Source organism: Streptomyces sp. NPDC001056 (assembly GCF_053598955.1).
The window spans coordinates 116,932-171,333 of record NZ_JBSFLI010000003.1 but is presented as its reverse complement, the minus strand read 5'-3'; the positions used below and the strand labels follow the sequence as shown (position 1 = coordinate 171,333).

53 protein-coding genes, 1 pseudogene and 1 riboswitch (1 of these 55 only partly in view) are annotated in these 54,402 nt (G+C 72.8%); of the genes and pseudogenes, 26 read left to right on the top strand and 28 right to left on the bottom strand.

The features are described 5' to 3' along the window. A protein-coding gene (locus ACWDD7_RS05535) for a hypothetical protein (RefSeq protein WP_450456453.1) crosses the window boundary here: on the bottom strand, positions 1 to 703 show its 5' portion. Its footprint begins 395 nt before the window's first position; the window shows 703 of its 1,098 coding nt (coding positions 1-703); the start codon lies at positions 701 to 703; its stop codon lies off the left edge, out of view. A 110-nt stretch (positions 704 to 813) separates the two neighbouring features. On the opposite strand from ACWDD7_RS05535, the gene ACWDD7_RS05530 reads away from it, so the two are divergent. Both ACWDD7_RS05530 and ACWDD7_RS05525 read left to right on the top strand, forming a co-directional pair. Further along, the gene (locus ACWDD7_RS05530) at positions 814 to 3,507 is read left to right on the top strand and encodes a helicase-associated domain-containing protein (protein WP_450456452.1); all 2,694 of its coding nucleotides are present in this window, start codon (positions 814 to 816) and stop codon (positions 3,505 to 3,507) included. Positions 3,508 to 3,612: 105 nt separating this feature from the next. Continuing rightward, on the top strand, positions 3,613 to 5,262 hold the full coding sequence (locus ACWDD7_RS05525) for a DNA repair helicase XPB (protein ID WP_351866608.1): 1,650 nt from the start codon (positions 3,613 to 3,615) through the stop codon (positions 5,260 to 5,262). A 19-nt stretch (positions 5,263 to 5,281) separates the two neighbouring features. On the opposite strand, the gene ACWDD7_RS05520 is transcribed toward ACWDD7_RS05525, so the two are convergent. Next, positions 5,282 to 5,464 (bottom strand): hypothetical protein, encoded by a 183-nt coding sequence (locus ACWDD7_RS05520; protein WP_351866610.1) that lies wholly within the window; start codon positions 5,462 to 5,464, stop codon positions 5,282 to 5,284. Positions 5,465 to 5,907: 443 nt separating this feature from the next. Here ACWDD7_RS05520 and ACWDD7_RS05515 point away from each other — a divergent pair, with 443 nt between their 5' ends. From ACWDD7_RS05515 to ACWDD7_RS05505, 3 genes are all read left to right on the top strand, one after another. Then, a complete protein-coding gene (locus tag ACWDD7_RS05515; RefSeq protein WP_450456553.1) occupies positions 5,908 to 7,926 on the top strand; it encodes a HelD family protein in 2,019 nt (672 codons plus the stop codon). 77 nt (positions 7,927 to 8,003) lie between these two features. Continuing rightward, positions 8,004 to 8,255, top strand: coding sequence for a hypothetical protein (locus ACWDD7_RS05510; protein ID WP_351866612.1), 252 nt, complete (start codon positions 8,004 to 8,006; stop codon positions 8,253 to 8,255). Positions 8,256 to 8,268: 13 nt separating this feature from the next. Beyond that, positions 8,269 to 9,453, top strand: coding sequence for an SPFH domain-containing protein (locus ACWDD7_RS05505; protein WP_351866615.1), 1,185 nt, complete (start codon positions 8,269 to 8,271; stop codon positions 9,451 to 9,453). Positions 9,454 to 9,468: 15 nt separating this feature from the next. Here the strand turns inward: ACWDD7_RS05505 and ACWDD7_RS05500 are convergent, their stop codons facing one another. Further along, positions 9,469 to 10,206, bottom strand: a complete 738-nt coding sequence (locus ACWDD7_RS05500) for a copper homeostasis protein CutC (RefSeq protein ID WP_450456451.1) — start codon at positions 10,204 to 10,206, stop codon at positions 9,469 to 9,471. Positions 10,207 to 10,340: 134 nt separating this feature from the next. On the opposite strand from ACWDD7_RS05500, the gene ACWDD7_RS05495 reads away from it, so the two are divergent. Together ACWDD7_RS05495 and ACWDD7_RS05490 are read left to right on the top strand one after the other, a co-directional pair. Further along, positions 10,341 to 10,985 carry an HD domain-containing protein gene (locus ACWDD7_RS05495; protein WP_450456450.1) on the top strand — a complete coding sequence of 215 codons (645 nt, stop codon included), beginning with the start codon at positions 10,341 to 10,343 and terminating at the stop codon, positions 10,983 to 10,985. Between the two features lie 26 nt (positions 10,986 to 11,011). Continuing rightward, the gene (locus ACWDD7_RS05490) at positions 11,012 to 12,082 is read left to right on the top strand and encodes a GNAT family N-acetyltransferase (RefSeq protein ID WP_450456449.1); all 1,071 of its coding nucleotides are present in this window, start codon (positions 11,012 to 11,014) and stop codon (positions 12,080 to 12,082) included. A 7-nt stretch (positions 12,083 to 12,089) separates the two neighbouring features. Here the strand turns inward: ACWDD7_RS05490 and ACWDD7_RS05485 are convergent, their stop codons facing one another. Beyond that, positions 12,090 to 12,368 (bottom strand): DUF4031 domain-containing protein, encoded by a 279-nt coding sequence (locus ACWDD7_RS05485; RefSeq protein ID WP_450456448.1) that lies wholly within the window; start codon positions 12,366 to 12,368, stop codon positions 12,090 to 12,092. Positions 12,369 to 12,375: 7 nt separating this feature from the next. Further along, a complete protein-coding gene (locus tag ACWDD7_RS05480) occupies positions 12,376 to 12,759 on the bottom strand; it encodes a hypothetical protein (protein WP_351866625.1) in 384 nt (127 codons plus the stop codon). A gap of 56 nt (positions 12,760 to 12,815) precedes the next feature. On the opposite strand from ACWDD7_RS05480, the gene ACWDD7_RS05475 reads away from it, so the two are divergent. From ACWDD7_RS05475 to ACWDD7_RS05465, 3 genes are all read left to right on the top strand, one after another. Continuing rightward, positions 12,816 to 13,721: a MurR/RpiR family transcriptional regulator gene (locus tag ACWDD7_RS05475; RefSeq protein ID WP_351866628.1), complete on the top strand. Its 906-nt coding sequence runs from the start codon at positions 12,816 to 12,818 to the stop codon at positions 13,719 to 13,721. Positions 13,722 to 13,798: 77 nt separating this feature from the next. Further along, complete coding sequence (gene murQ / locus ACWDD7_RS05470) at positions 13,799 to 14,722, top strand: N-acetylmuramic acid 6-phosphate etherase (RefSeq protein WP_450456447.1); 924 nt, start codon at positions 13,799 to 13,801, stop codon at positions 14,720 to 14,722. A 16-nt stretch (positions 14,723 to 14,738) separates the two neighbouring features. Further along, positions 14,739 to 16,175, top strand: a complete 1,437-nt coding sequence (locus ACWDD7_RS05465; protein WP_450456446.1) for a PTS transporter subunit EIIC — start codon at positions 14,739 to 14,741, stop codon at positions 16,173 to 16,175. Here the strand turns inward: ACWDD7_RS05465 and ACWDD7_RS05460 are convergent. Next, positions 16,080 to 16,727 (bottom strand): class I SAM-dependent methyltransferase, encoded by a 648-nt coding sequence (locus ACWDD7_RS05460; RefSeq protein ID WP_450456445.1) that lies wholly within the window; start codon positions 16,725 to 16,727, stop codon positions 16,080 to 16,082. The two genes, ACWDD7_RS05465 and ACWDD7_RS05460, sit on opposite strands and share 96 nt — an antisense overlap. A gap of 116 nt (positions 16,728 to 16,843) precedes the next feature. Between ACWDD7_RS05460 and ACWDD7_RS05455 the strand changes: the two genes are divergently transcribed. Then, complete coding sequence (locus tag ACWDD7_RS05455; protein ID WP_351866639.1) at positions 16,844 to 17,425, top strand: hypothetical protein; 582 nt, start codon at positions 16,844 to 16,846, stop codon at positions 17,423 to 17,425. 4 nt (positions 17,426 to 17,429) lie between these two features. On the opposite strand, the gene ACWDD7_RS05450 is transcribed toward ACWDD7_RS05455, so the two are convergent. From ACWDD7_RS05450 to thrC, 5 genes are all read right to left on the bottom strand, one after another. Beyond that, entirely contained in the window at positions 17,430 to 18,557 is a 1,128-nt protein-coding gene (locus ACWDD7_RS05450) for an NADH:flavin oxidoreductase (protein WP_392216011.1), read from the bottom strand. A 221-nt stretch (positions 18,558 to 18,778) separates the two neighbouring features. Further along, positions 18,779 to 20,401, bottom strand: coding sequence for a chaperonin GroEL (groL, locus tag ACWDD7_RS05445; protein ID WP_037653355.1), 1,623 nt, complete (start codon positions 20,399 to 20,401; stop codon positions 18,779 to 18,781). Positions 20,402 to 20,701: 300 nt separating this feature from the next. Beyond that, on the bottom strand, positions 20,702 to 20,905 hold the full coding sequence (locus tag ACWDD7_RS05440; protein ID WP_037653356.1) for a cold-shock protein: 204 nt from the start codon (positions 20,903 to 20,905) through the stop codon (positions 20,702 to 20,704). A 445-nt stretch (positions 20,906 to 21,350) separates the two neighbouring features. After that, entirely contained in the window at positions 21,351 to 21,629 is a 279-nt protein-coding gene (locus ACWDD7_RS05435) for a MoaD/ThiS family protein (RefSeq protein ID WP_351866645.1), read from the bottom strand. Beyond that, positions 21,626 to 22,909, bottom strand: a complete 1,284-nt coding sequence (thrC, locus tag ACWDD7_RS05430; protein WP_351866647.1) for a threonine synthase — start codon at positions 22,907 to 22,909, stop codon at positions 21,626 to 21,628. The genes ACWDD7_RS05435 and thrC overlap by 4 nt, the downstream gene beginning before the upstream one ends. 18 nt (positions 22,910 to 22,927) lie before the next feature. Then, positions 22,928 to 23,099, bottom strand: a riboswitch (SAM riboswitch). A gap of 142 nt (positions 23,100 to 23,241) precedes the next feature. Between thrC and ACWDD7_RS05425 the strand changes: the two genes are divergently transcribed. Further along, positions 23,242 to 24,186, top strand: a complete 945-nt coding sequence (locus tag ACWDD7_RS05425) for a glucosyl-3-phosphoglycerate synthase (RefSeq protein ID WP_450456444.1) — start codon at positions 23,242 to 23,244, stop codon at positions 24,184 to 24,186. Between the two features lie 82 nt (positions 24,187 to 24,268). After that, the gene (locus ACWDD7_RS05420) at positions 24,269 to 25,696 is read left to right on the top strand and encodes an alpha,alpha-trehalose-phosphate synthase (UDP-forming) (RefSeq protein WP_450456443.1); all 1,428 of its coding nucleotides are present in this window, start codon (positions 24,269 to 24,271) and stop codon (positions 25,694 to 25,696) included. Here the strand turns inward: ACWDD7_RS05420 and otsB are convergent. The 3 genes from otsB to ACWDD7_RS05405 all read right to left on the bottom strand — a co-directional run bounded on the left by otsB (position 25,684) and on the right by ACWDD7_RS05405 (position 28,127). Then, positions 25,684 to 26,517 (bottom strand): trehalose-phosphatase, encoded by an 834-nt coding sequence (otsB, locus tag ACWDD7_RS05415; RefSeq protein WP_450456442.1) that lies wholly within the window; start codon positions 26,515 to 26,517, stop codon positions 25,684 to 25,686. The two genes, ACWDD7_RS05420 and otsB, sit on opposite strands and share 13 nt — an antisense overlap. Before the next feature lie 102 nt (positions 26,518 to 26,619). Next, positions 26,620 to 26,844 carry a DUF3263 domain-containing protein gene (locus ACWDD7_RS05410; protein WP_351866657.1) on the bottom strand — a complete coding sequence of 75 codons (225 nt, stop codon included), beginning with the start codon at positions 26,842 to 26,844 and terminating at the stop codon, positions 26,620 to 26,622. 17 nt (positions 26,845 to 26,861) lie between these two features. Further along, the gene (locus ACWDD7_RS05405) at positions 26,862 to 28,127 is read right to left on the bottom strand and encodes an ABC transporter substrate-binding protein (RefSeq protein ID WP_450456441.1); all 1,266 of its coding nucleotides are present in this window, start codon (positions 28,125 to 28,127) and stop codon (positions 26,862 to 26,864) included. A 140-nt stretch (positions 28,128 to 28,267) separates the two neighbouring features. Here ACWDD7_RS05405 and ACWDD7_RS05400 point away from each other — a divergent pair, with 140 nt between their 5' ends. The 4 genes and pseudogenes from ACWDD7_RS05400 to ACWDD7_RS05385 form a co-directional block, all read left to right on the top strand. Next, the gene (locus ACWDD7_RS05400; RefSeq protein WP_351866661.1) at positions 28,268 to 29,206 is read left to right on the top strand and encodes an ROK family protein; all 939 of its coding nucleotides are present in this window, start codon (positions 28,268 to 28,270) and stop codon (positions 29,204 to 29,206) included. Next, a complete protein-coding gene (gene nagA / locus ACWDD7_RS05395; RefSeq protein WP_351866663.1) occupies positions 29,206 to 30,366 on the top strand; it encodes an N-acetylglucosamine-6-phosphate deacetylase in 1,161 nt (386 codons plus the stop codon). The genes ACWDD7_RS05400 and nagA overlap by 1 nt, the downstream gene beginning before the upstream one ends. A gap of 128 nt (positions 30,367 to 30,494) precedes the next feature. Next, positions 30,495 to 31,424 carry a 1-phosphofructokinase family hexose kinase gene (locus tag ACWDD7_RS05390; RefSeq protein WP_450456440.1) on the top strand — a complete coding sequence of 310 codons (930 nt, stop codon included), beginning with the start codon at positions 30,495 to 30,497 and terminating at the stop codon, positions 31,422 to 31,424. A gap of 13 nt (positions 31,425 to 31,437) precedes the next feature. Continuing rightward, positions 31,438 to 31,773 (top strand): annotated as a pseudogene (locus ACWDD7_RS05385) (PfkB family carbohydrate kinase); the annotation flags it as partial. Positions 31,774 to 31,785: 12 nt separating this feature from the next. Here ACWDD7_RS05385 and ACWDD7_RS05380 read toward each other — a convergent pair. Together ACWDD7_RS05380 and cdgB are read right to left on the bottom strand one after the other, a co-directional pair. Then, positions 31,786 to 32,703, bottom strand: a complete 918-nt coding sequence (locus tag ACWDD7_RS05380; RefSeq protein ID WP_351866667.1) for a carbohydrate-binding protein — start codon at positions 32,701 to 32,703, stop codon at positions 31,786 to 31,788. Positions 32,704 to 32,821: 118 nt separating this feature from the next. After that, entirely contained in the window at positions 32,822 to 34,474 is a 1,653-nt protein-coding gene (gene cdgB, locus ACWDD7_RS05375) for a diguanylate cyclase CdgB (protein ID WP_450456439.1), read from the bottom strand. 311 nt (positions 34,475 to 34,785) lie between these two features. On the opposite strand from cdgB, the gene ACWDD7_RS05370 reads away from it, so the two are divergent. Next, positions 34,786 to 35,358, top strand: a complete 573-nt coding sequence (locus ACWDD7_RS05370) for a flavin reductase family protein (protein WP_450456438.1) — start codon at positions 34,786 to 34,788, stop codon at positions 35,356 to 35,358. Between the two features lie 54 nt (positions 35,359 to 35,412). Then, positions 35,413 to 35,874: a GNAT family N-acetyltransferase gene (locus ACWDD7_RS05365; protein ID WP_351866676.1), complete on the top strand. Its 462-nt coding sequence runs from the start codon at positions 35,413 to 35,415 to the stop codon at positions 35,872 to 35,874. 30 nt (positions 35,875 to 35,904) lie between these two features. On the opposite strand, the gene arfB is transcribed toward ACWDD7_RS05365, so the two are convergent. After that, complete coding sequence (gene arfB / locus ACWDD7_RS05360; protein ID WP_351866717.1) at positions 35,905 to 36,342, bottom strand: alternative ribosome rescue aminoacyl-tRNA hydrolase ArfB; 438 nt, start codon at positions 36,340 to 36,342, stop codon at positions 35,905 to 35,907. Between the two features lie 203 nt (positions 36,343 to 36,545). On the opposite strand from arfB, the gene ACWDD7_RS05355 reads away from it, so the two are divergent. Further along, complete coding sequence (locus tag ACWDD7_RS05355) at positions 36,546 to 37,121, top strand: TerD family protein (RefSeq protein ID WP_351866679.1); 576 nt, start codon at positions 36,546 to 36,548, stop codon at positions 37,119 to 37,121. 72 nt (positions 37,122 to 37,193) lie between these two features. Here ACWDD7_RS05355 and ACWDD7_RS05350 read toward each other — a convergent pair whose 3' ends face one another. Then, a complete protein-coding gene (locus tag ACWDD7_RS05350; protein ID WP_450456437.1) occupies positions 37,194 to 38,585 on the bottom strand; it encodes a M1 family metallopeptidase in 1,392 nt (463 codons plus the stop codon). Between the two features lie 72 nt (positions 38,586 to 38,657). Between ACWDD7_RS05350 and ACWDD7_RS05345 the strand changes: the two genes are divergently transcribed. Beyond that, positions 38,658 to 39,158: a hypothetical protein gene (locus ACWDD7_RS05345; protein ID WP_450456436.1), complete on the top strand. Its 501-nt coding sequence runs from the start codon at positions 38,658 to 38,660 to the stop codon at positions 39,156 to 39,158. Between the two features lie 3 nt (positions 39,159 to 39,161). Here ACWDD7_RS05345 and ACWDD7_RS05340 read toward each other — a convergent pair whose 3' ends face one another. Continuing rightward, the gene (locus tag ACWDD7_RS05340) at positions 39,162 to 39,839 is read right to left on the bottom strand and encodes a pentapeptide repeat-containing protein (RefSeq protein ID WP_392216033.1); all 678 of its coding nucleotides are present in this window, start codon (positions 39,837 to 39,839) and stop codon (positions 39,162 to 39,164) included. A 133-nt stretch (positions 39,840 to 39,972) separates the two neighbouring features. Between ACWDD7_RS05340 and ACWDD7_RS05335 the strand changes: the two genes are divergently transcribed. Both ACWDD7_RS05335 and ACWDD7_RS05330 read left to right on the top strand, forming a co-directional pair. Further along, positions 39,973 to 40,944, top strand: coding sequence for a zinc-binding dehydrogenase (locus ACWDD7_RS05335; RefSeq protein ID WP_450456435.1), 972 nt, complete (start codon positions 39,973 to 39,975; stop codon positions 40,942 to 40,944). A gap of 68 nt (positions 40,945 to 41,012) precedes the next feature. Next, positions 41,013 to 42,506 carry an MFS transporter gene (locus ACWDD7_RS05330; RefSeq protein ID WP_450456434.1) on the top strand — a complete coding sequence of 498 codons (1,494 nt, stop codon included), beginning with the start codon at positions 41,013 to 41,015 and terminating at the stop codon, positions 42,504 to 42,506. Positions 42,507 to 42,535: 29 nt separating this feature from the next. Here the strand turns inward: ACWDD7_RS05330 and ACWDD7_RS05325 are convergent, their stop codons facing one another. Both ACWDD7_RS05325 and ACWDD7_RS05320 read right to left on the bottom strand, forming a co-directional pair. Further along, positions 42,536 to 43,942, bottom strand: coding sequence for an NAD(P)/FAD-dependent oxidoreductase (locus ACWDD7_RS05325; protein WP_450456433.1), 1,407 nt, complete (start codon positions 43,940 to 43,942; stop codon positions 42,536 to 42,538). A gap of 10 nt (positions 43,943 to 43,952) precedes the next feature. Next, a complete protein-coding gene (locus ACWDD7_RS05320; RefSeq protein ID WP_450456432.1) occupies positions 43,953 to 44,618 on the bottom strand; it encodes a rhomboid-like protein in 666 nt (221 codons plus the stop codon). Positions 44,619 to 44,705: 87 nt separating this feature from the next. On the opposite strand from ACWDD7_RS05320, the gene ACWDD7_RS05315 reads away from it, so the two are divergent. Next, complete coding sequence (locus tag ACWDD7_RS05315) at positions 44,706 to 45,833, top strand: right-handed parallel beta-helix repeat-containing protein (protein ID WP_450456431.1); 1,128 nt, start codon at positions 44,706 to 44,708, stop codon at positions 45,831 to 45,833. Positions 45,834 to 45,960: 127 nt separating this feature from the next. Further along, a complete protein-coding gene (locus tag ACWDD7_RS05310; protein WP_450456552.1) occupies positions 45,961 to 46,956 on the top strand; it encodes a methyltransferase in 996 nt (331 codons plus the stop codon). An 82-nt stretch (positions 46,957 to 47,038) separates the two neighbouring features. Here the strand turns inward: ACWDD7_RS05310 and ACWDD7_RS05305 are convergent, their stop codons facing one another. The 7 genes from ACWDD7_RS05305 to ACWDD7_RS05275 all read right to left on the bottom strand — a co-directional run bounded on the left by ACWDD7_RS05305 (position 47,039) and on the right by ACWDD7_RS05275 (position 52,294). Beyond that, positions 47,039 to 47,362 (bottom strand): TcmI family type II polyketide cyclase, encoded by a 324-nt coding sequence (locus ACWDD7_RS05305; protein WP_450456430.1) that lies wholly within the window; start codon positions 47,360 to 47,362, stop codon positions 47,039 to 47,041. 43 nt (positions 47,363 to 47,405) lie between these two features. After that, positions 47,406 to 47,885, bottom strand: coding sequence for an SRPBCC family protein (locus tag ACWDD7_RS05300; protein WP_351880300.1), 480 nt, complete (start codon positions 47,883 to 47,885; stop codon positions 47,406 to 47,408). Between the two features lies 1 nt (position 47,886). After that, positions 47,887 to 48,141, bottom strand: a complete 255-nt coding sequence (locus tag ACWDD7_RS05295) for an acyl carrier protein (protein WP_111583914.1) — start codon at positions 48,139 to 48,141, stop codon at positions 47,887 to 47,889. A 21-nt stretch (positions 48,142 to 48,162) separates the two neighbouring features. Beyond that, positions 48,163 to 49,407, bottom strand: a complete 1,245-nt coding sequence (locus tag ACWDD7_RS05290; protein ID WP_392216047.1) for a ketosynthase chain-length factor — start codon at positions 49,405 to 49,407, stop codon at positions 48,163 to 48,165. A 7-nt stretch (positions 49,408 to 49,414) separates the two neighbouring features. Continuing rightward, the gene (locus ACWDD7_RS05285; protein WP_351880307.1) at positions 49,415 to 50,674 is read right to left on the bottom strand and encodes a beta-ketoacyl-[acyl-carrier-protein] synthase family protein; all 1,260 of its coding nucleotides are present in this window, start codon (positions 50,672 to 50,674) and stop codon (positions 49,415 to 49,417) included. After that, positions 50,671 to 51,129 carry a cupin domain-containing protein gene (locus tag ACWDD7_RS05280; protein WP_285559080.1) on the bottom strand — a complete coding sequence of 153 codons (459 nt, stop codon included), beginning with the start codon at positions 51,127 to 51,129 and terminating at the stop codon, positions 50,671 to 50,673. The genes ACWDD7_RS05285 and ACWDD7_RS05280 overlap by 4 nt, the downstream gene beginning before the upstream one ends. 76 nt (positions 51,130 to 51,205) lie before the next feature. Beyond that, a complete protein-coding gene (locus ACWDD7_RS05275; protein WP_450456429.1) occupies positions 51,206 to 52,294 on the bottom strand; it encodes a SchA/CurD-like domain-containing protein in 1,089 nt (362 codons plus the stop codon). Between the two features lie 210 nt (positions 52,295 to 52,504). On the opposite strand from ACWDD7_RS05275, the gene ACWDD7_RS05270 reads away from it, so the two are divergent. After that, positions 52,505 to 54,145, top strand: coding sequence for an FAD-dependent oxidoreductase (locus ACWDD7_RS05270; protein ID WP_450456428.1), 1,641 nt, complete (start codon positions 52,505 to 52,507; stop codon positions 54,143 to 54,145). The last annotated feature ends 257 nt before the right edge of the window (positions 54,146 to 54,402 follow it).

The window sequence follows — 54,402 nt, the reverse complement described above, 5'->3', positions numbered from 1 at the left end:
CGGGGGCGGTCGCGGGGGCACGGCGCGGGAACAGGCCGAAGCGCCGGGCGGGCGCGGGGGCGGGGGCGGCCTTCTCCGCCGCGGGCTCTCCGGCGGCCTCCTGCCGCGCCTTCTCCGTCTCGTGCGGCGGCCGTCGCAGCAGATCCGGGATCTCCACGCCGCCGACGAAGCCCGGCACCGGATCGGTGTCCAGGAAGGGGCTGTTCCTGGCCCCGCCGAAGGCACCGTCGGCCAGCCGCCACCAGTCGGGCGCCGCGTCCGGGTCGCCCAGCTCGTGCGCGGCGGCGATGTGCGGCGGGGTCGGCACGTCCCGCGGCACGGACGGCTCGGACCGGGGCTCGGTGGGCCGCGGGCGGGGTACGACACGCCGAAGACCCCTCGGACGCTCCTCGGGCGGTGCCGCGGCCTCCCGCTCCCGTGGCGCGGGCTGCGCCGGTACGGCGGCGGACGGGCGGCCGGCGCCGTCCACCGGCCCGGTGCCGCCCGCGGCCTCGACCACCTCGTCCGGCGTACCGAGCCGCTCCAGGATGCGGCGGACCGCGGCGGGACTGTCCACCGTCGCCCTGGCCCGGTCGCGGTCGATCTCGTTGCGCAGCTCCGAGACCAGCCGCATGCGCGTGGACGACGGCAGCTGCCGTTGCGCAGCGACGTCCCCGACGCGGCTCAGATACTCGTAGACGACCTTGTCGCTTTCGATGCCCACGGAATCCCTCCGGGGTGACGCCGACTGAAACCCCGTGAGGACGGTAGCGCAGAGCGAGCCCGTGCCCGCCACGGCTGAACCACCGCAGGCAACCCGCTACCGTTGGCCGGATGAGCCAAGAGGCCAGCCCAGCCCCTCGGTCCCTCGCGGAGGCGCTCCGCGCCAGGGACGACGCCTCCCTGGCCGCGCTGCTGCGCAGCCGCCCGGACCTCATCACGCCCGTCCCCACCGATCTGACCCAGCTGGCCACCCGGGCCGGCACCCGGGCCTCGGTGCTGCGGGCCCTGGAACGGCTGGACCGCTTCGCCCTGCAGACCGCCGAGGCTCTGGCCGTGGCCCCCGACCCGGCCTCGGACGCCACCCTGCTCGGGCTGATGGCCGGGGACGCCGGGGACGAGACGGTGGCCGCCGCGCTCCCCCGCGCTCTCGGCACCCTGCGCGAGCAGGCACTGGTGTGGGGCGACGACGACCGGCTGCGCCTGGTGCGCACCGCCCGCGAGCTGCTCGCGCCGTCCCCGCAGCACCCCTCGCCGACCGGGCTCGGACCGACCGTGCACGAGGCCACCTCCGGCATGTCGCCGGGGCGGATCCAGGAGATCGTGACCACGGCGGGGCTGGCCTCGACCCATGACTCGGTGTCGGCGGTGACCGCGCTGACCGCGCTGTTCACCGATCGCGAGAAGATGGCCGGGCTGCTCGCCGGGGCACCGGAGGGCTCCCTGGAGGTGCTGTCCCGGCTGGTGTGGGGGCCGCCGTACGGGCAGGTCACCCCGGAACCGGCCGCCCATCTGCGCTGGCTCCTCGACCGGGGCCTGCTGCTGCCGACGGCTCCCGGCACCGTCGTACTGCCCCGCGAGGTGGCCCTGCACCTGCGCGCGGGCCGCGCCCACCGGCGGCCCGAGCCGCTGCCGCCCGCGGTGGAGCCGACCGCGACCCACCGTCCACAGGGTGTGGACGCGACGGCGGCCGGGCAGGCGCACACCGCGCTCGCCACCGTCGAGGAGCTGCTGAAGGACTGGGACGAGGGCGGCCCCGCGGTACTGCGGGCCGGGGGCCTCAGCGTGCGCGATCTCAAGCGGACCGCCGTCGCCCTGGACGCGCCCGAACCGGTCGCCGCGTTCTGGATCGAACTGGCCTATGCGGCGGGCCTGCTGGCCTCCGACGGCGAGGCCGACGAGCGGTACGCCGCCACCCCCTTCTACGACGAGTGGCTGGAGCGGCCCCCGGCCGAACGCTGGGCGCTGCTCGCCCGGTCCTGGCTGACGGCCACCCGGTCGCCGGGCCTGGTCGGCGGCCGGGACGCGAAGGACCGCACCCTCTCCGCGCTCGGCCCCGGCCTCGACCGCTCGGCCGCGCCCGAGGTACGGCACCGGGTCCTGACCCTGCTGGCCGGCCTCCCCGCGGGCACCGCCCCCGACCCCGAGTCCGTGCTGGCCCGCCTCCACTGGGAACGCCCCCTGCGGGGCGCCGCGAGCGCCTCCCGCCCCGGCCGGGGCACCCCCGCCGAAGACCTCCGCACCCGCCTCGCCCGCTGGACCCTCACGGAGGCGGAACTGCTGGGCGTCACGGGCCGGGGCGCGCTGTCCGGCCACGGCAGGGCGCTGCTGGGCGCACCGGCGGCGGGCACGGCCGACTCGACGGACACCGGCGGCACGGCAGTCCCCGGCGGCACCCCTCACGGCGCGGGCAGCCCCACCGGCACGGCAGGCCCGGCCGGCGCCGACACGGCCGAACCCCCCGGCCCCGGCGCCAAGCTCCCCGTCCGCCACCGCGCGACCGCCCCCGCCACCCCCGCGTCCCCCGCCACCCCCGCGGCCCCCGCCCCCCTTCACGCCCCCGCTCCCCTCTCCCCCACCGAACAAGCCGCCGCCACCGCCGCCGCGGCCCGTCTCCTCGCCCCGCTCCTCCCCGAACCCCTCGACCACGTCCTCCTCCAGGCCGACCTGACGGCCGTCGCGCCGGGGCCGCTGGAGCGGCCGCTCGCGGAGATGCTGGGCGTGCTCGCGGACGTCGAGTCGAAGGGCGGCGCGACGGTGTACCGGTTCACACCGGCGTCGGTGCGCCGCGCCCTGGACGCCGGGCGGGCCGCCGCCGATCTGCACGACTTCCTGGCCCGGCACTCGCGCACCCCGGTCCCGCAGCCGCTCGCCTACCTGATCGACGACGTGGCCCGCAAGCACGGCCATCTGCGGGTCGGCGCCGCCTCGGCCTACGTCCGCTGCGACGACGACGCCCTGCTGAACGAGATCCTCGCCGACAAGCGCGCCACCGCCCTGCGCCTGCGCCGCCTCGCCCCGACCGTGCTGGCCGCCCAGTCCGACCCGGCCGCCCTGCTGGAAGGCCTGCGCGCGATGGGCTTCGCGCCCGCCGCCGAGTCCGCCGAGGGCGATGTCCTGATCACCCGCGCCCACGCCCATCGCACCCCGCCGCGGACCGCGCCCGAACCGGTGCCCGACGGTCCGCCGCCGCCCGACCCCACGCTCCTCACGGCCGCGATCCGCGCGATCCGGGCCGGCGATCTGGCCGCCACGACCCCCCGCAAGCAGACCGGCACGGACCCGGCCGCCGGTGAGCTGCCCCGCACCTCCTCCGCCGACACCCTGGCCACCGTGCAGGCCGCCGTGCTCACCGGAGATTCCCTGTGGATCGGCTACGTCAACGCCGAGGGGGCCGCCAGCCAGCGCGTCATCGCCCCGATCCGCGTGGAGGGCGGCTTCGTGACCGCCTACGACCACACGGCGGACGAGGTCCGCACCTACCCGCTGCACCGCATCACCGGGGTCGCGGAACTCGCCGAGGACTGACCGGGGCGGACCGAGTCGGCCCACGGCCCGCCGTGATCGCGGCCGGATGGGGCACACTGGACGTTTGGCCGTCGTGGAGGCCGTAGTGGAAAGGGTGTGCCACGCGTGAATGGTCCACTGATCGTACAGTCCGACAAGACCCTGCTCCTGGAAGTCGACCACGAGCGGGCCGACGACTGCCGGCGGGCCATCGCGCCGTTCGCCGAGCTGGAGCGGGCGCCCGAGCACATCCACACCTATCGGGTGACCCCGCTCGGGCTGTGGAACGCGCGGGCCGCGGGGCACGACGCGGAGCAGGTCGTGGACGCGCTGGTGCAGTACAGCCGCTACCCCGTGCCGCACGCGCTGCTCGTGGACGTCGCCGAGACGATGGACCGCTACGGCCGCCTCACCCTCTCCAAGCACCCCGCGCACGGGCTCGTGCTGACCACCACGGACCGGCCGGTGCTTGAGGAGGTCCTGAAGTCCAAGCGGATCGCCCCGCTGGTCGGCGCGCGGATCGACCCGGACACGGTCGTGGTGCACCCCTCCGAGCGCGGGCAGATCAAGCAGACGCTGCTGAAGCTCGGCTGGCCGGCCGAGGACCTCGCCGGCTACGTGGACGGCGAGGCGCACCCCATCGACCTGCGCGAGGACGGCTGGACCCTGCGGCCCTACCAGAAGCAGGCCGTGGAGAACTTCTGGCACGGTGGCAGCGGTGTCGTGGTGCTGCCCTGCGGCGCGGGCAAGACGCTGGTGGGCGCGGCCTCCATGGCCGAGGCGAAGTCGACCACCCTGATCCTCGTGACCAACACCGTCTCCGCCCGGCAGTGGAAGCACGAGCTGGTGAAGCGGACCTCGCTGACCGAGGACGAGATCGGCGAGTACAGCGGGACCCGCAAGGAGATCCGCCCGGTCACCATCGCCACGTACCAGGTGCTGACGACCAAGCGGAAGGGCGTCTATCCGCACCTGGAGCTGTTCGACTCCCGGGACTGGGGACTGATCGTCTACGACGAGGTGCATCTGCTGCCGGCTCCCGTCTTCAAGTTCACCGCCGATCTCCAGGCACGGCGGCGGCTGGGGCTGACCGCCACGCTGGTGCGCGAGGACGGCCGCGAGTCGGACGTGTTCTCCCTGATCGGGCCCAAGCGGTTCGACGCGCCCTGGAAGGAGATCGAGGCGCAGGGCTACATCGCGCCCGCCGACTGCGTCGAGGTCCGGGTGAACCTGACGGAGTCCGAGCGGCTGGCGTACGCCACGGCCGAGACGGAGGAGAAGTACCGCTTCTGTGCCACCACGGACACCAAGCGGAAGGTCACGGAGGCGATCGTCCGCCGGTTCACCGGCCAGCAGATCCTCGTGATCGGTCAGTACATCGACCAACTCGACGAGCTGGGCGAGCACCTGGACGCCCCGGTCATCAAGGGCGAGACCTCCAACGCCCAGCGCGAGAAGCTCTTCGACGCCTTCCGCGAGGGCGAGATCAACGTGCTGGTGGTGTCCAAGGTCGCCAACTTCTCCATCGACCTGCCCGAGGCCACGGTCGCCATCCAGGTGTCCGGCACCTTCGGCTCCCGCCAGGAGGAGGCCCAGCGGCTCGGCCGGGTGCTGCGGCCCAAGGCCGACGGGCACCAGGCGCACTTCTACTCGGTCGTGGCCCGCGACACCATCGACCAGGACTTCGCCGCCCACCGCCAGCGCTTCCTGGCCGAACAGGGCTACGCCTACCGGATCATGGACGCGGACGAGATCCTCTCGGAGACCGAGGGCTGACGAGCCGGGGGGGGCGCCGTCACACGCGGCGTATGCCCGCCTCCTCGCCGTACTCGCCGAGGATGACGACGCCGAACGCCGCCTCCGCGAACACCTTCAGCGCGCGCAGGGCACTGCCGAGGAAGTGGCGCGGAGCGCCGTCCACGGCCGTGGCTCCGGTCGGGGGCCGGGGAGGGGAGGGGGAAACGGTTGCTGCGCTCATGACTCCATGGTGGAACTCCGATGCCTTTCGCGGTATCGGTCCAGGGGTCCAGTTCCGGAGGCCTTGAACCGCGCCCACAGGTGGACGCGACCCCTACGCCGGCCCACCCGCATCCCCTAGGGGACAAGGGAGAACCCCGCGGCACGTGGTCCCCGGGAAATGGCCGGAAAGCGGCTCGCGCCAAATCCGTTGGCGTTCCCCCCGCCGCCTCACTAAAATCCCGTCCCTTGCCCGCCTCCCCTCCGCGGAGAGCCGCCGTCCGGCCGGAACCGGACGGCAATGTCGTCACGGCGACACCCGTCACCGTCGTACCGCCACGCAGCAGGCCCACCGGAGGCACCCCCTTGTCCACGTCCGCCCACGACCAGGCAGCCGACCCCGCCACCGACCCCCTCTCCCGCGAGCGCTCCCACCTCGCGTCCTCCCGCGCCGCCCTGCGTGCCATGCGCGAGGACGTGGAGGCGCTGGACATCCGGGACGTCACCGCGAACTGGGTCAACGCCGCGGTGCTCAGCCGCCAGATCGACGACCGCATCAAGGCGCTGGCCGACCTCAGCGACACCCCGCTGTTCTTCGGCCGGCTCGACTACCTGCACGCCCCGGGCGCGGAGCAGGCCGAGGGCGCCGAGGGCGAGCAGTTCTACATCGGACGCCGGCACGTGCACGACGCCGACGGCGACCCCATGGTCATCGACTGGCGCGCCCCGGTCTCCCAGCCGTTCTACCGGGCGTCCAAGAAGGACCCGATGGACATCGGGCTGCGCCGCCGCTTCGGCTACACCGGCGGCGAGCTGACCGCGTACGAGGACGAGCGGCTGTCCGACCCGGCCGAGGCGGCCACCACCAGCAAGCTGCTCCAGCAGGAGATCGAGCGTCCGCGCGTCGGCCCGATGCGGGACATCGTCGCCACCATCCAGCCCGAGCAGGACGAGATCGTCCGCAGCGGCCTCGGCGGCACCGTCTGCGTCCAGGGCGGCCCCGGCACCGGGAAGACCGCCGTCGGCCTGCACCGGGTGGCGTACCTGCTGTACGCGCACCGCGAGCGCCTCGCCCGCACCGGCACCCTGGTCATCGGCCCGAACAAGTCCTTCCTGCACTACATCGAGCAGGTGCTGCCGGCACTGGGCGAGCTGGCCGTGCAGCAGGCCACCGTGGACGACCTGGTGGCCCATGTGGAGGTACGCGGCACGGACGACGCGGCCGCCGCGGTGGTCAAGGGCGACGCCCGGATGGCCGAGGTGCTGCGCCGGGCCCTGTACTCGTACGTGACCCCGCCGACGGAACCGGTGCTGGTCGTGCGCGGTTCGCGGCGCTGGCGGGTCCCGGCGTACGAACTGGAGGAGCTGGTACGGCAGTTGCTGGACCGGGAGATCCGGTACGGCGCCGCTCGCGAGGCCCTGCCGCAGCGGATCGCGCACGCGGTGCTGGTGCAGATGGAGCGGGCCGGGGAGGCGCCGGACGACCGGGTGCAGGACGCGGTGGCGCGCAACAGCGCGGTGAAGGCGGCCGTGAAGGCGATCTGGCCGGCCGTCGACCCGGCGAAGCTGGTGCTGCGGCTGCTCGGCGAGCCGGAGTTCCTCGCCGAGCACGCGGCCGGGCTGCTGGACGAGGACGAGCAGAAGGCGATCCTGTGGACCAAGCCGGCCCGCAGCGTGAAGTCGGCCAAGTGGTCCGCCGCGGACGCGGTGTTGATCGACGAGGCGGCCGACCTCGTCCAGCGCACGCACTCGCTCGGCCATGTCGTCCTGGACGAGGCGCAGGACCTCTCCCCCATGCAGTACCGGGCGGTGGGCCGCCGCTGCACCACGGGCAGCGCGACCGTCCTCGGCGACCTCGCGCAGGGCACGACGCCCTGGGCGACGCGCAGTTGGCAGGAGGCGCTGGGCCACCTGGGCAAACAGGAAGGCGTGATCGAGGAGTTGACGGCCGGTTTCCGTGTGCCGACCGACGTCATCACGTATGCCTCCCGGCTGCTCCCGCACATCGCCCCGGGCCTCACCCCGGTCGCCTCGGTGCGCGAGAACCCGGGCTTCTTCGAGGTCCGTACGGTCGGCCCGGCGGACCGGACCGACGCCGCGGACCAGGCCGTCGTCGCCGACCAGGTCATCGCCGCGTGCCGGGAGTTGCTGGCCAACGAGGGCTCGACCGGGCTGATCGCCGCCGACGCCCGGATCCCCGCGCTGGCCGAGGCGCTCACCGCCGCGGGGATCGGATATCTCGCGCCGGGCGAGGAGACGACCCGCGAGACGCGGCTGACCCTCGTACCGGCCTCGCTCGCCAAGGGTCTGGAGTACGACTACGTGGTCCTGGACGAACCCCGGGCGGTCGTCGACGGCGAACCGGACGAGCGCACGGGCCTGCGCCGCCTGTACGTGGCCCTCACCCGAGCGGTCTCCGGCCTCGTCGTGACCCACGCGGCGCCCCTGCCGGAGCAGCTTGCGGAGCCCGTGCACGGGATGTGACCTCCCGCCCGTTGGTCCCCGGCCCGACGGGGGCTATCGTCGGAATCCTGAGGCCAGGGCGAGGAGGACGGCCGGTGATGCCGCAGGACGAGGCCGTGATCGGCCGTACGGGGAAGGTCCTTATCGGAACACGTGGATCCGCCGGGCCCGGCGAGGTGCTGGTCCGGGTCAGGGGCGGTTCCGAGACGTTTCTCGCCTGGTCGGAGGATCCCCTGCCGCCGGGTGCGACGGTCCTCGTGATCGAATCGCGAGGATGCCGCGAGATCGGCGTCATCGAATGGGCAGATCCATTGGACGCGCTCGGCGGCGACGCCGCCGACGCCTGCTGAGGAGTACGAGAAGATGTTCGGATACCGCGTACCCGCGCCGGACGAGGCGATGTTGATCTCGGGCGGACGACGGGGACTGGGGGGCGCGCCGTTCCGAGTGGTGACGGGCCACGGCAAGTTCGTGGTCCCGTTCTTCCGCAAGACCCGCTTCCTCTCGCTGGCGATGTGCGAGTCGGAGGTGACCGAGACCTGCGTGACCAAGCAGGGCATCGCCCTGCACGTGCGTGCCGTCATCGCCTTCAAGGTCGGCAACGACCACGAGAGCATCATCAACGCCGGTCAGCGCTTCCTCTCCGACCAGGACCAGATGTCGGTGCTCACCGGCCGGATCTTCGCCGGCCACCTGCGCGCCATCATCGGCTCGATGACCGTCGAGGAGATCGTCACCGAGCGGCAGAAGCTGGCCGCCGAGGTGCTGGACACCTCCAAGATGGAGATGGCCAAGATCGGCCTGATCGTGGACTCGCTGCAGATCCAGTCGATCGACGACGGCGACACCGGTTACATCGAGGCGATGTCCGCCCCGCACAAGGCGGCCATCCGGCGCCAGGCGCAGATCGCGCAGGCGCAGGCCACGCAGGCCGCGGTGGAGGCCGAGCAGGAGGCGGCGCGCCGGCAGGCGGAGTACGCCCGGCAGACCGCCGTCGTCAAGGCCGAGTACTCGGCCGAGGTGGACCGGGCGCAGGCGCAGGCCGCGCAGGCCGGTCCGCTGGCGCAGGCGCACGCGCAGCAGGAAGTGCTGGACGCGCAGACCGAGTTGGCCCAGCGCCAGGCGCTGCTGCGGCAGCAGCAGCTGGTGGCCGAGGTCGTGAGGCCGGCCGAGGCGGAGGCCGAGCGGGTCAAAATCCTCGCGGCGGCCGAGGCCCAGCGGATGAAGATCCAGGCCGAGGCAGCGGCGTCGTACGACCGTGTCGCGCTGGACCGGATGCTGATCGACCAGCTGCCGCAGATCGTGAAGGAGGCGGCCGGCGGTCTGGCCGGCGCCAACGTCAACGTCCTGAACGGCGCGGACGGCCTCGGCGAGATCGCGGCCGGCCTGGTCTCCCAGGGCCTGACGATCCTCGACTCGGTCCGCCAGAACCTCAGCGGCCAGGAGTCGGACGGCAACCGCTCCGAGGGGGCCCGGGGCAACGGCCTGCTCCAGCTCGACGCCCGCCGCGAGAAGAAGTCGGACGACGGCCCGGTGGACGTCGACTAGCGGCCACCCCGCGCGTCACCGCGACGGCTCGCACGTGCCGCAGGGACCCCGGGACCAGCCGGCCGCGCCGTCCAGCACCCTCCGCCACTCCTTGACCGCGCCCTCCGACACCGGCCCGTGCCAGCCCTGCGGGCGGGCCGCGCCGCCGATGTGGAAGGCGTCGAGGCCGGCGGCGAGCAGGGGCGGGACGTGGTCGAGGCGGAGACCGCCGCCGACGAGGATGGTCGGGCCGTAGCCCGGTTCACCGCGGCGGGCGGACTCGGCCAGCAGGGTCGGCGCCCCCTCGTCCACGCCGGTGGCGGCGCCCGCGGTGAGGTACGTGTCGAGGCCGGGCAGGCCCGCGAGCTGCTTGCGCAGGACGTCCCGGTCGGCGGCCCGGTCGATGGCGCGGTGGAAGGTCCACCGGCAGCCCTCCAGCGCGTCGGCCACCCGCTCCACGGCGGCCAGGTCCACCCCGCCGTCCGCGTCGAGGAACCCCAGCACGAACTGGTCGGCGCCCGCCTCCCGCATCTCCTGCGCCACCCGGAGCAGCCGCGCCACGTCACCGGCCGCGAACCCGTCCGCGAGGCGCAGCATCACGCGCAGGTCGATGTCGACGGCGGCACGGATGCCGGCGACGGTGGCGGCGGACGGGGTGAGCCCGTCGGCGGCCATCTCGGTGACCAGCTCCAGGCGGTCCGCGCCTCCCGCCTGGGCGGCGACCGCGTCCTCGACGTCGAGGGCGATCACCTCCAGGACTGCACGCTTGCTCATGGCACCCCATTCGTCGCGGCCAGAGATCCAATAGAGGTCTAGTCCAATTTAAGGGTACGCCGCCGGGCGGGCGCCAGTACGCCGCCGGCCCGCGCCGGTGCCCCGCCGGACGGGCGCCACGCGAGAATGGGCCCATGGCCGACCTCGACGCCCTCCGCCTCCGCTTCGCCCGCGCCCTGGACGCCGCCCGCTCCCCCGAGGGCGGCCCGGACCCCGCCCCCTACGCGGACGACCTCCTCGCCCGCTGGCGGGAACCCCAGCGCCGCTACCACACCCTGGCCCACCTCACCGCCGTGCTCGACCACGTCGACGCGCTCCAGGAGTACGCGGCCGACCCGGACGTCGTACGCCTGGCCGCCTGGTTCCACGACGCCGTCTACCTCCCGGAGCGTTCCGAGAACGAGGAGCGCTCGGCACGGCTGGCCGAGCGCGCGCTGCCCGAGGCCGGGGTGCCGGAGGCGAAGACCCGGGAGGTGGCCCGGCTCGTCCGGCTGACCGTCACGCACGATCCGGCCGACGACGACCGCGACGGCCGGGTGCTGTGCGACGCGGACCTCGCGATCCTGGCGGCGCCCCCGTCGGCGTACGCCGCCTACACCGCCGAGGTGCGCGAGGAGTACCACTTCGTCCCGAACGACGCCTTCCGGCAGGGCCGCTGCGCCGTCCTGCGCCAACTCGCCGCCCTGCCGAGGCTGTTCCACACCCCCTACGGCCGGGAGCACTGGGAGGCCACGGCCCGCTACAACCTCGCCGCCGAGCTGGAAATGCTGTCGCCGTGAGGGCGTCCCCGGCCTAGGGTGCGCCCATGCGACCGATGAGCGGGGATCATGTGACCGAGGCCGTGGCGGGGTGCCTGGCCGTACTGCGCAAGGCGATTGACCGGGACTGGCGGAGCGTACGCGCCGGGCGGGTGGAGTGGGACTGCCACACCACCGCCGTGCACGTCGCCGACGACCTCGTCGCGTATGCCGCCAATCTGGCCGGGCGCGCCCAGGACGCCTATGTGCCCTTCGCCCTGAAGCCGGACGAGGGCACCGACAACGCGGGGCTGCTCCAGGTCGTCGAGGCCACCGGCGCGCTGCTCGCCGCCGCCGTGGCCACCGCCCCGCCCGGTGTCCGGGCCTTCCACCCCTACCCGTTCCGCAGCGCCGACCGCGTGGGCTTCGCCGCGATGGGCGTGGCCGAAGTCCTGCTGCACACCCACGACATGGCCGAGGGCCTCGGTCTCCCCTACGAGCCGTCCGCCGAACTCGCCGATTCCGTCCTGGCCACGATCTTCCCGCACGTGCGGCCCGGCCCCGAGCCCTGGTCGACCCTGCTGTGGGCGACCGGCCGGGGCGAGCTGCACGGCCGGGCCCCGGTCACCGAGTGGCGCTGGCACAACAACCTCGTCCTGCCCACCGAACGCCTCGTCCTCACCGGCGTCCGCCCGGCCGCCGCCCGCGATCTCGTCCTCGACGGCGACGGCGGCTTCGACTGGATCGAGGGCGGCCCCGAGCAGGGCACACGGGACGCCGCCAGGATGCTGCTGACGGCCTACGAAGCGGGCGTCCACCGGCCCGAGTTCACCACCTTCGCCCTCGTCCGCGCGGAGGACGACCGCGCGGTCGGCGCCCTGGGCTTCCACGGCACCCCGGACGAGGACGGGCGCGTGGAGATCGGCTACAACGTCTGCGCGGCCGCCCGCGGCCGGGGCTACGCCACGGAGGCACTGCGCGCGCTGGCCCGGTGGGCGCTGGCCCGCGACGACGTACGGACCGTGCACGCGAGGGCGCAGGCGGCCAACACCGCCTCCCAGGCGGTCCTCACCCGCGCCGGGTTCGACCCGGTCGGCGCGATCGACGACCGGCTCGTGGCGTACGAGCTGCGCTCCTGACACGCGCCTAGGAAATCCCCCGCCGCACCAGCCCCTTGGGCCGCCGCAGTCCCGACTCCCGCAGCAGCCGCACCACTTCGCGGCTGCTGACCTCCACCGCACCGGCCGCCACCGCGTCGCCGTACCGGTGCGACGGAAGGTCGTAGTGATCGCGCTCGAAGGCCCGCCGGGGCACCCCCAACCCGTCCGCGAACAGCCGCAGTTCGTCGTACGACACATCGCTCACCAGGTGCGACCACAGGCGGCCGTGACCCGACCAGGTGGGCGGGTCGATGTACACCGTCACGGGCGCCTCACGAGGACGGCGCCCCGCCGACGGCGGAGCCCAGCGAGCCGACCGCCGCGACCTTCACGCCCGCCTGGTGGCAGACCCAGTGCGGGTCGGGGCCCAGTTCCGGCTCCACGTCCAGCGCGTGCGGGTCGCCGGAGCCGCAGACCGGGCACAGCGGCCAGCGACCGTACCGTTCGAGCAGCGCGTCCTGGACGTCCTGTGCGACCAGTCCGGCCACGTAGCGCATGCCGTCCGGCCACTGCTCCACCCACCAGCGCCGCTGCGCCACGGAGTCCTCGACCAGCGAGACCACGTCCGCCTCCGCCACACGGCCCGCGACCAGATCGGCGAGGACCAGGGCGCGGGCCGCGTGCAGGGCCTGTTCAAGGGGGGTGATGGGCTCCATACAACCCATTGTGCGCACTCTTGACCCGGACACCGAACCGAAAATATCTTTCAGAGGTGACCCAGGACGTGAAGGAAAGTTTCGGCAGTCCGGTGGGCTCGCTCGCCGCCAAGGTGCGCACCCTCGCTCCGTCGATGACCCGGTCCATGCAGCGCGTCGCCGAGGCCGTGGCGAACGACCCGGCCGGCTGCGCCGCCCTCACGGTCACCGGCCTCGCCGAACTGACCGGCACCAGCGAGGCCACGGTCGTGCGCACCGCGCGGCTGCTCGGCTACCCCGGCTACCGGGACCTGCGGCTCGCCCTCGCGGGCCTGGCCGCCCAGCAGCAGTCCGGGCGGGCGCCCGCCATCACCACCGACATCGCCGTGGACGACCCGATCGCCGATGTCGTCGCCAAACTGGCCTACGAGGAGCAGCAGACCCTCGCCGACACCGCCGCCGGACTCGACACCGGCCAGCTCGGCGCGGCCGTCACCGCGCTCGCCGGCGCCCGCCGCACCGATGTGTACGGCATAGGGGCGTCCGGGCTCGTCGCCCAGGACCTCACCCAGAAGCTGCTGCGCATAGGGCTCATAGCGCACGCGCACAGCGATCCGCACCTCGCCGTGACCAACGCCGTCCAGCTCCGCTCGGGCGACGTGGCGATCGCGATCACCCACTCCGGCTCGACGGGGGACGTCATCGAGCCGTTGCGGGTCGCCTTCGAGCACGGGGCGACCACGGTGGCCATCACCGGCCGCCCCGACTCACCGGTCACCCAGTACGCCGACCACGTACTGACCACGTCCACCTCACGGGAGACCGAGCTGCGGCCGGCCGCGATGTCCTCGCGGACCAGCCAACTGCTCGTGGTGGACTGCCTGTTCGTGGGAGTGGCCCAGCGCACGTACGAGACGGCGGCGCCCTCGCTGGCCGCGTCGTACGAGGCGCTGGCGCACCGGCACCGCAGCAAATCCAGGTGAGCACCGGCGTCGACGTCGGGTGAGCACCGGCACCGGGGGAACACCAACCGGCATTCGAGACCGAGAGAGCCGCTCCCATGACCTCCCATGACCTGCGCAGCCAGCTGGCCTCGCTGACCACCGAGGCCTTCCGACCCGAACTCGCCGACATCGACCGCCTGCCCACCCTCGACATCGCCAGACTGATGAACGGCGAGGACGCGGGCGTGCCCGGCGCCGTCGCCGGACAGCTCCCCCACATCTGCGCCGCCATCGACGCGGTGGCCGCGCGGATGACCCGCGGCGGACGCCTGATCTACGCCGGCGCGGGCACCGCCGGGCGCCTCGGCGTCCTGGACGCCTCCGAGTGCCCGCCCACCTTCAACACCGATCCCGCCCAGGTCGTCGGCCTGATCGCGGGCGGCCCCGAGGCGATGGTCTCCTCCGTGGAGGGCGCGGAGGACTCCGGCGAGCTGGCCCGCGCCGACCTCGACGCGCTCAAGCTCACCCCCGAGGACACGGTGGTCGGCGTCTCCGCGTCGGGCCGCACCCCGTACGCCGTCGGCGCGGTCGAGCACGCCCGCGCGCAGGGCGCCCTGACCATCGGGCTCGCCTGCAACGAGCACAGCGCGCTGGCGGCCGCCGCCGAGCACGGCATCGAGATCGTCGTCGGCCCCGAACTGATCACCGGCTCGACCCGGCTCAAGGCGGGCACCGCGCAGAAGCTCGTCCTCAACATGCTGTCGACCATCACGATGATCCGGCTCGGCAAGACCTACGGGAACCTGATGGTCGACGTGCGCGCCTCCAACGCCAAGCTGCGGGCGCGCTCCCGGCGGATCGTGGCGCTGGCCACCGGCGCGGGCGACGCGGAGATCGAGCGGGCGCTGACCGAGTCGGGGGGCGAGGTGAAGAGGGCGATCCTCGTCCTGCTGGCCGAGGTCGACGGCCCGACGGCCGCCCGCCTTCTGGAGGACTCCGGCGGCCGTCTGCGCGCCGCGCTCGCCCGCGCGACCGGCTGACGCGCACGCTCGGGGGGTGCACACGGACCCCGCCTCCACCGCGACCGCCGTCCTCGCCCACGTCGGCGGCCCGGCCAACGTCACCTCCGCGACCCACTGCATGACCCGGCTGCGGCTGTCCCTCGCGGACCCCGGCGCGGCGGACGGGGCGGGGCTGCGGGCGGTGCCGGGGGTGCTGGGAGTGGTGGAGGACGGGGACGCGTGGCAGATCGTGCTGGGGCCGGGGGTGGTGGAGGCGGTGACGGCGGAGGTGCGGGCGCGGGCGGTACGGCAGGCCCCGTCCGAAACGGCCCTGGAGGAGGGGCTGCGCCGCCGCGACGCCACCCCCTTCAGAACCGCCCTGCGCCGGGTCGCGAACGTCTTCGTCCCGCTCATCCCCGCCCTGATCGGCTGCGGCATCCTCGCGGGCGTCAACGGCGTGCTCCAGAACGCCGGTTGGCTCCCCGGCCTGACCCCCGCGCTCACCACGGTGGCGTCGGCCTTCATGGCGCTGCTCGCGGTGTTCGTCGGCTACCACACGGCGCAGGAGTTCGGCGGTACGCCGGTGCTGGGCGCGGCGGTGGCCGCGGTGGTCGTGTACCCGGGCGTGGCGAAGGTGACGGCCTTCGGGGTGCACCTCGCCCCCGGCCAGGGCGGGGTGCTCGGCGCCCTGGCGGCGGCGTTCCTGGCCACCCGGGTGGAGAGGTTCTGCCGGGGCCGCGTCCCCGACGCCCTCGACGTCCTGCTCACCCCGGCGGTGACCGTCCTCGTGCCCGGCCTGGTCACGCTCTACGGCCTGATGTACACGGCGGGCGCGGTGGCCACGGCGATCGGCACGGCCGCGAACCGGCTCCTGGCCACGACGGGCGCGCCGGCCGGCCTCCTCCTGGGCGGCCTCTTCCTCCCCCTGGTCGTGCTGGGCCTCCACCAAGCCCTGATCCCCGTCCACGCCACGCTGATCCAGCAGCAGGGCTACACCGTCCTGCTCCCGCTGCTGTCCATGGCGGGGGCGGGCCAGGTGGGCGCGGCCCTGGCGGTGTACCTCCGCCTCCGCCACCACACCTCTTTGCGTACGACGATCCGCTCGGCCCTGCCCGCCGGCCTCCTCGGCATCGGCGAACCCCTGGTCTACGGCGTCTCCCTTCCGCTCGGCCGCCCCTTCCTGACGGCCTGCGCGGGCGGCGCGGCCGGCGGCGCCTTCATCGGCTCCTTCGCGATGCTCGGCACCAAGGTCGGCGCGACGGCGATCGGCCCCTCGGGCTGGGCGCTCTTCCCCCTGCTGTCCGGCAACCGCGGCCCGGCGGTCACCGTCGCGATCTACGCGGGCGGCCTCCTCGCGGGCTACCTGGTCGGCTTCCTGACGACGTACCTCGCCCTCTCACGACGCGCGCCAGACCAGGGTGTACCGCCAGAAGAACCCGCGCCGCAGCCGGACCCCGGGCAACAGCCGACGCGCCTCCCCGGCGATCTCTGAGAAGTCCATCTCCGGTCGCCGGGTGGGCGCGGTCATGCTCACGGGCCGCCGTGCGGCGGTCCGCCCCCGGTTCTTCACCCAGCCGGCCAGCGCGTTGAGCGGCACGGAGAGCACCCCGCGCACGTCCTCGTCCCGGGCGCACCCCACGACGACCAGCGTCCCCCCGGGCGCCAGCTCCGCCCGGAACCGGGTGAGGGTCTCGGCGAAGGGGAGGTGGTGCAGTACGGCGACACAGGTGATGACGTCGTAGGGGCCGGGCGGCAGTTCGCCGGGGGCGGCGCCGAGGGTGTACGTGACGCGCGCCGTGGAGCCGGTGGCCTCCCGTGCCCGCTCCAGGATCTCCGGGTCGGCGTCGATGCCGTCCACCCGCTCGGCCCGGCGCGCGAGCAGGCGTACGAGATCCCCCGAGCCGCATCCGACGTCCAGGGCCCGCCCGAACCGGCGGGGCAACTGCCGGAGCAGCCACGGGTGGTAGTGGGCGTTGTGGTCCCAGGGATGGGACGCGTTGAAGCGCTGGAGGGCGTCCAGCAGACGTGCCGATGGCGTCATCATGGACGCAGTCCACCACAGCCTCCCCTTGGGGAGCACCCGTGAAGCCGCCTCGGCTCCGCGGCGGCATCGTGGACACTGGGGAACAAGGAATTCGCCGACGACCGGAACCCACCACCATGAATCACGCCCAGCTGACCGCCCTGGGGCGAGCGCTTCGGTTGCTCGGGGAGCACGGGGAGGCGTTGGCCGCCGACACGCCGGAGGGGCGGCTGCGGGAGATCAGGGCGGATCTGCGCAGAGCGCTGGATCTGCTGGAGGAGAGCGTCGGGACGAACGCCCCCGCGACCCGCTGCGCGGAGCATCCGCACGGCCCGGTGGACGAGAGCGCGCCCGATCTGTGCCTGCTGTGCGAGACCCGGCGCCGGACCGCCCGCCGCTCGGAGTACCAGGGCCGGCCGAGCCCGGCGGAGCCGGTCGCCGCCGCGCCCTCGCGGTACGGCGTCCGGGGCGACCGCCCGCAACCCCAGCAGCGCTGGCTGCCGGAGCTGTGGAACGGGCAGGAGTGGCAGCTGTGCGGGACCCCGCGCCGGGACCGCCGGGAGGCCGAGGCCTACCTCGCCGCCCAGCGGCGCGGCGCACGGCCGGCGATGGCGTACCGGCTCGTGCACGAGTTCACCGACTACGAGGTGCTCCGCGTCTGGGGCACCCCGGTGCGCGTCGACATCGAGCCGCTGAACGGCACCATCGGCGGTATCTGAGGCCTCAGCTCAGCGTCTTCATCGACGCCGCGTCGTACGGCGCCAGCTCGTCGACGCGGCCGCCGAGCACCTTCGCCGCCCACTCGGGGTCCTGGAGCAGCGCGCGCCCGACCGCGACCATGTCGAACTCGTCGGCCTCCAGGCGGTCGAGCAGGTTGTCGATGCCCTGGACCGGGGAGCCCTCGCCGACGAAAGCGCCGGTGAAGTCGCCGTCGAGGCCGACCGAGCCGACCGTGATGGTCTGCTTGCCCGTGAGCTTCTTCGTCCAGCCCGCGAGGTTGAGGTCGGAGCCCTCGAACTCGGGCAGCCAGTAGCGGCGGGTGGAGGCGTGGAAGACGTCGACGCCGGCCGCGGCGAGCGGGGCGAGGATCGCCTCCAGCTCCTGGGGGGTCTCGGCGAGCCGGGCGGTGTAGTCCTGCTGCTTCCACTGCGAGTAGCGGAAGAGGACGGGGAAGGTGGCCGAGACGCGCTCGCGGACCGCCGCGACGATCTCCGCGGCGAACCTGGCGCGGGCCACCGGGTCGCCGCCGTAGGCGTCGCTGCGGCGGTTGGTGCCCTCCCACAGGAACTGGTCGACGAGGTAGCCGTGGGCGCCGTGGATCTCCACGCCGTCGAAGCCGATGCGCTCGGCGTCCGCGGCCGCCTGGGCGAACGCGGCGATGACGTCGTCGAGGTCCTTCTGCGTCATGGCCTTGCCGGTGGGCTCGGCGCCCGCGGTGACCAGGCCGGAGGGGCCCATCGCGGGGGCGTCCGGGAAGGGGGCGTCGCCGTCCTTGCGGACCATGCCGATGTGCCACAGCTGCGGGACGATCGTGCCGCCGGCCTTGTGCACGTCCTCTGCGACCTTCGCCCAGCCCGCCAGCTGCTCCTCGCCGTGGAACCGCGGCACCCGGTCGCTCTGGCCGGCCGACTCGTGGCCGACGTACGTGCCCTCGGTGACGATCAGGCCGACGCCCGCGGCGGCGCGGCGGGCGTAGTACGAGCGCACGTCCTCGCCGGGGATGCCGCCCGGGGAGAACATGCGGGTCATCGGCGCCATCACGATCCGGTTGGGGACGGTGAGGCCGTTGAGCGCGATGGGGCGGGAGAGTACCCGGGCCGCGCGGGAGGTGGCGGGCGTGTCGACGGTCACGTGGGGGCTCCTCAGAAGACTGCTAACCCAGCGGTATGTGAGTGCGCATTGTTGTAGACGCTTAAGTAAGCCGCCGTACCGAGGTCAGCATTCCCCGCCCGGAAGCCGTCGTCTGTGACCCCGGACACGTCCGGGGCGCACGCCAAAGCCCGAGGGCGGCACCTCCTGCCTTGAACAGGAGGTGCCGCCCTCGGTACGGACGTCGATCGACCGGAGGTCGATCAGAAGTCCATGTCACCGCCCGGCATGCCGCCCGGAGCGGCCGCGGCGGCCTTCTCCGGCTTGTCGGCGATGACGGCCTCGGTGGTGAGGAACAGCGCGGCGATGGAGGCGGCGTTCTGCAGCGCGGAACGGGTCACCTTCGCCGGGTCGATGATGCCCTCGGCGACCAGGTCGACGTACTCGCCGGTCGCGGCGTTCAGGCCGTGGCCCGGGGTCAGGTTGCGCACCTTCTCCACCACGACACCGCCCTCAAGGCCGGCGTTGACGGCGATCTGCTTGAGCGGGGCCTCCAGGGCGATGCGCACGGCGTTGGCGCCGGTCGCCTCGTCACCCTCGAGCTCCAGCTTCTCGAAGACCTGGGAGGCCTGCAGCAGGGCCACGCCACCACCGGCGACGATGCCCTCCTCGACGGCCGCCTTGGCGTTGCGCACGGCGTCCTCGATGCGGTGCTTGCGCTCCTTGAGCTCCACCTCGGTGGCGGCACCGGCCTTGATGACCGCGACGCCGCCGGCGAGCTTGGCCAGGCGCTCCTGGAGCTTCTCGCGGTCGTAGTCGGAGTCGCTGTTCTCGATCTCGGCGCGGATCTGGTTCACCCGGCCGTTGACCTGCTCGGAGGAGCCGGCACCGTCGACGATGGTGGTCTCGTCCTTGGTGATGACGACCTTGCGGGCGCGGCCCAGGAGGTCCAGGGTCGCGTTCTCCAGCTTGAGGCCGACCTCCTCGGAGATGACCTCGCCGCCCGTGAGGATGGCGATGTCGCCGAGCATGGCCTTGCGGCGGTCGCCGAAGCCCGGGGCCTTGACGGCGACGGACTTGAAGGTGCCGCGGATCTTGTTGACGACCAGGGTCGACAGGGCCTCGCCCTCGACGTCCTCGGCGATGATCAGCAGCGGCTTGCCCGACTGCATGACCTTCTCCAGGAGCGGGAGCAGGTCCTTGACGGAGCCGATCTTGGAGTTCGCGATGAGGATGTACGGGTCCTCGAGCGACGCCTCCATGCGCTCCATGTCGGTCGCGAAGTAGGCGGAGATGTAGCCCTTGTCGAAGCGCATGCCCTCGGTGAGCTCCAGCTCCAGACCGAAGGTGTTGCTCTCCTCGACGGTGATGACGCCTTCCTTGCCGACCTTGTCCATGGCCTCGGCGATCAGCTCGCCGATCTGGGTGTCGGCGGCGGAGATGGACGCGGTGGAGGCGATCTGCTCCTTGGTCTCGACGTCCTTCGCCTGCTCCAGCAGGGCGGCGGAGACGGCCTCGACGGCCTTCTCGATACCGCGCTTCAGGGCCATCGGGTTGGCACCGGCGGCGACGTTGCGCAGGCCCTCCTTGACCAGGGCCTGGGCGAGCACGGTCGCGGTGGTCGTACCGTCACCGGCGACGTCGTCCGTCTTCTTGGCGACTTCCTTGACCAGCTCGGCGCCGATCTTCTCGTACGGGTCCTCGAGCTCGATCTCCTTGGCGATGGAGACACCATCGTTGGTGATCGTGGGGGCGCCCCACTTCTTCTCGAGGACGACGTTGCGACCCTTGGGGCCGAGCGTCACCTTGACGGCGTCCGCGAGCTGGTTCATGCCGCGCTCGAGGCCGCGCCGCGCCTCCTCGTCGAACGCGATGATCTTGGCCATGTGAAGTGGTCCCTCCAGGACTGGGGGTGATTCCTTCGGACCGCGCCCGCGCCCGCGACGGACGGCTCGCCGGCCTGTGGTTCCTTGCCCCACGTGGCCTGCGGGCCTCACCGACCCGGTCCTTCTTTGTCACTCTCACCTTCAGAGTGCTAACGCCAATGATTAGCACTCGGCATGGTCGAGTGCAAGCGCCTCGGGGCCCCGGCGGGCGGGTCAGCCGGAGGCGAACACGGTCCGGACCCGGGCATGCCGAAGGGCCCGCACCCTGTGCGAGGTGCGGGCCCTTCGGTCGAGAGAGGTTCAGACGGCGACGCGAACCATGTCGGCCTGCGGACCCTTCTGGCCCTGCGAGATCTCGAACTCGACCCGCTGGCCCTCCTCCAGGGTGCGGTAGCCGTCCATCTGAATGGCGCTGTAGTGGACGAAGACGTCCGCACCACCGTCGACCGCGATGAAGCCGTACCCCTTCTCCGCGTTGAACCACTTGACGGTGCCCTGAGCCATGCCTAACTCCCCTATTACTGGCCCTTGCACAGATCCACACTTCGCGGACCCGGGTCAGACCTCACCCCCCAAATCGGTCGGGGGCGTGCGCCGGAACGCGTCGACCGCGGCTGAATGTATCTGTCCAACTGCCGTCTGCAACAGGTCAATTGGACGAGAATTCTGGACGCGAACGATCCGGAATGTGGGGAGAATTCACCCGACTTCAGGGCAAGTCGGGCCCCATAAAAGACACAAAAGCCGCGGAAAGCCCGGGTATTTTGGCTACTTCTAATCGGGCCCGCGGAGCAGAATCGAGGGCTTACCCTCGGTGGTCCGGGGGCGCGTTCCCCAACTCTACCGCGCTCAATCACACAGAATTGCCCCCTCCGCTTCTCTCACGGAGAGGGCAATCCGATGCACCTTCGGTGACCGTCATTACCGAAGGTAATGATCGATCGCGCGGTCAGCAGCCGCCGGCCACCGCCGGAATGATGGAGACGCCCGCGCCGTCCGGGGTGACGGTCGCGAGGCCCTCCTCGAAACGCACGTCGTCGTCGTTGACGTAGACGTTCACGAACCGGCGCAGCTTGCCCTGGTCGTCCAGGACGCGGGCGGCGATGCCGGTGTGGTTCTTCTCCAGGTCCTCGATGACCTCGGCGAGGGTCGTGCCCTCGGCCGCGACCTCGGCCTGTCCGCCGGTGTAGGTACGCAGAATGGTGGGGATGCGAACGGTCACGCTCATGCGAGGCCAGCCTCTCGGAAGGAGTCCAGGGTCGGACGGATGGTGGCGGTCAGGCCGGTGCCGGCCACCGCGTCGAGGGTCTTCAGGCCGTCGCCGGTGTTGAGGACGACCGTGGTCTTCGCCGGGTCGAGGGCGCCGCTTTCGATGAGCTTCTTCGTGACGCCGACCGTCACGCCGCCCGCCGTCTCGGCGAAGATGCCCTCGGTGCGGGCCAGCAGCTTGATCGCGGCCACGACCTGCTCGTCCGTCACGTCCTCCACGGCGCCGCCGGTGCGCCGGGCGATGTCGAGGACGTAGGGCCCGTCGGCCGGGTTGCCGATGGCGAGGGACTTGGCGATGGTGTTCGGCTTCTGGGGCCGTACGACGTCGTGGCCCGCCTTGAAGGCCGTGGAGACCGGCGAGCAGCCCTCGGCCTGGGCACCGAAGATCTTGTACGGCTTGTCCTCGACGAGCCCGAGCCTGATCAGCTCCTGGAGGCCCTTGTCGATCTTGGTGAGCTGGGAGCCGGAGGCGATCGGGATCACGAGCTGGTCGGGCAGCCGCCAGCCGAGCTGCTCGCAGATCTCGTACGCCAGGGTCTTGGAGCCCTCGGCGTAGTACGGCCGCAGGTTCACGTTGACGAAGCCCCAGCCCTCGCCGGCCGGGTCGCCGATCAGCTCGGAGCAGAAGCGGTTCACGTCGTCGTAGTTGCCCTCGATGCCGACGAGTTCGCCGCCGTAGACCGCGGCCATGACGACCTTGCCCTGCTCCAGGTCGTGCGGGATGAAGACGCAGGAGCGCAGGCCCGCGCGGGCGGCGGCGGCGCCGACGGCACCCGCCAGGTTGCCGGTGGAGGAGCAGGACAGCGTGGTGAAGCCGAAGGCGCGGGCCGCCTCCAGGGCCTGGGCGACCACCCGGTCCTTGAAGGAGTGCGTCGGGTTGCCGGAGTCGTCCTTGACGTACAGACCGCCCGTGACGCCCAGTTCGCGGGCCAGGTTGTCGGCCTTGACGAGCTTGGTCCAGCCGGGGTTGATGTTGGGCTTGTCGGCCACGTCGGCCGGGACCGGGAGCAGCGGGGCATAGCGCCAGATGTTGGCGGGGCCGTCCTCGATGCGCTTGCGCAGCTCTTCGGTGTCGTAGGCGGAGAAGTCGTAGGCGATCTCCAGCGGGCCGAAGCACTCCTCGCAGGCGAAGACCGGGCCGAGCGGGACGCGGTGACCGCACTCGCGACAGCTCAGGGCGGCGGCGGGGCCGAGATCGACGGTGGAACTACCGGAGGTTGCAACTGTCTGCACAGCCATGAGAGGCGAGGCCCTTTCTCCTCATCTTCCTCACGACGCACCTCGCCGTGAGACGGATTTGGCACCTTCCCTAGCCGGGAGCCCCGCTGCTCGACGCGTTCGGAGATTTCGAAGCGGTCGAGGACGAGAACCGGCTGGAGGGTTGCCGGGGCTTCATCGGGCCGTGTCCCTCTGCCCCTCTGGATGAGCGGTATTCGATTGTGTATGCGGTTGTCGGCGCGCGAGACCCCCGACATGCGATGGTCATCGGCGTTGTTCAAGACTGTAACCGAAGGCCAGGAGAGTTGAGATAGTCGTCCGTACCGCGAGACGAGCGTGAGGAGCCGGGGACCGTGCTGGAAGAAGTCGAGCGCTGGATGGCCAACCGCTCCTGGTCGGTGCGCGAGCGGCCGGCGCACCAGGTCCTGGCGGCCAAGCAGCGCACCGGCCAGACCATCAGCGTGGTGCTGCCCGCCCTCGACGAGGAGGAGACCGTCGGCGAGATCGTGGCGGCGATCCGGCGCGATCTGGTGGAGCGGGTCCCGCTCGTCGACGAGGTCCTGGTGATCGACTCCGGCTCCACCGACCGCACCTCCGAGGTCGCCGCCGCGGCGGGCGCGCGGGTGGTGCACCGGGACGCGATCCTGCCCCGGATACCCGCGGTGCGGGGCAAGGGCGAGGTGCTGTGGCGCTCGCTGCTCGCCGCCACCGGGGACATCATCTGCTTCGTCGACGCGGATCTCAGGGAGTTCTCCTCCGACTTCGTCCTGGGCATCGTCGGCCCGCTGCTCACCGAGCCGGACGTCCAGCTGGTCAAGGCGATGTACGACCGCCCGCTCGCCGGGAGCGCGGGGCAGGGCGGCCGGGTCACCGAGCTGATGGCGCGCCCGCTGCTGAACATGCACTGGCCGCAGCTCGCGGGCTTCGTGCAGCCGCTGGGCGGGGAGTACGCGGCCCGGCGCTCGCTGCTCGAACAGCTGCCGTTCCCGGTCGGGTACGGCGTGGAGCTGGGCATGCTGGTGGACGCGCTGCACCTGGTGGGCCTCGACGCGCTGGCCCAGGTGGACGTCGGGGTGCGCAAGCACCGGCACCAGGACGGGCAGGCGCTCGGCCGGATGGCGGCCGCCATCTACCGCACGGCGCAGCTGCGGCTGGCCCGCGGCCATCTCGTACGGCCCTCGCTCACCCAGTTCGAGCGGGGCGTGTCCGGCTTCGAGCCGCGCACCTACGCGGTGGACACCGAGGAGCGGCCGCCGATGACCGAGATCACGGAGTACGCGCGGCGCAGGGTGGCGTGAAAGCGCAGGTACGGACGGATACGGCCGCCTTCGGGGTGGTCCGCGGGTTTGAGTGATTCCGGGCCGGGCTAGGTTCTGGACCATGGCTTCCACGCACGGTGCTGAGGTGCTGGTCGCGTCGAATCGCGGCCCGGTTTCGTACGAGACGGGCGAGGACGGCTCGCTGCGCGCCAAACGGGGCGGCGGCGGGCTGGTCTCGGGCCTGTCGGCCATCGGCCCGGAGACGAACGCGGTGTGGGTGTGCGCCGCGCTGGGCGACGGCGACCGGGCGGCCGTCCGGCGCGCCGACGGCGGGCTGCTGCCGCAGGAGGACACCGGCGGGCAGCGGGTGCGGATGCTCGGCATCGACGCGGAGGTCTTCGCCGACGCATACAACGGCATCGCCAACTCGGTGCTCTGGTTCGTGCACCACATGCTGTACCAGACGCCGCTCGAACCCGTCTTCGACGCGGAGTTCCGGCGGCAGTGGGAGGCGTACCGGGCCTACAACCGGGCGTTCGCCGAGGCGCTGGCCGAGGAGGCGGGCGAGGGGGCGGCGGTGCTGATCCAGGACTACCACCTGGCGCTCGCCCCGCGGATGCTCCGCCGGCTCCGGCCCGATCTGCGCATCGGCCACTTCTCGCACACGCCGTGGGCGCCGGCGGAGTACTTCCGGCTGCTGCCGGACGACATCGCGGCGGAGCTGCTGACCGGCATCCTCGGCGCGGACCGGGCGGCGTTCCTCACCCGGCGCTGGGCGGACGCGTTCACCGAGTGCTGCCACGCGGTGCTGGGGCCCGGGATTCCCGCCGGGACGCGGATCGGGGTGCACGGGCTCGGCGCGGACGCCGACTTCCTGCGCGAGCGGTCCCGGCGCGCCGACGTGGACGAGTGGATGGCGGCGCTGCGCGCGGAGATCGGCGAGGGCCGCCGGAGCATCGTCCGCGTCGACCGCACCGAGCTGTCCAAGAACATCGTGCGCGGGCTGCTGGCGTACCGGCAGCTGCTGGACGCGCGTCCGGAGTGGCGGGAGCGGGTCGTGCACGTCGCGTTCGCGTACCCCTCCCGGCAGGACCTCGCCGTGTACCGGGACTACACGGCGGCGGTGCGGCGGGTGGCCGACGAGATCAACTCGCGTTACGGAACGCCCGGTTGGACCCCTGTGGTGCTCCATGTGAAGGACGACTTCGCCCGCTCCCTGGCCGCGTACCGGCTCGCCGACGTGGCCCTCGTCAACCCGATCCGGGACGGCATGAACCTGGTCGCCAAGGAGGTGCCGGTCGTCTCCGACGAGGGATGCGTGCTGGTGCTGTCGCGGGAGGCGGGGGCGTGCGAGGAGATGGGCGAGGACGCGGTGGTGGTGAACCCGTACGACGTCACGGGCACGGCCGACGCCCTGCACGCGGCGCTGAGCATGCCGGCGGCGGAACGCGCGGAGCGCTCGAAGCGGCTGGCCGCGGCGGGTACGGCGCTGCCGCCGGCCACGTGGTTCCTGGACCAGCTGCACGCGCTGGACGATCAGTCCAGCTGAGCCGCCAGCGCGGTGAGCAGCCGTACGACGCCCTCGGGACCGTCGACCACCAGGTCCGCCTTCTCGGCCAGCTCGGTGACCTCCGTGCTGCCGCTGCACACGAGGAGGCCGGGGGTGCCCTCGGAGCGGAGTTTGTCGACGGCGGCGTAGGCGGGGAGGTCGCCGAGGTCGTCGCCGGCGTAGAGCACGCAGGCGGCGCCGGTCTCGCGGAGGTACTTGCTCAGCGCGACGCCCTTGTCCATGCCCGGTGGGCGCAGTTCCAGGACCATCCGGCCGGGTTCCACGATCAGCCCGTGGCGGGCGGCGAGGTCGGTGAGGGGGGCGCGCAGGGCGTCGTACGCGGCCTGGGGGTCCTCGGCGCGGCGGGTGTGCACCGCGACGGCGCGGCCCTTCTCCTCGATCCAGGTGCCCTGCCAGGCGCCGGCCCGTTCCAGCAGGCCCGGCAGCTCGGCGCGGACGGCGGCGACGCCGGGGTGGGGGGCGGGGGCGGTGACGGTGCCGGTGGCGGCGTCCCAGCGTTCGGCGCCGTAGTGGCCGAGGACGGTGAGGTGGGCGAGGCCGGGGACCCCGGCGAAGCCGCCGTAGCGGACCGCGACGTCGGCGGGCCGGCCGGTGATCACGGCGACGTGGGCGACCTTGGGGGCGAGGGCGGTGAGCGCGGCCACGGCGTCGGGGTGGGCGCGGGCCTGCTCGGGGTCGGCCACGATGGGGGCGAGGGTGCCGTCGAAGTCCAGGCCGATCACCGCGGCGGCGGGGTCGGCGAGCAGCGCGGCGAGTCCGTCCCGGCCGGCCTGGGTGGTGGGGGTCGGCAGAGGGTCCATGTACCGAACACTATCCAGCGGGGGCGTCCGTCACGCCTGGCGCGCTGCCCCGGCCCCGGACCGCCCACCCGCCACCCGGCCCCGCCGGCGCGGAGGCTCGGCTCAGCGCTCCGACCGACGCGTCTCCCGGATCCGGCGCAGGCGGTTCACCGTGACCGGATCGTGGGAGAGGGCGCGTTCGTCGTCGAGGAGGGCGTTGAGCAGTTGGTAGTAGCGGACCGGGGAGAGGTGGAGGTCCTCGCGGATGGCGCGTTCCTTCGCGCCGGGGCCCGGGAAGGGCCGGCGTTCCAGTGCGAGGATGGCCTTCTCGCGCTCGCCCAGTTCCATGGGGGAAACCGTAGCGCTCAGCCGGTGCTCGCGGCGCTGTCCGCGGCCATGGCCGTGGCCTGGAGGCGGGTGAGGACGGCCGCGGGGTTGCCGCCGGGGGCGACCGCCTGGCCGATGTTCTGCTTCACGGCCGCGCTGACCGACGCCCAGGAGGTCTTGCCCGCCGGGTACAGCTCGCTCGTGGCCAGCTGGTCGAGGAAGGGGTGCAGGGCCTTGTCGGACGCCGCGTCCGACGCGCTCATGGCGTTGGACGCGGAGGTGGTGACCGGCAGGAGGCCGTAGGCGCGGGAGAAGTCGAGGACGTTCTTCTCGCTGTAGACGAAGTTCAGGAAGTCGCCGGTCTGGTCGGCGTGGCCGTTCTGCTTGAACGCCATCATCCAGTCGGACACCCCCATCGACGCCCTCGCCCGCCCGGTCCGGCTCGGCGTCGGCACCATGCCGAACCGCACGCCCTTCTCCTCGGCCTGCTGGATCAGCGTGGGATGCCCGTTGACCATGCCGACCTGGCCGTCGGCGAACGCCGCGAACGCCTTCGCCCGGTTCAGCTTCCCCGGCGGCACCGGCCCGGTCAGCCCCTTGCCGACGAGGTCGTCCTTGAGCCAGTCGAAGGTCCGCACGTTCTGCTCGGAGTCGATGGTGTAGGTGCCGATGTCGTCGGTGTAGCCCGTGCCCCCGGACCCGCCGTTGCCACCGCTGAGCATCCACTGCATCGTCTCGGCCTGCGCCTCCTCGGGCCCGAGCGGCAGCGCGAAGGGGTACCGCACCCCCTTCGCCTTGAGCGCCTCCGCGTCCGCGGCCAGCTCGTCCCAGCTGGTCGGCGGGGTGAGGCCGGCGCTCGCGAAGAGCGTCTTGTTGTAGAAGAGCACCCGGGTGGACGCGGCGAAGGGGATGCCGTACTGCGTGTGGTTCCACTGGCCGGCGTCGGACAGCTGGGAGAGGAAGTCCGCCTGGGTGCGGATGGAGAGCAGGTCGGAGGCCGCGTACAGCTTGCCCGCGGCCGCGTAGTCGGCGTAGGCGCCGATCTGGGCCATGTCCGGCGCGTGGCCGGCGTCCACCATCTCCTTGACCTTGCGGTCGACGTCGTTCCAGGAGTACACGCTGACCTGGACCCGCACGCCCGGGTGTGTCGTCTCGTACTCCTTGACCAGCGAGTCCCAGTACTTCTGCGAGCTGTTCGCCGCCGAGTCGCCGTAGTCCGCGGCCACGAGTCTGAGGGTCACGTCGGAGGAGCCCGTGCTCCCGCAGCCGCCGAGGAGCGCGGTCATGCCCATGGCGGACACCATCGCGATCATTCCTGCCGTACGCCGACGCACCGTCAAAGTCCCAACCCTGCTGTTCGAACGATTCATGAGATGAACGTCTAAGGTCTACACCACGTGAGTGGACTAGACCTCTCACGGGTCAGCGGGCCACACTGTCCCCCGTGAGACATGTCATCGCCCTGGACGTGGGCGGTACCGGGATGAAGGCCGCCCTCGTCGGGGACGACGGCGCCCTGCTGCACCGCGCCCGCCGCGCCACCGGCCGCGAGCGCGGCCCCGACGCGGTGGTCGCGGGCATCCTCGACTTCGCCGCCGAGCTGTACGCGTACGGCGCCGAGCACCACGGGACCCCGGCCGCCGCCGGCATCGCGGTCCCGGGCATCGTCGACGAGGAGCACGGCACCGCCGTCTACGCCGCCAACCTCGGCTGGAAGGACGTACCGCTGCGGGATCTGCTCGCCGAGCGGCTCGGGGTGCCCGTGGCGCTCGGCCACGACGTGCGCGCGGGCGGACTCGCCGAGGGCCGGATCGGGGCGGGCCGGGGCGCGGACCGCTTTCTGTTCGTGCCGCTCGGCACCGGCATCGCGGGCGCCATCGGGATCGACGGCCGGGTGGAGTCCGGAGCGCACGGCTTCGCGGGCGAGATCGGCCATGTCGTCGTACGACCCGGGGGCGCGCCCTGTCCGTGCGGGCAGCGCGGCTGTCTGGAGCGGTACGCCTCCGCGGCCGCCGTCAGCGAGGCCTGGGCGGCGGCCGGCGGGAACCCGGACGCGGACGCCGCCGACTGCGCGCGGGCCGTCGCGGCCGGCGATCCCGCGGCCCGGCGGGTCTGGCGGGAGGCGGTGGACGCGCTCGCCGACGGGCTCGTCACCGCGCTCACCCTGCTGGACCCGCGGACGCTGATCATCGGTGGCGGACTCGCCGAGGCCGGGGAAGTGTTGTTCCAGCCCCTGCGGGACGCCGTCCGGCGCCGGGTGACCTTCCAGAAACTGCCCTCCGTCGTCCCCGCCGCCCTCGGTGACACCGCGGGTTGCCTGGGCGCGGGGCTGCTGGCACGGGATCTCTTGACGATCACTTCTACTCCGGAGGTAGACACCTGATGGCCAGTCCAAGAGGAGCCACGAACCCGCAGGTACTCACCGGCGCGAACGTGGTCCTCCCCACCGGAACGGTGAAGAACGGCCGGCTGGCCGTGGACGGCACGCGCATCACCGGCACCGCGCCGGCCGGTGCCCGGACCGTCGACGTGACCGGCCACTGGCTCGTCCCCGGCTTCGTCGACCTCCACAACCACGGCGGCGGCGGAGCCTCCTTCTCCGGCACCGCCGAGCAGATCCTCACCGCCGTCCGCACCCACCGCGAGCACGGCACCACCACCCTCGTCGCCTCCACGGTCACCGACGAGACGGACCTGCTGGCACACCAGGCGGGGCTGCTCAGCGAGCTGGCCGAGCAGGGCGAGATCGCGGGGATCCACTTCGAGGGGCCGTTCATCTCGCCGTGCCGCAAGGGCGCCCACTCCGAGGCGCTGCTGCGCGACCCGGAGCCGGCCGAGGTGCGCAAGCTGATCGACGCGGCGCGCGGACAGGCCCGGATGCTCACGCTCGCCGCCGAACTGCCCGGCGGCATCGACTCGGTGCGGCTGCTCGCCGAGCACGGGGTGATCGCGGCGGTCGGGCACACGGACGCGACGTACGAGCAGACGGTGGAGGCCATCGACGCGGGCGCCACGGTCGCCACGCACCTCTTCAACGCGATGCCCGCCCTCGGCCACCGCGCCCCCGGCCCGGTCGCGGCGCTGCTCGAGGACGAGCGGGTGACGGTCGAGCTGATCAACGACGGCACGCATCTGCACCCGGCCGCACTGGAGCTGGCCTTCCACCACGCGGGCGCGGACCGGGTGGCGTTCATCACGGACGCGATGGACGCGGCCGGGATCGGCGACGGCCGCTACATGCTGGGCCCGCTGGAGGTGGAGGTCAGCGAGGGGGTGGCGCGGCTGGTGGAGGGCGGTTCGATCGCGGGCTCCACGCTGACGCTGGACCGGGCGTTCAAGCGGGCGGTGACGGTGGACCGGCTGCCGGTCGAGGACGCGGTGAAGGCCCTGTCCGCCAACCCGGCCCGCCTGCTGGGCCTTTCGGACCGCGTCGGCTCCCTGGAGCCCGGCAAGGACGCGGACCTGGTGCTGCTGGACGCCGAGTTCGACGTGAAGGGCGTGATGCGGCGGGGCGAGTGGGTGGTCGATCCCCAACTGGGCTGATACGCCCGGCTTTTCCCTGAGGTGGCGGCGCCCCGCGACTGGGCCGGCCCCCGTCCGTTTGGCATGATCGGGGCCCGGCGACGCGGCGACGGGCGGCGGCGCCAGGTACTTCGAGGGAGGCAGCCCGGGTGATCCTCACGGTCACGCTGAACACCGCTCTCGACATCACCTATGCGGTGCGGTCCCTGCGCCCGCACGCCTCGCACCGGGTCTCGGAGGTCATCGAGCGGCCGGGCGGCAAAGGCGTCAACGTGGCCCGGGTGCTGGCCGCGCTCGGGCACGAGGTGACGGTCACCGGGTTCGCGGGCGGCGGCACGGGCCGGGCGGTACGGGAGCGGCTCGCCGGGACCGCGGGGCTGACGGACGCGCTGGTCCCGGTGGCGGGGGCGACCCGGCGCACCGTCGCGGTGGTGGACGAACGCTCCGGTGACACCACGCAGTTGAACGAGCCGGGCCCGCAGATCACGCCCGCCGAGTGGGGCGCCTTCCTGGACCGCTACGACGAACTCCTGCCCGGCGCCTCGGCGGTGGCCCTGTGCGGCAGCCTGCCGCCGGGGGTGCCGGTGGGGGCGTACGCGAACCTGGTGCGCGGCGCGCGGTCCTGCGGCGTGCCGGTCCTGCTGGACACCAGCGGCGAGCCGCTGCGCCGCGGGGTGGCGGCCCGCCCCGACATCATCAAGCCCAACGCCGACGAGCTGGCCGAACTCACCGGCTCCCACGAGCCCTTGCGCGCCACCCAGGACGCCCGCCGCCGGGGCGCCCACACGGTGGTGGCCTCCCTGGGCGCGCAGGGCCTGCTGGCCGTCAGCCCCGAGGGCCGCTGGCACGCCGCCCCACCCATCACCCTCCACGGCAACCCGACGGGCGCGGGCGACTCGGCGGTAGCCGGCCTTCTGTCGGGGCTCGTTGAGAAGCTCCCGTGGCCGGACCGCCTGGCCTGCGCAGTCGCCTTGTCGGCAGCGACCGTCCAGGCCCCGGGCGCCGGCGAGTTCGACCGAGCGGTGTACGAGGAGCTGCGGGGGCGGGTGGCGGTGACAAGTGAGGTCACCGCGGCTTAAAACCGACTCACTTATGACTGACGATCATCGACCCACGCGGCGCGCGGTCCGCCGGGGCGCCCACACGGTCGTGGCCTCCCTGGGCCCGGACGGCCTCCTGGCGTCCACCCCAGAGGGCCGCTGGCGCGCCGCCACCCCGACCCGGCTGACCGGCAACCCCACCGGCGCCGGCGACTCGGCCGGCGCCGGCCTGCTGGACCGACTCCCATGACCGACCCGCCTCACCCGCGCGGCCGCCCTGTCGGCAGCCACCGTCCGGGCAGCCGCCGCGGGCGAGTTCGACCGGGAGACATACGAGGAGCCGCTGGGCCGGGTCACGGCGCTCGAAGCGCCGGAGGAGAGCCGATGAGCCACGGACGGCTCAGCCGGTGACCCGGCCCGCCTTCAGCCACAGCTGGTCCAGCAGGATGTTGCACTTGTCGCCCGGCTGGCAGGAGATGGAGATGGTGTTGTTGCCCTTCTTGAGCGTGGGCCACACGTAGGAGCGGGTCCAGCCCTGGGCGAAGTCGTTGTCGGCGGCGTGGCGCCAGTTCTTCAGCCCGAGCTTGCTGCCGAACCCCTTGCCGTTGACGGTGACCGTCATCGACTGGTCCTCGCCGGTCGCGCTGTACCCGGTGAAGAGGGTGTAGGGGCCGTCCGAGGGGACGTCCACGCTCCAGGTGACGGAGGCGCCGACCTGGTTCAGGCCACCCACGTACTTGCCGCCCGCGGCCCGCGAGCCCTTGACGTCCATGGCCACCGCGGTGCCGCCCGCCAGCTGCACGGAGCTGTCCGCCGCGTCGACCTTCGGCAGTGCGCCGCCGGCCGAGCTGCTGCCCGTCGGGGTCGGCGCCGTCGACTGCTGCTGGGTCGGGGTCGTGCCCGCCTGGTCGCCGGACTTGTCGTCGTCCGAGTTGCCGTTGATCATCGCGATGCCGATGCCGATGACCACCGCGGCGACCACCGCGATCGCGCCGATCAGCAGGCCCTTGGTGTTGGGCCCGCCGCGACCGGGGCCGGACCGGGGGGCCGGAGGGCGGCCGGGCGGCGTGCCGCCGGGCAGGGTCTCCGGGGCCTGGTAGTGCGCGTTCGGCTGGCCGTAGGCGCCCTGCTGCGGAACGTAGGGCGGCTGCTGCTGGCCGTACTGACGCTCCCCGACCGTGCGCACCCTGCTGACCGAGTTCGGGTAGCCGTAACCACCGGACGGCGGCTGCGCTCCTCTGGCCTGGCCGTCTGCGTACAGATAGCCGAACGGGTCGTCTTCCTCGGGCGTGCTCGCGCCGTTGTCGCCGGGCGTCATCCCTTGGTACTCCTCAACAGGTGCGAACGGATGCGGTCATGGCTGGAAAGACGAGCCTACCCGCTCCGGTTGTGCCGAACGGGGTGATGCAGACCGCATCAACCGGCTGACCTGCGGTTCATCCCGCACGCCGATGCTGTTTGGGACGAGATCGTTTCTCTACGTACATCCGCTCGTCAGCCGACTTCAGCACTTCGTCGGCCGTCATGCCGCAGTGCGCCCAGCCGATGCCGAAGCTCGCGCCCACCCGGACCGCCCTGCCCTCGGTCCGGATCGGCTGGATGATCTCGTTGCGCAGCCGTACCGCCAGGTCCTGGGCGTCGGCGCGGCCGAGCCCGTCGGCGAGGATCACGAACTCGTCGCCACCGAGCCGGGCCACCGTGTCGCCGTCGCGCACCCCCTGGGACAGCCGCCGGGCGACCTCGATCAGCACGGCGTCGCCCGCGTTGTGCCCGAACCGGTCGTTGATCGACTTGAAGCCGTCCAGGTCGCAGAAGAGCACCGCGAGGCCCTTGGCGCCGTCGTCCTGCTCGCCCTCGGGGGCGACGGTGTGCACATGGTGGTCGTAGCCGTCGTACGTCTCCGCGCCCGGCGCGAAGTCGAAGCCGTGCCCGGTGGGGCCGTCGAAGGCCGAGGGATGGCCGTAGGCCGCGTCCAGGGACTCCAGGGCGTGCGCGGGGCGGCGGCACAGCCGGGCGGCGAGCCGCGAGCGCAGCTCGGCGGAGTTCGGCAGGCCGGTCAGCGAGTCGTGCGAGGCGCGGTGGGCGAGCTGGAGCTCGCGGCGCTTGCGCTCCTCGATGTCCTCGACGTGCGTGAGCAGGAAGCGGGGCCCGTCGGCCGCGTCCGCGACCACGCTGTTGCGCAGCGACACCCAGACGTAGCTGCCGTCGCGGCGGCCGAGCCGGAGTTCCGCGCGGCCGCCCTCCGCGGAGGTGCGCAGCAGGGTGCCGATGTCCTCGGGATGGACCAGGTCGGAGAAGGCGTAGCGGCGCATCGCGGAGGCCGGGCGGCCGAGCAGCCGGCACAGGGCGTCGTTGGTGCGCAGGATGCGGCCGTGCTGTTCGCCGCCCAACTCGGCGATGGCCATGCCGGACGGCGCGTACTCGAACGCCTGCCGGAAGCTCTCCTCGCTCGCCCGCAGCGCCTGCTGCTCGCGCTCCAGGCGGACCAGGGCGCGCTGCATGTTGGAGCGCAACCGGGCGTTGCTGATCGCGATGGCGGCCTGGAAGGCGTACATCTGGAGGGCCTCGCGGCCCCAGGCGCCGGGCAGCCGGCCGTTGCGCGGGCGGTCCACGGATATGACGCCGAGCAGTTCACCGCGGGAGCCGCCGGGCACGCCCGGGGTGTACATGGGCGCGAAGAGCCGGTCGGAGGGGTGCCACTCGTCCTCGAAGCGGGGCGCGGGACCGTCCGTGAACCACTGGGGCACGTCGTCGTCGTCCAGCACCCAGCCCTCGGTGTGCGGTATGAAGACGAGGTCGCCCCAGCATTCGCCCATGCCGAGGCGCCGTTCCCAGGCGTCGCGGGAGCCGACCCGGCCGGTGATCAGGGCCTCGGCGGCGGAGTTGCCGGAGAAGGCCGCGACGACCAGGTCGCCGTCGGGGCGTACGAGGTTCACCGCCGCCATCTCGTACCCGAGGGCGTTGACCGCGCCGTCGGCGACGCACTGCAAGGTGTCCGCCAGGCTGCGCGCCGTGTTCATGTCGGCCATGACCTGGTGCAGCTGACGCAGGGACGCAAGACGGACGTAGGGTTCCGACTCGGTCTCCATGCTCGCCCTCCCCCCGAGACCTCGCAGCGAATCAAGGGTCGTTGTCTTCGGCGCCTCGTGGTTCTCCAGCAGTTTCCCAGCCACTGAATCACAGCGCGCTGCCCACCCGGTACACAGGGTCAACAATTCATGCCCCTTGTGACTCAAGTCACAGCAAAACGTGAACAATTGGGCGGGGATTCCGCGTTTTCCCGGCGTTCACCGAATGCCGGCTCTGCCGTTGCGCGCCCGCTGTCCGCCGCTGGTCCTAGGACCCGGCTCGGACGGAGGCCCGATGCGGGGTGCACAGGGCGCAGACTAGCGTTTCCGGCGTGCTGAAGACGCCTTCCCCCACCGCCGTCGCCGCTTCCGGGCATGCTGAGGGGGTGAGCAACGACGAGTTCCGGGCCGCGATGTCCCGCCTCTCCTCCGGTGTGGTCCTGGTCACCGCGCAGGAACCGCCGCTCGTCCCGGACGACCCGGACGCGCCGGGCGCGGAGGACGTCGGCATGACCGCGACGGCCTTCATGTCGGTCTCCCTGGACCCGCCGCTGGTGCTGGTCAGCCTGCGGAACGGCTCGCGCATGGACGACCTGCTCGCCGAACAGCCGCTGTGGGCCGTGTCGGTGCTCGCCGAGAGCCAGCGGCACGTCGCGGGGCGCTTCGCCATGAAGGGCCGCATCAGCGACCGGCTCCTGTTCGAGGACATCGCGTACGCCCGCGGCGAGGTCACGAACGCCCCGCTGGTCGGCGGCGCGCTCGCGATGCTGGAGTGCCGGACCGAGCAGCGGGTGGCGGCGGGGGACCACACGCTCGTCATCGGCCGGGTGCTGACGGCCCGGGTGCCGAGCGCGGAGGGCGGGCCGCTGATGTATTTCCGGGGCCGGTACCGGCAGTTGGGCTGAGTTTCCCTTCTCTTTCCGTGGTGGCGTACCGAAATCGCCGCCTAAGGTGCGCGGATGACACTGCACCTGGAAGAGATCACACCCCGCACCTTCGAGGCGGCGATCGGCATCCGCGTCCGGCCCGACCAGGAACACGCGGTCGAGCCGGTGGAACGGTCGCTGGCCGAGGCGTTCGTCCACCCCGCGGGGGTGGCCTGGCCACGGCTGATCCTCGACGGCTCACGGCCGGTCGGGTTCCTCATGGCCTTCCTCGACATCGACTGGTACGGCGACGGAAGCGTGCGCCGGTCGGGGCTGTGGCGGCTGAACATCGCGGCGGGCGAGCAGGGGCGGGGGTACGGACGCTTCGCGGTCGCCGCCGTCGGCTCGGAGATCCGTCGCCGGGGCGGCTCCGAGCTGTACGTCACCTGGCATCCGGGGGCGGACGGGCCCGAGGACTTCTATCTCCGGCTGGGGTTCAGGAAGAACGGGGAGACGAGCGGGGGGCAGACGGTGGGGGTACTGGCGCTGGGGTGATCCGGCGGGCGCGGGCGCGTGCCGGGCCCGCTAGCCCCAGTCCCGTCCCGTGCGCCCGCGCTTGGTCTCGGCGCGCTGCTTCTTCTCCCGCAGCCGGCGCTCGTTGATCCCCCGCGGTATCCGGGTGGGCTTGCGGGGCTTGGGCGGGGGTGCGCTGGCCTCCGCGAGGAGGGCCGCGAGACGTACGGCGGCGGCCTCGCGGTTGCGCCACTGGGAGCGGTGCTCGGACGCCCGTACGGTCACCACCCCGTCGACGAGCCGGCCGGCCAGCCGCTCCAGGGCCCGCTCCTTCCACACCGGCGGCAGCGCCTCGGTCGCCGCGAGGTCGAAGCGCAGCTCCACCTGGGAGTCACTGGTGTTCACGTGCTGCCCGCCGGGCCCCGACGATCTGGAGAAACGCCACATCAGCTCGGCCTCGGGAAGGGAGACGGAGCCGCGGATGACGTGAGGACCGGACATGCCTTCCATGTTCCCGGCCCCGGGCGGTCGCGTCACCTGGATTTCCGGATCGGCGGGATGCCGCCGGGAAACCGCCGGGAAGAGGCATCGGTGAGGAAGCGTCGGTAAAAAAGGTAAAGCGGTGCGGAACCACCAGGACCCCCCTCGTCGTTCTCCCGGGTGACGGTAGCTTCGTCGGCACGCACAGCGAAAACTAGGAAGGGACTCCCAACATGGCTGTAAGCCTGTCCAAGGGTGGCAACGTCTCGCTCTCCAAGGAGGCTCCGGGCCTGGCGGCCGTCACCGTGGGCCTCGGCTGGGACGTCCGCACCACCACGGGCACGGACTTCGACCTGGACGCCTCCGCCATCGCGGTCAACGCGCAGGGCAGGGTCCACTCGGACGCCCACTTCGTCTTCTTCAACAACAAGCAGACCCCGGACAGCACCATCGTGCACACCGGCGACAACCGCACGGGCGAGGGCGCGGGCGACGACGAGGCGATCAACGTCAACCTGGCCGGCCTCCCGGCCGACATCGAAAAGATCGTCTTCCCGGTCTCCATCTACGACGCGGAGAACCGCGGCCAGAACTTCGGCCAGGTGCGCAACGCCTACATCCGCATCGTCAACCAGGCGGGCGGCGCGGAGATCGCCCGCTACGACCTCTCCGAGGACGCCGCCACCGAGACGGCCATGATCTTCGGGGAGCTGTACCGCAACGGCGCGGAGTGGAAGTTCCGCGCCGTCGGCCAGGGCTACGCCTCGGGTCTGGTCGGCATCGCCCAGGACTTCGGCGTCAACGTCTGACGGACCGCCGACCCGCCCTTCCCCGGCGAGAAGCGGGGAAGGGCGGGAACACGTCCTCGGCGGCGCACGGGTTCACGGATGCGCCGGTCTGCCGTCCCCGTAGAGCCAGTCCTTCCAGATCTCGCCGAAGTCCTTGCCGGGGAAACGTCGTTGCACCCATGCCGTGAAGTCGGCGGTGCTCGCGTTGCCGTAGCGGTGGGAGGCCGGCCAGGCGCGCAGGAGGGCGAAGAAGGCCTCGTCGCCCACCTTCTGGCGGATCTTGTGGAGGACCATCGCGCCGCGTTCGTAGACCGGGGTCGCGGAGATGTGGGCGGCGTTCGAGGGGGACGCCGGGGGGAAGGCCCAGAGGGCGTCGTCATGGGCGCGGTAGTAGGACAGGAAGGTCTGCTCGGCCGTGTCGCCGCCGTGGTCCTCGTCCCACAGCCACTGGGCGTACGTGGCGAAGCCCTCGTTGAGCCACATGTCCCGCCAGGACCTGGGGGTGACGCAGTCGCCGTACCACTGGTGGGCGAGTTCGTGGACGAGCGTGCCGAGCTCGGGGGTGCCGGGGAAGACCGGGCGGTTCTGGGTCTCCAGGGCGTAGCCGACGTCGTCCGGGCGGTCGATGACGGCGCCGACGGAGGAGAAGGGGTACGGCCCGAAGGTGTCCTCCTCCCACTTGACGATCTCGGGCAGTCTCGCGAGGACGCGCGCGCTCGACGCGGTCTGCGTGGGGTCGACCGCGGTGAGGACGGGCAGCCCGCCGGGGCCCTTGGACCGGGTGATGTCGAAGTGCCCGATGGCGACCATGGCGAGGTAGCCGGCCATGGGCTGGGCGGTGTGCCAGCGGTACGTCGTACGGCCGCCGCGGGTGGACTGACCCCTCGGCTCCCCGTTGGAGACGGCCTGGAGGCCCCGCGGGACGGTGATGGCGATGTCGTACGAGGCCTTGTCGGACGGGTGGTGGTTGCCGGGGAACCACGCCATGGACCCGACCGGCTCACCGAGACCGAGCGCGCCGTCGGCCGTGGGCAGCCAGCCCTCCACGGAGCCGTCGGGATCGGTGAGGGTCCCCGGGACGCCGGAGTAGCGGACGGTCGTACGGAAGGTACGGCCCTCGCGCAGATCGTCGTGCGGCCGGACGGTGAGTTCCTGCCCGGCCCGGTTGTAGCGGGCGTCCCGGCCGTCGACCTCGACCGAGTCCACGCGCAGCCCGGCGAGGTCCAGGTCGAACGCGGACAGGTCCTTGGTCGCGCGGGCCGTGATGACCGCCGTACCGGTGAGGTGGCGGGTGGCGGGGGTGTAGTCCAGGGTGAGGGCGTAGTGGCCGACGTCGTACCCGCCGTTGCCCGCCTTCGGGAAGTACGGGTCGCGCAGCCCCGGGCCACCCGGCGTGCCGCGCACCCCGCCCCCGCACCCGGTACCGGTGAGCGCGAGCGCCAACGCCGCCGCGACGGCCGGCGCCAAGCGTACGGATCTGGACATGTCAGCGATCTTAGGCGGAGGCGGATCGGAGCAGGCGGCGGCTCCCGCGCGGCGCCGTGACACCATCGGTAGGTGCTCGACATCGGCTACGCCCTCTCCAACCGGTTCCCGGACCCCCCGCAGACCGACTACCGCCGCGCGGACGTCCACGCGCTGCGGCACGACCTGTTCTGCGGGGACGTGTACCTCGCGGACACCAAGACGGACCATGAGCTGTCCACGGCCTGGGGATGGGTGCCGGTGCTGGACTTCGCGTGGGCGCTGTGCGACATCGTGGAGCGGCTCGACCGGGACCCGATGGGCTCCCGCGCCGCCCGTCCGCAGCGGGCGGAGCTGGACTTCACCGAGTCCAGTGACCGGATGCTCTTCGAGCGCCGCTTCGGCTGGGTCGACATCACCGCCGACTGGCAGCCGTCGGACGAGGCCCCGCTCGCCTTCTCCCATGCCGAACTGCGCCGGGAGGCGCGGGACTTCCTCCAGGACCTGGTCGCCGACCTCGTCGACCTCCACGAGGACCTGGGCGAGAACCCGGCGATCTGGACCCTGCAGGCCCGCTTCCCCCGCGTCTCCTAGCCCCTACTCCACGCGTATCCCGAGCGCCGCCGCCAACGCCGGTGCCAGGTCCAGCAGTTGGGCCGCCCCGATCACCGCGCCGGACAGCCGGTCGAGGCCACGGGTGATCTCCAGCGGCGCGGCACCGCGCAGATCGACGTCCTTCAGCGTGGCCCCGGTGAGGTCCGCCCCCTTCAGCGCGCAGTCCACGAACTCCACCCGCTCCAGGCGGGCGTTCCCGAAGTCCGGTTCGACCAGGACACAGGACTCGAAGACCACGTCCCGCAGCCGGGCCATGCGCAGGTTCGGACAGTCGATCTTGCCGCCGCGCACGACGACCCGCTCCAGCACCGCGCCGTGCAACTGGGTGCCGCCGAGGCGCGGGTCGGTCAGTTCGACGTCGCGCAGGGTGGCCTCGGAGAGGTCGGTGCCCACCCCGCGCAGGCCGGTGAGCGCGGAGTCGAGGACCCGGGCGTGGCGCAGCCGTGTCCCGTCGGCCGCGCAGCCCCGCAGCGCGCAGTCCATGAACCGGGCGCCGGCCGCGTCCTGTCCCGCCAGGTCCGCGTCCCGGAACTCCAGCCCGTCGTAGTCGCCGTCGGGCTCCAGCCCCCCGGCGTCCCACGGCTCCAGCGGCGGCAACCGCAGCTCCGGCCGCCGTGCGCCCCGTCCCACCCGGCTGCCGCCGGCCGTTCCCCTCGCCATGGGGTCCATGCTGCACCCCGCCACCGACAATCGCCCCCACCCGCGCGGCCCCGCCCCGGGCGCCCTTGACCTCAAGCACGCTTCAGGTCGGAAAGTGGGCCGACCGACACAGCCGTCCATCGGGGGGTCGCCCATGCACGCCGTACGCCTCTACGCCTTCGGTCCGGCCGAGAACCTGGCCTACGAGGAGGCCGAGGACCCCGTCCCGGGCCCCGGGCAGGCGCGGATCGCCGTCGCCGCGGCCGGGGTGCACCTGATCGACACGGCCCTGCGCGCCGGGCACCGGGGCCCGCTGCCCGCGCCGCCCGCCCTGCCCACCGTGCCCGGCCGCGAGGTCGCCGGCGTGGTGGACGCGGTCGGCGACGGGGTGGCCGAGACGTGGCTCGGGCGGCGCGTGGTCGCCCACCTGGGCCTCGCGCCCGGCGGATACGCCGAACTCGCCGTCACCGGAGCCGAGCGGCTGCACGAGATCCCCGAGCCGCTGGACTTCGCGGCGGCCGTCGCCATGATCGGCACCGGCCGCACGGCCCTCGGCATCACGGGGTTCGCCGAGCCGGGCCCGGACGACGTGGTGGTCGTACCGGCGGCCGCGGGCGGCATCGGGACGCTGCTCGTGCAGTACGCCGCGACCGCGGGGGCGACCGTGGTCGGGCTCGCCGGCGGGGACGCGAAGACGGAGCGGGTACGGGCGAACGGCGCGGATCTCGCCGTCGACTACACCGCGCCCGGCTGGGCCGCCGAGGTCCGCGCCGGGCTCGGCGGGCGGCCCGCGACGATCGTCTACGACGGGGTGGGCGGCACCGTCGCCCGGGACGCCGTGGCGCTGCTCGGGCCGGGCGGCCGGCACCTGGTCTTCGGCTGGTCGGCGGAGGGGCTCGGCGAGGGCCGCGGGTACGCCGTGGAGGGGGTCTCCGAGTCCGTGCTGGGGCCGGAGCTGCTGCGGCGCGGCGGGGGCCTGCGGGCGCTGGAGGAGCGGGCGCTCGCGGAGGCCGCGCGGGGCCGGCTGCGGCCCGCCGTCACCCGCTTCCCGCTCGCACGGGCGGCCGCCGCGCACCGGGCGCTGGAGAACCGCGGCACCGTCGGGAAGGTGGTGCTGGAACCCTGAGAAATCCCTGAGAATCAGGGCGGGAACACCCAGATGCGACACCTCACGATCCATGGTCTTCTGGCCAGATGAGCATCGGCCGAACGGGTGAGCCCCGGGCCGCCGCGGAGGTCACGGACCCCCACCGCTGGTGGGGGCTGGTCGTCATCGCCCTGGCCCAGCTGATGGTGGTCCTGGACGCCACGATCGTGAACATCGCGCTCCCCTCCGCGCAGCGCGCCCTGCACATGTCCGACGGCAACCGGCAATGGGTGATCACCGCGTACACCCTTGCCTTCGGCGGGCTGCTCCTGCTGGGCGGCCGGGTCGCCGATCTCGTGGGGCGAAAACGCACCTTCGTGATCGGGCTGGCCGGCTTCGCGGCCGCCTCCGCGCTCGGCGGGGCCGCGACCGGCCCGGGGATGCTCTTCGGCGCCCGGGCGCTGCAAGGGGTCTTCGCGGCCCTGCTCGCGCCGTCCGCGCTGTCCCTGCTGACCACGACGTTCACCGACCCGCGCGAGCGCGGCAAGGCCTTCGGTGTCTACGGCGCGCTGGCGGGCAGCGGTTCGGCGATCGGGCTGATCGTCGGCGGGGTGCTCACCGAGTACCTGACCTGGCGCTGGTGCCTGTACGTCAACGTGCCCATCGCGGCGCTCGCCGTCTTCGGCGCGTTCACGCTGCTGCACGACCGGCCGGGACACGGGGACGTCAGCCTGGACGTGCCCGGCGCGCTGCTGGGCTGCGGCGGCCTGGTCGCGATCGTCTACGGCTTCGGCGAGGCCCAGCCCCGGGGCTGGGCCGATCCGCTGGTGCTCACGCTGTTCGCGGCCGGGGTGCTGCTGCTCGTGGCGTTCGTGTGGTGGCAGGCACGGGCGCCGAGTCCGCTGCTGCCGCTGCACATCCTGCGCAGCCGGGACCGCGCGGGGTGCTTCCTGACGATGACGTTCGCGGTGATCGGCATGTTCGGGCTGTTCCTGTTCATGACCTACTACCTCCAGGTCATCCTCGGATACTCGCCGGTCCGCACGGGCCTCGCGTTCCTGCCGATGACCGCCGCGATCGTCACCGGGTCGACGCAGATCTCGGCGCGGCTGCTGCCCCGTGTGCCGCCGCGGCGGCTGCTGGTGCCGGGCATGCTGCTGGCGACGAGCGGGCTGCTGCTGCTCACCCGGCTCACCGTGCACTCCTCCTACGCCGGGGAGATCCTGCCCTCCCTGCTGCTCCTCGGGCTCGGCATGGGGCTGACCTTCATGCCGGTGTTCGCGACGGCCACGGCCGGCGTCGCGCCGCGTGACTCCGGGGTCACCTCCGCGACCGTCAACTCCGCCCAGCAGGTCGGCGGCTCGATCGGCACGGCCCTCCTGAACACGATCGCCACCACCAGCGCCGCGGCCTACGTCGCCGGCCGCCCGCACCGGCCCGGCGTGGCCCAGGCCGGCGTCGTGCACGGCTACACCGTCGCCATCGCCTGGGCCGCCGCGATCATGCTCGTCTCGGCGGTGACCGCCGGTCTCCTGGTCACCGCCCCGGCCCCGGAACACGCCGCCCCGGCCGGGGCGGCGGTGCGGGAGTCGGTGGGCTGAAACGGGCCGCAGGACCGGGGCCGGGCGCCTCAGCCCCGCCCCGCCACCCGGTCCGCCGCCTTCGCCAGCCGCGAGGACTCCGTGCCCGGGTGGCGGCGTTCGCGCCGGTCGGCCGTGTGGTACGTGGCGTACATGCCGTGGACGCCGAGCCAGCGGAAGGGTTCGGGCTCCCACTTGCGGACCTTGTGGCCGACCCAGGGGAGGTCGGTCAGTCCGGTGCGGCCGGCCTGGCCGGAGTCCTGCTGGACGAGGTCGCGCAGGGTGCGGGCGGCGAGGTTGGTGGTGGCGACCCCGGAGCCGACGTAGCCGCCGGCCCAGCCGAGGCCCGTGGAGCGGTCGAGGGTGACGGTGGCGCACCAGTCGCGGGGGACGCCGAGCACGCCGGACCAGGCGTGGGTCACCCGGGTGCCGGCCAGGGACGGGAAGAAGCGCACCAGGATGTCCCGCAGCGCCTCGACGGTCGCCTGCTGGGTGCGGCCGTCGTTGTCCGTGCGGGAGCCGAAGCGGTACGGCATCCCGCGCCCGCCCAGCGCGATCCGGTCGTCGGCGGTGCGCTGCGCGTACATGTAGGCGTGCGCCATGTCGCCGAGCGTCTCCCGGCCGTCCCAGCCGATCGCCGCCCACTGCGCCTCGGTCAGCGGCTCGGTGGCGATCATCGAGGAGTTCATCGGCAGCCAGGTCCGCTTCTGGCCCTTGAGGGACGCGGTGAAGCCCTCGGTGCAGCGCAGCACGTAGGGGGCGCGGACGGTGCCGTAGGGGGTGACGGCGTGCTTGGGGCGGATCTCGGTGACCGGGGTCATCTCGTGGATCACCACTCCGAGCGCCTCGACCGTCGCCGCCAGGCCCTTCACCAGCTTCACCGGGTTCAGCCGGGCGCCGTGCGGGGTCCAGGCGGAGCCGACGGCGTCCGCGACCCGGATCCGCTCGGCCGTCTCCCGGGCGCCGTACAGCTCCCGGTCCTTCTCGCCGTACGACAGCTCGTGCTCGTGGAACGCCTTCAGCCGGGTCAGCTGCGCCGGGGTCGTGGCCACCTCCAGGACGCCGCCCTTGTGCACGTCGGCGTCGATGCCCTCCGCCTCGGCGACCGCGATGACCTCGTCGACGGTGTCGTTCATCGCCTGCTGGAGCCGCACCGCGGCCTCGCGGCCGTGCAGTTTCGCGTACCGGTCGCGGCCCGCGATGCCGTTGTACAGCCAGCCGCCGTTGCGGCCGGAGGCGCCGTACCCGCAGAACTTCTGCTCCAGGACGGAGATCCGCAGGAAGGGCGCGGCCTTCTTCAGGTAGTACGCGGTCCACAGGCCGGTGTACCCGCCGCCCACGATCACCACGTCCGCCGTGGCGTCCCCGGGCAGCGGCTCCCGGGCCACCGGGATGCCGTCGTCCGCGTACCAGAAGGAGATGCCACCGTTCACGACACTGCTCGCCGAGCTGCTCATGGCCGGGAACCTAACCCTTGAGCGCGGTCACTGTCTCCTTCGGATTCCATGCTTTTCCGCGGCCTCTGGTCAGTGGGAAGCAGGCCAGGCCGATCAGCATCGCGAGGAAATGTCCGATGTCGGTGAAGGTGGGCGACTCGGCCAGCGGGAGGGCGAAGACGACGAGGACGACGGCGAGGTAGGCGTAGCGCCAAGGGGCGGCGACGCGGTAGGCGAGGACGCCGATGGCGCCGGCCAGGGCGTAACTGACGCCGATGTCGAGGGTGTCGACCGCCGAGTGGGGCGCGATGCCGTCCCGGATCGCCTTCAGCAGCAGCCCCTCGCTGACCAGGGACGCGAGCACATGGGCCGCCGCGCACACCACGAGCCAGCGGGCGGTGCCGAGCCAGCGCTCCGCCGGGGCGTGGAAGACGGTGTACAGGAACGCGTACGGCAGCCAGCGCCCGCCCTCGATCCACATCGCGCTGGTGACCAGCACCCGCAGCGGGGTGCGGGACAGCTCGTGGATGTTGGTCGACCTGCGGCGCAGGAAGTGCTGCTCGAACCCGGGCGACATGTGGTGCACCGCGACGGTGGTGACGAACAGGACCGCCAGCCAGACGTAGGTGCCCGGGGCGCCGCGGACACGGCCCGCGACCGCCCCGAGTCCACGGCGGAGGGGGTCGACCCGGGTCACGTCGCCAGTATGCGTTCCCTTCCGCTGACACGCCGCCGGATGGCCTATATATACATCTACGGATTATTCGGTCATAACGTACCCGATATGAAGAGATGTCACTTCGCTTATGCCGCGAGTGCCGTCGCGGCACTCGTCGGCACGGGAATCGGACTCGGCGCCACCCCCGCGGCAGCCGTTCACCAGACCCTGGTGGTCCACCAGGGTGAATCGATCCAGAAGGCCGTGAACAGCGCGCAGCCCGGCGACACCGTGCTCGTGCTCCCCGGCGTCTACAAGGAAAGCGTCACCATCAGCACGCCGCAGATCACCCTGCGCGGGACGGGCGCGGTCACGGTGATCGAGCCCGCGGCGAAGGCGGCGGGCAAGGCGCCGAACACCGGCACCAAGGCCCCCAAGCCCACCAAGGCCACCAAGGCCACCAAGAGCTGCGCCGAGGGCGGCAACGGCATCTGTGTGATCGGCACCAAGACGAAGAACGTCAAGGGCGTCACCGTCGCCGACCTGAAGGTGACCGGCTTCGCCCGTGCCGGGGTGTTCGGCATGGCGACGGACACCATGACCGTGCGCGACGTGCAGGCCGTGAAGAACGCCGTGTGGGGCATCGCCCAGGAGCGCTCCGTGCACGGGCGCATCGTGGGCAACTACGCGGAGGGCAACGGCGACGCGGGCGTCTTCCTCGCCAACACCATCACCGAGGAGGCCGGCGCCCTCGACACCGAGCGGACCGTGATCGACCGCAACCGGCTGGAGAACAACCGCATCGGCGTCACCGTACGGCGCCTGCGCAATCTCGTGGTGGCCGAGAACTACATCGCCGGCAACTGCGCCGGCGTGTTCGTCGTCGGTGACGAGAACAAGCCCAAGGCCGGTGACCTGGAGGTCGCCTTCAACGACGTCACCGAGAACAACAAGTCCTGCCCCAAGACCGACCGGCTGCCCGCCATCCAGGGCTCCGGCATCGTGCTGACCGGCACCGAGAAGACCGTGGTGGACGGCAACCGGGTCACCGGGAACTCGGGCAACTCCCCGCTGTCCGGCGGCATCGTGCTGTTCAAGAGCTTCGTGGGCGTCACCAACGACCAGAACCGCATCAGCGGCAACGCGCTGGCCGGCAACGCCCCCGCGGACCTGGTCGACACGGAGACCAAGGGCATCGGCAACACCTTCGACCACAACGCCTGCCGGGCCTCCAAGCCCTCGGGCCTGTGCTGACCGCCCGACCACTGCCCCCGCTGGACCGACGCACGCCGAGAACGAAGGAAGGCGGCAGATGACCACCGCTGAGACGGCACCGCCGAACCGGGACACCTCCAAGGCCCCGACCGCCCCACCCCCGCCGATGCGGCTGCGCGAGCTCGTTTTCGGGGCGGCCCTGTCCGCCGCCGTACGGGCCGCCGCCCGCCTGGGCGTGCCCGACGCGCTCGGGGACACCCCGCAGAGCGCCGAGGCCCTCGCGGCCTCGGTCAGGACCGAACCCAGGCCGCTGCGCCGCATGTTGCGGGCCCTGGCCTGCTACGGCGTCTTCACCGAGCGGCCCGACGGCACCTTCGCGCACACCGACATGTCCCGGCTGCTGCGCGAGGACGACCCCGACAGCCTGCGCGCCATCGCGCTGTGGTGCACCGAACCGTGGACCTGGGCCGCCTGGCCCAAGCTGGACGAGGCGGTGCGCAGCGGCCGCAACGTGGTGGAGGGCCTGTACGGCAAGGAGTTCTTCGACTACCTGAACGAGGACGCGCCGGAGTCCGCGGACGTCTTCAACCGGGCGATGACCCGTTCCAGCGAGCAGTCGGCGCGGGAGGTCGCGGCCCTGCTCGACCTGTCCGGCGCCGGGTCGGTCGCCGACCTCGGCGGCGGCCAGGGGCACGTGGTGGCCTGCCTGCTGGACAAGTACCCGCGGATGCACGGCAGTCTGCTGGACCTGCCCCGGGTGGTGGAGAACGCGCTGCCGAGGCTGCGCGAGGGCGGCGACCTCGCGGGCCGCGCCCAGATCGTGCCGGGCGACGTCCGCGAGGCGATCCCGGTCAAGGCGGACGTCTACATCATCAAGAACATCCTGGAGTGGGACGACGAGAGCACGGCCCGGCTGCTGCGCAACGTCGTCCAGGCGGGCGGGCCCGGGACCCGGGTCGTCGTCATCGAGAACCTGGTGGACGACACCCCGTCGATGCGGTTCAGCACCGCGATGGACCTGCTGCTGCTCCTCAACGTCGGCGGGGCCAAGCACACCACCGACAGCATGGTGAGCCGGCTCACCGCGGCGGGACTCGCCGTGGACACCGTCCAGCCGGTGAACCCGTACCTGCACGCGTTCGACTGCCATGTGACCGCGTGAGCGCAGACAACGGACCGTCGGCCGCCGGGCCCGCTTCGCCGCGGGTCCGGCGGCCGACGGCCGTCAGGGCAGGACGCGTGTCTCAGGGGCGCTCCCAGACGTAGAAGCGCCGCGCCATCGCGTCCTTGGGAGACCGCCAGGTCCTCGGGTCGTACGCGCTGACGTACGCCGTCAGCCGCTCGCTGACGTCCCTGAACTCGTGGTGTTCGGTGACCTTGGCGATGGCCGGGCCCGGTTCGCGCTCGGACTCGATCAGGTGCATGTACACATCGCCGAACTGGAAGAGGCTGCGCCGGGTGACGCCCACGAGGTGGGGCAGCTCCCCCCGGTCGGACTCCTCGAAGATCTTCGCGATGTCGGGGGCTGAACCCGGGGCCATCCGGGCGACGATCAGGGCCTGGTGCACGGTGCTCGTCCTCTCCTCGTTCCCTTCCGTTTCCCGCGGGTGCTCAGTCGGCGAGCGCCGGGGCGGGCCGGTGACCGGCGGCCGCCTTCTCGATCTTGTCGCGGATCAGGGCCATCTGGACCTTGGAGTTCTTGTTGATGTTGTCGGTCATCCAGTCGTCGTCGACGGGTGCCTCCGGCTTCATCGCGAAGTCCTGCGTCCACACCATGCGGGTGCCGGCCGGGACCTCCTCGTAGGCCCAGTGGATGTCCATGTGGGCGAACGGACCGGTCTCCACCCGGCGGGCCCTGACGGTGCGGGTGGCGCGGTCGGGCTCGCGCTCGGAGACCCAGCTCCAGACGGTGCCGTTCTCGTCCGGGTGCATGGTGAGCCGGAAGGTGGTCTTCTCACCCTCGCGCTTGAGCACCTCGACGGCCGCGTACTCGCTGAAGAGCTGGGGCCAGCGCTCCAGGTCGTTGGTCATGTCCCAGACCAGGTCGAGGGGGGCCGCGATGGTGATCTCGTTCTGGGTGTGTCCTGCCATGTCAGGCTCCTGCCATCAGCGTGTTGTTGACGAGGTTGAGGAACTGCTGGGGTGTCTTGCAGCGCTCGGCGTCCACCGGCATCGGGGTGCCGTGCTCGTTCTCCAGCTCGCCGACGATGCCGAGCAGGCCGAGCGAGTCGACGCCGAGGACGTCGAAGCCGGTGTCCGGCTTGTCGTTGAGCTGCTCGGGGCTGACGGTGACACCGGCCGCCTTCTTCATGAGGGCTGCGAGTTCTTCGACGGTGATCTTGGACATTGCTCTCCTCCTTCGCTGTGTTCACCGCGCGCTGGGGTGCCGCAGCACCAGCGCCGAGTTCGACCCCATGAGGCCGCGGCTGAGAACCAGCGCGGTGCGCGGTTCGGCGACGCGGGCCCGGCCGGTCACGAGGTCGAGGTCGTGGCAGACGTCGTGGACGTTCGGGGTCGGCGGGATCAGTCCGTGCTCCATCGCGAGCACGGCGGCGGCGGTGTCCAGCACGGGGGCCGCGCAGTAGCCGCGGCCGGTGCCGGTCTTGGGCGCGGTGACCGGCACCCGCGTGCCATGGGCGCCGAGGGCGTCGGCGATGGCCAGCGCCTCGGCCCGGTCGGCCGCCGGCACCCCGAGGGCGTCGGCGAAGACCACGTCGACCTCCTCGGGCGCGCACTCGGCCTCGGCCAGCGCCTGCCGGATCGCCTGGGCGAGCCCCGCGCGGGACTGTGCCCAGCGGGAGGCGCCGGTGAAGGTGGCGCCGTGCCCGGCCACGTAGGCCCGGATGTCGGCGCCGCGGGCGCGGGCGGCGTCGGCGGCCTCCACCACGAGCATCGCGCCGCCCTCCGCGGGCACGAACCCGCACGCCTTGGTCGTGAACGGCCGGTAGGCGCGACCCGGTTCGCTCTCCCGGCTCAGCTCCTCGTAGCCGAGCTGGCAGACCATCGAGTACGGCGCGAGCGGCGCCTCGGTGGAGCCGGCCACGATCGCGTCGGTGCCGCGCCGCACCGCCCGTGCCGCGTGCGCGAGGGCGTCCAGGCCGCCGGCCTCGTCGGAGGCGACGACCGAGCAGGGGCCCTTGAAGCCGCGGCGGATGGACACCTGGCCGGTGCTCGCGGCGTAGAACCAGGCGATGGACTGGTACGGCCCCACGAACCGGCTGCCCTTGCCCCACAGCCGCTGGAGCTCGCGCTGGCCGAACTCGCCGCCGCCGGAGCCCGCCGCGGTGACCACGCCGATGGAGTACGGCGACTGCGCGGTGTCGGCCGGTCCGAGCCGGGCGTCGGTGAGCGCGAAGTCGGCCGCGGCCATGGCGTAGTGGGTGAAGCGGTCGGTCTGGACGAGGAAGCGCTCCTCGATGGTGTCCGCCGCGTCGAAGGCACGGACCTCGCCGGCCACCTTCAGCGGTAGTCGCTCACAGCCCTCGCGGGTCACCCGGTCCAGGACGCTGAGGCCCTCGTGGGTGGCCTTCCAGAAGGTGTCGGTGCTGATGCCGTTGGGCGCGACCACGCCGATGCCGGTGACGGCCGCACGCCGGTCCTGGGGTTCGCTCATCGTGTCCTCACTCCCTCGGCCGGGTCAGGATCACCGCGGACTGGAAACCGCCGAACCCGCTGCCCACGGAGAGCACGCTGGTCAGCTTCCGCTCGCGGGCGGTCCGCGGCACGTAGTCGAGGTCGCACTCGGGGTCGGGGGTCTCGTAGTTCGCGGTCGGCGGTACGGCCTGCTTGGCCAGGGCCAGCACGCAGGCGACCAGTTCGATGGCACCGATCGCCCCGAGGGAGTGGCCCACCATGGACTTGATGGAGCTCATCGGGGTGTCGTAGGCGTGCCGCCCGAGCGCCCGCTTGACCGCCGCCGTCTCGTGGCGGTCGTTCTGCCGGGTGCCGGAGCCGTGCGCGTTGACGTAGTCGATCGCCGTGGGGTCCAGCCGGGCCTGGTCGAGGGCGGTGGAGATGGCCCGCGCCATCTCCAGGCCCTCCTTGGTCAGGCCGGTCATGTGGTAGGCGTTGCCGAAGGTGGCGTAGCCGCCGAACTCGCAGTAGATGTGCGCGCCGCGGGCCCGTGCGTGCTCCAGCTCCTCCAGGACGAGCACCGCGCCGCCCTCGCCCATGACGAAGCCGTCACGGTTGTTGTCGAAGGGCTTGGAGGCGTGCGCCGGGTCGTCGTTGTTCGGCGACGTGGCCTTGATCGCGTCGAAGCACGCCATGGTGATGGGGGATATCGGCGAGTCCGACGCACCGGCTATGCAGATGTCGGCCCGGCCTTCCTGGACGGTGTGGAAGGCGTACCCCACGGCGTCCAGGCCCGAGGTGCAGCCGGTGGAGACGGTCTGCACCGGACCCTGGGCGCCGAAACGTTCCGCCACCGCGGAGGCCGCCGTCGCCGGGGTGAAGGCCCGGTGCAGCTGCGGCTCCGCCCGCTCGGGATCCACGTCCCAGCGCTCGCCGCCATGGCTGACCAGCACGTAGTCGTGCTCCAGACGGGTGGTGCCGCCGACCGCGGTGCCCACCGACACCGCGATCCGCCAGGGGTTCTCCCGCGCCAGGTCGAGGCCCGAGTCGCGGACCGCCTCGTCGCCCGCCACCAGGGCGAACTGGATGTAGCGGTCCGCCCGTTCGATCTGCTCGGCGTCCAGGCCGTGCGCCGCCGGGTCGAAGTCGCACTCGGCCGCGATCCGCGAACGCAGCTGGGAGGGGTCGAAGAAGGTGATGCCCCGCGTCGCGGTCCGGCCGGCTGCGAGCAGATCCCAGAACGCGGGTGCGCCGATGCCGCCCGGGGCGACGATGCCTATGCCCGTGACCGCCACGCGCCGGGTCATGACCGGACCCCTCCGCCGCCGGCGCCCGACCCGGCCGCCTCGGTGACCACCGCGGCCGCGCCGATCACCGACGTCTCCTCGGTGTCGACGTGCCCGAGCTGCGGGCGCGGCGCCAGCGGACCGAGGTGGAAGACCATCCGCGCCTCCACGTTGCCGACGTTGCGGAACCGGTGGCGCATGTCGACGGGGATCATCAGTCCCTGCTCCGGGCGCAGCACGTGCGGCTCGCCGTCCAGGTCGACCTCCAGCTCGCCGCAGACGACGTAGACGAACTCCTCGGAGTAGGGGTGGTAGTGCTCACCGATGCGGTCGCCGGGCTGCACGATGGCCACACCCATGAAGCCGCTGGTGGAACCGACCGTGGCCGGGGTGAGCATGGCGCGCAGATCGCCGCCGCGCCGCGTGTTGGGCTCGACCTCGCTGAGGTCCACGATTCTCGGACGGGGTTTGATCACGACGTTCCTCCGGTGGGTGTGATCGGGCTTCGGTGGGTGTGACCGGGCTTCCGGGTGGTCCGACGGACGCCGGGGGTCAGACCGCGGGCGACCGGCGGTCGGTGACCAGTTCCATGGGGGCGGCGTCGCCGGCCAGCAGCGTGCGCAACTCGGCGGCCTGCGCGGGGTCGCCGGGCAGCGGGTCCGCGTACGCGCCCTCCCCGGCGAGGTCCACCAGCCGCACCACGACGTCCTCGCGCTCGAAGACGGTGCTGCGCAGCACCTGGCTCGCCGGGTCGTCGGTGGCCGCCGAGTCCGCCGCGGCCAGCAGCTCCGCGAGCTTCATCCCGCAGCCGGGCCTGGCCGGGTAGTACAGGGCCTGCCGGGTGCCCTCGGGCCGGTCGTCCGCCATCACGTGGTGCACGGCGGGCAGCGCCGCCCGGGTGAAGAACAGCCGGGCCGACTCCTGGTCGTTCAGGTCCCGGTCCTGCTCCAGATACGGGTTGATGGCTTCTTCCACGGCCCGCACCTCGGGCGAGCGCGAGACGTGGCGCAGGGCCGCCAGCAGATCGCCGCGCACCTCGATGGCGCGCACCACCCGGTTGCCGTGCATGAACAGCGAGGTGCGCAGCAGCCGCGTGGAGTCGTCCACCCGCGGCTCGGGCGCGGCGTAGTCGGCGAGCAGCTTGGCGACCTTGGCCTCGGTGCCCGGCTTCACGGTGAAGGTCAGCGCGTGCCGGATCACGCCGTCACCGATGCGCACCTCCGTCTGCAGCCGGCCCCGGGCGGCCGTGTCGGTCTCGTAGGCCCGGCCGGTCTCGCGGACGATGTGGAAGCGCAGCGAGCGGGTGTTGCGCACGCAGGAGTGCAGCGGCTCCACCATCCGCACGTGCTCCTCGCTGTTCACCCAGGTGAGGAACGGCGGGGCGCTCTCCCACTCGCTGGTGATGAGCCATTGGGATGGATTCTCGATGGACTGGCAGAGTTGGTCGCTGACATGGCCGGGCACCGACGCAACCTGGTTGCAGAGCTGCTCGTACGCCTCCAGGAACTGCTGCTGCGCTCCCTCGTAGACATCGACCAGCAGAACGACCCGGAGCCGCGAGCCGTCGAACACGGACTGGGAGACACGCTTCGACGCCTCGCGTGCCGGTGCTTCTGACAGACGTTCAGAGGTGGTGGTCATGGTGCGGACATCTCCTTGGCGGGGGATCTCGGGTGCGCCGGTCACCGCCGTGACGCGACGTCAGCGCTTCTTGATCCTGTGCCGGTGGCCGTAAGCCCGCGACTCGTAGGAACCACGTGGGTGATCCCGCGCGCAAATGGCCCCAATAACAGCGATACCGGGCATGAGACTGTCAGGCGCCCCGTACGCACCCCTGCCTCTGGAGGCTCGATGCATCACACAGCCGACCACCGGGTTCCCGTCCTCATCGTGGGCGGCTCTCTGGTGGGCCTGTCCACGTCCCTGTTCCTCGGCCGCCTCGGCGTGCGGCACCTGCTCGTGGAGCGGCACGCCGGGACCTCGCACCATCCGCGCGGACGCGGCAACAACGTCCGGACGATGGAACTCTTCCGGGTGGCCGGCATCGAGCCGGACATCAAGGCGGCGGCCTCACTGCTCGCCGACAACCACGGCATCCTGCAGACCCCGACCCTCGTCGGCGACGCCGGGGAGTGGCTGTTCAAGGAGATCGACCCCGGCGGCGGCCTGAAGAGGTTCAGCCCCACGGCCTGGTGCCTGTGCAGCCAGAACGACCTCGAACCGGTGCTGGTCGACAGCGCCCGCGAACTCGGCGGCGACCTGCGCTACCACCACGAGATGGAGTCCTTCGAACAGGATGCCGACGGGGTGACCGCGGTCGTCCGCGACCGGTCCACCGACGAGCGCTACACCGTACGGGCCGACTACCTCGTCGCCGCCGACGGCCCCCGCAGCCCCGTCCGCCGCGCCCTCGGCATCGGCCAGAGCGGCCCCGGCGAGCTGTTCGCCAACGTCAGCGTCACCTTCCGCTCCACCCAGCTCGCCGAGGTCGTCGGCGACCGCCGCTTCATCTGCGCCTACCTCACCCACCCCGACGCCGACGGCGCGCTGCTCCCCGTCGACAACAAGGAGCGCTGGGTCTTCCACGCCCCCTGGCACCCCGAACTCGGCGAAACCCTGGAGGAGTTCACCGAGGAGCGCCTCCGGCGGCACATCGCCTGCGCGGTCGGCGTGCCCGGCCTGGACGTGAACATCACCGGAATGGCGTCCTGGCGTGCCGCCGAACGGGTCGCCGACTCCTACTCCGCGGGCCGCGTCTTCCTCGCCGGCGACTCCGCCCACGAGATGTCCCCCACCGGCGCGTTCGGCTCCAACACCGGCATCCAGGACGCCCACAACCTCGCCTGGAAGCTCGCCGCGGTCCTCGACGGGTGGGCCGGTCCCGCCCTGCTCGACACCTACGGCACCGAGCGCCGCCCGGTCGCCGTCGCCACCAGCGCCCGCGCCTCCGCCCGCTCCGTCGAGCACAGCCACCCCGGCTTCGCCCCCGCCCCCGGCGTCGGCGGCGCCAAGCGCGGCGGCATCCTCAACGTCGTCCTCGGCTACCACTACCCCGAGGGCGCCGCCGTCGGCACCGACCCCGGGGCGCCGATCGTCCCCGACTCCCTCTCCCTCACCGGCCGCCCCGGCACCCGCGCCCCCCACCTGTGGCTGCGCCAGGCCGCCCGCCGGCTGTCCACCCTCGACCTCTACGAGCGCTCCATGGTGCTGCTCACCGACGCCCCGGACGACGCGGGCTGGCACGACGCGGCCCGCCGCGTCGCCGCCACGGACGGGGTACGGCTCGACGCGTACCGGATCGGTCCCGGCGGCGACGCCGACCTGATGTACGACACCGAGGGCGACGACTGGGCCGAGCTGCACGGCGTCGGCGCCGACGGCGCGGTCCTCGTCCGCCCCGACGGCTACGTCGCCTGGCGCGCCCAGGGCGCGTCCCCCGACCCGCAGACGGCGCTCCGGGAGGCCCTGAAGGCCGTACTGGGCACCGGCTGACCCCGCGCCGGCGGCGGGACGGGGGCTCCCGGCGGGCGGCCCTGCCCGGTCCCGCCGGCCAAAAGCGGCGCACCCGCGCGGGCGATGTCGGGTCCCGGCCCGGCCTGCGGACATGCCGCGTCCCCGGCCGCACAGCGCCGGCCGGGGACGCGGACCGGGTCACCCCGGGAGGCGGATCACACGTAGGTGAAGCCGCCCGTGACGGTGGTGCTGCCGCCGGGAGTGGTGACCACCACCGGCACGTTGCCCGCGGCACC

Excerpts from the sequence above, each read along its gene's own strand:
- groL (WP_037653355.1), bottom strand. The coding sequence starts at position 20,401 with ATGGCCAAGATCATCGCGTTCGACGAGGAGGCGCGGCGCGGCCTCGAG.
- ACWDD7_RS05340 (WP_392216033.1), bottom strand. The coding sequence starts at position 39,839 with ATGGCGAGGGGAACGGCCGGCGGCAGCCGGGTGGGACGGGGCGCACGG.
- ACWDD7_RS05315 (WP_450456431.1), top strand. The coding sequence starts at position 44,706 with ATGAAGAGATGTCACTTCGCTTATGCCGCGAGTGCCGTCGCGGCACTC.
- ACWDD7_RS05530 (WP_450456452.1), top strand. The coding sequence starts at position 814 with ATGAGCCAAGAGGCCAGCCCAGCCCCTCGGTCCCTCGCGGAGGCGCTC.
- ACWDD7_RS05325 (WP_450456433.1), bottom strand. The coding sequence starts at position 43,942 with ATGAGCAGCTCGGCGAGCAGTGTCGTGAACGGTGGCATCTCCTTCTGG.
- ACWDD7_RS05520 (WP_351866610.1), bottom strand. The coding sequence starts at position 5,464 with ATGAGCGCAGCAACCGTTTCCCCCTCCCCTCCCCGGCCCCCGACCGGA.
- ACWDD7_RS05365 (WP_351866676.1), top strand. The coding sequence starts at position 35,413 with ATGACACTGCACCTGGAAGAGATCACACCCCGCACCTTCGAGGCGGCG.
- cdgB (WP_450456439.1), bottom strand. The coding sequence starts at position 34,474 with ATGGAGACCGAGTCGGAACCCTACGTCCGTCTTGCGTCCCTGCGTCAG.
- ACWDD7_RS05335 (WP_450456435.1), top strand. The coding sequence starts at position 39,973 with ATGCACGCCGTACGCCTCTACGCCTTCGGTCCGGCCGAGAACCTGGCC.
- ACWDD7_RS05275 (WP_450456429.1), bottom strand. The coding sequence starts at position 52,294 with ATGACCACCACCTCTGAACGTCTGTCAGAAGCACCGGCACGCGAGGCG.
- otsB (WP_450456442.1), bottom strand. The coding sequence starts at position 26,517 with ATGGACCCTCTGCCGACCCCCACCACCCAGGCCGGCCGGGACGGACTC.
- ACWDD7_RS05420 (WP_450456443.1), top strand. The coding sequence starts at position 24,269 with ATGGCTTCCACGCACGGTGCTGAGGTGCTGGTCGCGTCGAATCGCGGC.
- ACWDD7_RS05410 (WP_351866657.1), bottom strand. The coding sequence starts at position 26,844 with ATGGAACTGGGCGAGCGCGAGAAGGCCATCCTCGCACTGGAACGCCGG.
- ACWDD7_RS05350 (WP_450456437.1), bottom strand. The coding sequence starts at position 38,585 with ATGTCCAGATCCGTACGCTTGGCGCCGGCCGTCGCGGCGGCGTTGGCG.
- nagA (WP_351866663.1), top strand. The coding sequence starts at position 29,206 with ATGGCCAGTCCAAGAGGAGCCACGAACCCGCAGGTACTCACCGGCGCG.
- ACWDD7_RS05515 (WP_450456553.1), top strand. The coding sequence starts at position 5,908 with ATGCGCGAGGACGTGGAGGCGCTGGACATCCGGGACGTCACCGCGAAC.
- ACWDD7_RS05330 (WP_450456434.1), top strand. The coding sequence starts at position 41,013 with ATGAGCATCGGCCGAACGGGTGAGCCCCGGGCCGCCGCGGAGGTCACG.
- murQ (WP_450456447.1), top strand. The coding sequence starts at position 13,799 with ATGACCTCCCATGACCTGCGCAGCCAGCTGGCCTCGCTGACCACCGAG.
- ACWDD7_RS05490 (WP_450456449.1), top strand. The coding sequence starts at position 11,012 with ATGCGACCGATGAGCGGGGATCATGTGACCGAGGCCGTGGCGGGGTGC.
- ACWDD7_RS05270 (WP_450456428.1), top strand. The coding sequence starts at position 52,505 with ATGCATCACACAGCCGACCACCGGGTTCCCGTCCTCATCGTGGGCGGC.
- ACWDD7_RS05300 (WP_351880300.1), bottom strand. The coding sequence starts at position 47,885 with ATGGCAGGACACACCCAGAACGAGATCACCATCGCGGCCCCCCTCGAC.
- ACWDD7_RS05290 (WP_392216047.1), bottom strand. The coding sequence starts at position 49,407 with ATGAGCGAACCCCAGGACCGGCGTGCGGCCGTCACCGGCATCGGCGTG.
- ACWDD7_RS05480 (WP_351866625.1), bottom strand. The coding sequence starts at position 12,759 with ATGGAGCCCATCACCCCCCTTGAACAGGCCCTGCACGCGGCCCGCGCC.
- arfB (WP_351866717.1), bottom strand. The coding sequence starts at position 36,342 with ATGGAAGGCATGTCCGGTCCTCACGTCATCCGCGGCTCCGTCTCCCTT.
- ACWDD7_RS05380 (WP_351866667.1), bottom strand. The coding sequence starts at position 32,703 with ATGACGCCCGGCGACAACGGCGCGAGCACGCCCGAGGAAGACGACCCG.
- ACWDD7_RS05495 (WP_450456450.1), top strand. The coding sequence starts at position 10,341 with ATGGCCGACCTCGACGCCCTCCGCCTCCGCTTCGCCCGCGCCCTGGAC.
- ACWDD7_RS05455 (WP_351866639.1), top strand. The coding sequence starts at position 16,844 with ATGAATCACGCCCAGCTGACCGCCCTGGGGCGAGCGCTTCGGTTGCTC.
- ACWDD7_RS05295 (WP_111583914.1), bottom strand. The coding sequence starts at position 48,141 with ATGTCCAAGATCACCGTCGAAGAACTCGCAGCCCTCATGAAGAAGGCG.
- ACWDD7_RS05310 (WP_450456552.1), top strand. The coding sequence starts at position 45,961 with ATGCGGCTGCGCGAGCTCGTTTTCGGGGCGGCCCTGTCCGCCGCCGTA.
- ACWDD7_RS05440 (WP_037653356.1), bottom strand. The coding sequence starts at position 20,905 with ATGGCTCAGGGCACCGTCAAGTGGTTCAACGCGGAGAAGGGGTACGGC.
- ACWDD7_RS05505 (WP_351866615.1), top strand. The coding sequence starts at position 8,269 with ATGTTCGGATACCGCGTACCCGCGCCGGACGAGGCGATGTTGATCTCG.
- ACWDD7_RS05500 (WP_450456451.1), bottom strand. The coding sequence starts at position 10,206 with ATGAGCAAGCGTGCAGTCCTGGAGGTGATCGCCCTCGACGTCGAGGAC.
- ACWDD7_RS05460 (WP_450456445.1), bottom strand. The coding sequence starts at position 16,727 with ATGATGACGCCATCGGCACGTCTGCTGGACGCCCTCCAGCGCTTCAAC.
- ACWDD7_RS05355 (WP_351866679.1), top strand. The coding sequence starts at position 36,546 with ATGGCTGTAAGCCTGTCCAAGGGTGGCAACGTCTCGCTCTCCAAGGAG.
- ACWDD7_RS05435 (WP_351866645.1), bottom strand. The coding sequence starts at position 21,629 with ATGAGCGTGACCGTTCGCATCCCCACCATTCTGCGTACCTACACCGGC.
- ACWDD7_RS05405 (WP_450456441.1), bottom strand. The coding sequence starts at position 28,127 with ATGGTGTCCGCCATGGGCATGACCGCGCTCCTCGGCGGCTGCGGGAGC.
- ACWDD7_RS05510 (WP_351866612.1), top strand. The coding sequence starts at position 8,004 with ATGCCGCAGGACGAGGCCGTGATCGGCCGTACGGGGAAGGTCCTTATC.
- ACWDD7_RS05285 (WP_351880307.1), bottom strand. The coding sequence starts at position 50,674 with ATGACCCGGCGCGTGGCGGTCACGGGCATAGGCATCGTCGCCCCGGGC.
- thrC (WP_351866647.1), bottom strand. The coding sequence starts at position 22,909 with ATGGCTGTGCAGACAGTTGCAACCTCCGGTAGTTCCACCGTCGATCTC.